This is a genomic window from Actinomyces johnsonii (assembly GCF_006546835.1).
GTDB classification, from domain to species: Bacteria; Actinomycetota; Actinomycetes; order Actinomycetales; family Actinomycetaceae; genus Actinomyces; species Actinomyces johnsonii.
On sequence record NZ_VICB01000014.1, the window covers coordinates 1 to 57,671 of the forward strand.

The 57,671-nt window shown below is 66.5% G+C and carries 49 protein-coding genes, 2 tRNA genes and 1 pseudogene (1 of these 52 running past the window's edge); 22 read left to right on the forward strand and 30 right to left on the reverse strand.

What is annotated here, in order from left to right:
- Both FK256_RS09835 and FK256_RS09840 read right to left on the reverse strand, forming a co-directional pair.
- The coding region (locus FK256_RS09835; RefSeq protein ID WP_141424649.1) for an L-serine ammonia-lyase at window positions 1-1,513 on the reverse strand (1,513 nt) is incomplete at its 3' end.
- 64 nt (window positions 1,514-1,577) lie between these two features.
- A complete protein-coding gene (locus FK256_RS09840; protein ID WP_141424650.1) occupies window positions 1,578-3,581 on the reverse strand; it encodes an alpha-amylase family protein in 2,004 nt (667 codons plus the stop codon).
- Window positions 3,582-3,798: 217 nt separating this feature from the next.
- Between FK256_RS09840 and thiD the strand changes: the two genes are divergently transcribed.
- The 4 genes from thiD to FK256_RS09860 all read left to right on the forward strand — a co-directional run bounded on the left by thiD (window position 3,799) and on the right by FK256_RS09860 (window position 6,960).
- Entirely contained in the window at window positions 3,799-4,605 is an 807-nt protein-coding gene (thiD, locus tag FK256_RS09845; RefSeq protein WP_141424651.1) for a bifunctional hydroxymethylpyrimidine kinase/phosphomethylpyrimidine kinase, read from the forward strand.
- A 314-nt stretch (window positions 4,606-4,919) separates the two neighbouring features.
- A complete protein-coding gene (locus FK256_RS09850; protein ID WP_009232753.1) occupies window positions 4,920-5,270 on the forward strand; it encodes a PadR family transcriptional regulator in 351 nt (116 codons plus the stop codon).
- Window positions 5,267-6,169 carry an ABC transporter ATP-binding protein gene (locus FK256_RS09855; RefSeq protein WP_141424652.1) on the forward strand — a complete coding sequence of 301 codons (903 nt, stop codon included), beginning with the start codon at window positions 5,267-5,269 and terminating at the stop codon, window positions 6,167-6,169. Before FK256_RS09850 ends, FK256_RS09855 begins: the two co-directional genes overlap by 4 nt.
- Complete coding sequence (locus tag FK256_RS09860; RefSeq protein ID WP_141424653.1) at window positions 6,166-6,960, forward strand: ABC transporter permease; 795 nt, start codon at window positions 6,166-6,168, stop codon at window positions 6,958-6,960. Before FK256_RS09855 ends, FK256_RS09860 begins: the two co-directional genes overlap by 4 nt.
- On the opposite strand, the gene dnaB is transcribed toward FK256_RS09860, so the two are convergent.
- Window positions 6,951-8,375, reverse strand: a complete 1,425-nt coding sequence (gene dnaB / locus FK256_RS09865) for a replicative DNA helicase (protein WP_141424654.1) — start codon at window positions 8,373-8,375, stop codon at window positions 6,951-6,953. The two genes, FK256_RS09860 and dnaB, sit on opposite strands and share 10 nt — an antisense overlap.
- Window positions 8,376-8,910: 535 nt before the next feature.
- Here dnaB and FK256_RS09870 point away from each other — a divergent pair.
- Together FK256_RS09870 and FK256_RS14630 are read left to right on the forward strand one after the other, a co-directional pair.
- Window positions 8,911-10,593 (forward strand): MATE family efflux transporter, encoded by a 1,683-nt coding sequence (locus tag FK256_RS09870; protein WP_244936333.1) that lies wholly within the window; start codon window positions 8,911-8,913, stop codon window positions 10,591-10,593.
- 851 nt (window positions 10,594-11,444) lie between these two features.
- A complete protein-coding gene (locus FK256_RS14630) occupies window positions 11,445-11,816 on the forward strand; it encodes a hypothetical protein (protein WP_231681158.1) in 372 nt (123 codons plus the stop codon).
- 164 nt (window positions 11,817-11,980) lie between these two features.
- Here FK256_RS14630 and rplI read toward each other — a convergent pair whose 3' ends face one another.
- From rplI to FK256_RS09900, 5 genes are all read right to left on the reverse strand, one after another.
- Window positions 11,981-12,436, reverse strand: coding sequence for a 50S ribosomal protein L9 (gene rplI, locus FK256_RS09880; RefSeq protein ID WP_021606250.1), 456 nt, complete (start codon window positions 12,434-12,436; stop codon window positions 11,981-11,983).
- Between the two features lie 15 nt (window positions 12,437-12,451).
- Entirely contained in the window at window positions 12,452-12,688 is a 237-nt protein-coding gene (gene rpsR / locus FK256_RS09885; protein ID WP_003783656.1) for a 30S ribosomal protein S18, read from the reverse strand.
- An 89-nt stretch (window positions 12,689-12,777) separates the two neighbouring features.
- Window positions 12,778-13,380, reverse strand: a complete 603-nt coding sequence (locus tag FK256_RS09890; protein WP_009232746.1) for a single-stranded DNA-binding protein — start codon at window positions 13,378-13,380, stop codon at window positions 12,778-12,780.
- A 27-nt stretch (window positions 13,381-13,407) separates the two neighbouring features.
- Window positions 13,408-13,695 (reverse strand): 30S ribosomal protein S6, encoded by a 288-nt coding sequence (rpsF, locus tag FK256_RS09895; protein WP_009232745.1) that lies wholly within the window; start codon window positions 13,693-13,695, stop codon window positions 13,408-13,410.
- A 259-nt stretch (window positions 13,696-13,954) separates the two neighbouring features.
- The gene (locus tag FK256_RS09900; RefSeq protein WP_141424655.1) at window positions 13,955-16,453 is read right to left on the reverse strand and encodes a transglycosylase domain-containing protein; all 2,499 of its coding nucleotides are present in this window, start codon (window positions 16,451-16,453) and stop codon (window positions 13,955-13,957) included.
- Between the two features lie 548 nt (window positions 16,454-17,001).
- On the opposite strand from FK256_RS09900, the gene FK256_RS09905 reads away from it, so the two are divergent.
- The 3 genes from FK256_RS09905 to FK256_RS09915 all read left to right on the forward strand — a co-directional run bounded on the left by FK256_RS09905 (window position 17,002) and on the right by FK256_RS09915 (window position 25,113).
- On the forward strand, window positions 17,002-18,378 hold the full coding sequence (locus tag FK256_RS09905) for an anaerobic C4-dicarboxylate transporter (RefSeq protein ID WP_141424656.1): 1,377 nt from the start codon (window positions 17,002-17,004) through the stop codon (window positions 18,376-18,378).
- 123 nt (window positions 18,379-18,501) lie between these two features.
- Complete coding sequence (locus tag FK256_RS09910; RefSeq protein WP_141424657.1) at window positions 18,502-21,918, forward strand: PPi-type phosphoenolpyruvate carboxykinase family protein; 3,417 nt, start codon at window positions 18,502-18,504, stop codon at window positions 21,916-21,918.
- Window positions 21,919-22,215: 297 nt separating this feature from the next.
- The gene (locus FK256_RS09915) at window positions 22,216-25,113 is read left to right on the forward strand and encodes a cation-translocating P-type ATPase (RefSeq protein ID WP_244936335.1); all 2,898 of its coding nucleotides are present in this window, start codon (window positions 22,216-22,218) and stop codon (window positions 25,111-25,113) included.
- A gap of 100 nt (window positions 25,114-25,213) precedes the next feature.
- Here FK256_RS09915 and FK256_RS14300 read toward each other — a convergent pair whose 3' ends face one another.
- Both FK256_RS14300 and FK256_RS09920 read right to left on the reverse strand, forming a co-directional pair.
- Window positions 25,214-25,372 carry a hypothetical protein gene (locus FK256_RS14300; RefSeq protein ID WP_009232739.1) on the reverse strand — a complete coding sequence of 53 codons (159 nt, stop codon included), beginning with the start codon at window positions 25,370-25,372 and terminating at the stop codon, window positions 25,214-25,216.
- A complete protein-coding gene (locus FK256_RS09920; RefSeq protein ID WP_009232738.1) occupies window positions 25,372-26,145 on the reverse strand; it encodes a class E sortase in 774 nt (257 codons plus the stop codon). The genes FK256_RS14300 and FK256_RS09920 overlap by 1 nt, the downstream gene beginning before the upstream one ends.
- A 195-nt stretch (window positions 26,146-26,340) precedes the next feature.
- On the opposite strand from FK256_RS09920, the gene FK256_RS09925 reads away from it, so the two are divergent.
- Window positions 26,341-26,853, forward strand: coding sequence for a cell division protein CrgA (locus tag FK256_RS09925; RefSeq protein ID WP_141424658.1), 513 nt, complete (start codon window positions 26,341-26,343; stop codon window positions 26,851-26,853).
- A gap of 345 nt (window positions 26,854-27,198) precedes the next feature.
- Here the strand turns inward: FK256_RS09925 and FK256_RS09930 are convergent, their stop codons facing one another.
- Complete coding sequence (locus FK256_RS09930; RefSeq protein ID WP_141424659.1) at window positions 27,199-28,038, reverse strand: rhomboid family intramembrane serine protease; 840 nt, start codon at window positions 28,036-28,038, stop codon at window positions 27,199-27,201.
- Window positions 28,039-28,245: 207 nt separating this feature from the next.
- Window positions 28,246-28,767 carry a peptidylprolyl isomerase gene (locus tag FK256_RS09935; protein ID WP_034473845.1) on the reverse strand — a complete coding sequence of 174 codons (522 nt, stop codon included), beginning with the start codon at window positions 28,765-28,767 and terminating at the stop codon, window positions 28,246-28,248.
- A gap of 176 nt (window positions 28,768-28,943) precedes the next feature.
- On the opposite strand from FK256_RS09935, the gene FK256_RS09940 reads away from it, so the two are divergent.
- A complete protein-coding gene (locus FK256_RS09940) occupies window positions 28,944-29,489 on the forward strand; it encodes a hypothetical protein (RefSeq protein WP_009232734.1) in 546 nt (181 codons plus the stop codon).
- 117 nt (window positions 29,490-29,606) lie between these two features.
- On the forward strand, window positions 29,607-30,461 hold the full coding sequence (locus FK256_RS09945) for an aldo/keto reductase (protein WP_021605179.1): 855 nt from the start codon (window positions 29,607-29,609) through the stop codon (window positions 30,459-30,461).
- A 38-nt stretch (window positions 30,462-30,499) separates the two neighbouring features.
- Here the strand turns inward: FK256_RS09945 and FK256_RS09950 are convergent, their stop codons facing one another.
- The gene (locus FK256_RS09950; protein WP_021605180.1) at window positions 30,500-31,261 is read right to left on the reverse strand and encodes a Rossmann-like domain-containing protein; all 762 of its coding nucleotides are present in this window, start codon (window positions 31,259-31,261) and stop codon (window positions 30,500-30,502) included.
- Between the two features lie 265 nt (window positions 31,262-31,526).
- Here FK256_RS09950 and FK256_RS09955 point away from each other — a divergent pair, with 265 nt between their 5' ends.
- The gene (locus FK256_RS09955) at window positions 31,527-34,373 is read left to right on the forward strand and encodes a CshA/CshB family fibrillar adhesin-related protein (RefSeq protein ID WP_039892759.1); all 2,847 of its coding nucleotides are present in this window, start codon (window positions 31,527-31,529) and stop codon (window positions 34,371-34,373) included.
- Window positions 34,374-34,459: 86 nt separating this feature from the next.
- Here the strand turns inward: FK256_RS09955 and FK256_RS09960 are convergent, their stop codons facing one another.
- From FK256_RS09960 to FK256_RS09970, 3 genes are all read right to left on the reverse strand, one after another.
- Complete coding sequence (locus FK256_RS09960; protein WP_021605182.1) at window positions 34,460-35,308, reverse strand: AraC family transcriptional regulator; 849 nt, start codon at window positions 35,306-35,308, stop codon at window positions 34,460-34,462.
- On the reverse strand, window positions 35,305-35,754 hold the full coding sequence (locus FK256_RS09965) for a GyrI-like domain-containing protein (RefSeq protein ID WP_039892761.1): 450 nt from the start codon (window positions 35,752-35,754) through the stop codon (window positions 35,305-35,307). The genes FK256_RS09960 and FK256_RS09965 overlap by 4 nt, the downstream gene beginning before the upstream one ends.
- Before the next feature lie 65 nt (window positions 35,755-35,819).
- The gene (locus FK256_RS09970; protein ID WP_021605184.1) at window positions 35,820-36,788 is read right to left on the reverse strand and encodes a quinone oxidoreductase family protein; all 969 of its coding nucleotides are present in this window, start codon (window positions 36,786-36,788) and stop codon (window positions 35,820-35,822) included.
- A gap of 372 nt (window positions 36,789-37,160) precedes the next feature.
- Between FK256_RS09970 and FK256_RS14885 the strand changes: the two are divergent.
- Window positions 37,161-38,778, forward strand: a pseudogene (locus FK256_RS14885) (IS1634 family transposase).
- Between the two features lie 153 nt (window positions 38,779-38,931).
- Here FK256_RS14885 and FK256_RS09980 read toward each other — a convergent pair.
- The 4 genes from FK256_RS09980 to FK256_RS09995 all read right to left on the reverse strand — a co-directional run bounded on the left by FK256_RS09980 (window position 38,932) and on the right by FK256_RS09995 (window position 40,646).
- A complete protein-coding gene (locus FK256_RS09980) occupies window positions 38,932-39,432 on the reverse strand; it encodes a MarR family winged helix-turn-helix transcriptional regulator (protein ID WP_141424660.1) in 501 nt (166 codons plus the stop codon).
- Window position 39,433: 1 nt separating this feature from the next.
- Window positions 39,434-39,637: a helix-turn-helix transcriptional regulator gene (locus FK256_RS09985; protein WP_076252405.1), complete on the reverse strand. Its 204-nt coding sequence runs from the start codon at window positions 39,635-39,637 to the stop codon at window positions 39,434-39,436.
- Window positions 39,634-40,023, reverse strand: coding sequence for a hypothetical protein (locus tag FK256_RS09990; protein WP_141424661.1), 390 nt, complete (start codon window positions 40,021-40,023; stop codon window positions 39,634-39,636). Before FK256_RS09990 ends, FK256_RS09985 begins: the two co-directional genes overlap by 4 nt.
- 107 nt (window positions 40,024-40,130) lie before the next feature.
- On the reverse strand, window positions 40,131-40,646 hold the full coding sequence (locus FK256_RS09995) for an HXXEE domain-containing protein (protein WP_021604992.1): 516 nt from the start codon (window positions 40,644-40,646) through the stop codon (window positions 40,131-40,133).
- Window positions 40,647-40,748: 102 nt separating this feature from the next.
- Here FK256_RS09995 and FK256_RS10000 point away from each other — a divergent pair, with 102 nt between their 5' ends.
- Window positions 40,749-41,441 carry a TetR/AcrR family transcriptional regulator gene (locus tag FK256_RS10000; protein ID WP_141424662.1) on the forward strand — a complete coding sequence of 231 codons (693 nt, stop codon included), beginning with the start codon at window positions 40,749-40,751 and terminating at the stop codon, window positions 41,439-41,441.
- 1 nt (window position 41,442) lies between these two features.
- On the opposite strand, the gene FK256_RS10005 is transcribed toward FK256_RS10000, so the two are convergent.
- The 10 genes from FK256_RS10005 to dnaA all read right to left on the reverse strand — a co-directional run bounded on the left by FK256_RS10005 (window position 41,443) and on the right by dnaA (window position 52,715).
- Window positions 41,443-41,518 (reverse strand) — tRNA-Ala (locus FK256_RS10005).
- Between the two features lie 31 nt (window positions 41,519-41,549).
- Complete coding sequence (locus FK256_RS14435) at window positions 41,550-41,684, reverse strand: DLW-39 family protein (protein ID WP_009232718.1); 135 nt, start codon at window positions 41,682-41,684, stop codon at window positions 41,550-41,552.
- 30 nt (window positions 41,685-41,714) lie between these two features.
- Window positions 41,715-41,788: transfer RNA gene (locus FK256_RS10010), tRNA-Ile, on the reverse strand.
- 49 nt (window positions 41,789-41,837) lie between these two features.
- Window positions 41,838-42,323, reverse strand: a complete 486-nt coding sequence (locus FK256_RS10015) for a DUF3566 domain-containing protein (RefSeq protein WP_009232717.1) — start codon at window positions 42,321-42,323, stop codon at window positions 41,838-41,840.
- Window positions 42,320-44,992, reverse strand: a complete 2,673-nt coding sequence (gene gyrA, locus FK256_RS10020) for a DNA gyrase subunit A (RefSeq protein ID WP_141424663.1) — start codon at window positions 44,990-44,992, stop codon at window positions 42,320-42,322. Before gyrA ends, FK256_RS10015 begins: the two co-directional genes overlap by 4 nt.
- 68 nt (window positions 44,993-45,060) lie before the next feature.
- Window positions 45,061-47,088 (reverse strand): DNA topoisomerase (ATP-hydrolyzing) subunit B, encoded by a 2,028-nt coding sequence (gene gyrB, locus FK256_RS10025; protein WP_021604995.1) that lies wholly within the window; start codon window positions 47,086-47,088, stop codon window positions 45,061-45,063.
- A gap of 306 nt (window positions 47,089-47,394) precedes the next feature.
- Entirely contained in the window at window positions 47,395-48,171 is a 777-nt protein-coding gene (locus FK256_RS10030) for a DciA family protein (RefSeq protein ID WP_244936344.1), read from the reverse strand.
- On the reverse strand, window positions 48,164-49,381 hold the full coding sequence (gene recF / locus FK256_RS10035; RefSeq protein ID WP_141424664.1) for a DNA replication/repair protein RecF: 1,218 nt from the start codon (window positions 49,379-49,381) through the stop codon (window positions 48,164-48,166). Before recF ends, FK256_RS10030 begins: the two co-directional genes overlap by 8 nt.
- 13 nt (window positions 49,382-49,394) lie before the next feature.
- Entirely contained in the window at window positions 49,395-50,525 is a 1,131-nt protein-coding gene (gene dnaN, locus FK256_RS10040) for a DNA polymerase III subunit beta (protein WP_039892584.1), read from the reverse strand.
- A gap of 531 nt (window positions 50,526-51,056) precedes the next feature.
- A complete protein-coding gene (gene dnaA / locus FK256_RS10045) occupies window positions 51,057-52,715 on the reverse strand; it encodes a chromosomal replication initiator protein DnaA (RefSeq protein WP_141424714.1) in 1,659 nt (552 codons plus the stop codon).
- 587 nt (window positions 52,716-53,302) lie between these two features.
- Between dnaA and rpmH the strand changes: the two genes are divergently transcribed.
- The 7 genes from rpmH to FK256_RS10080 all read left to right on the forward strand — a co-directional run.
- Window positions 53,303-53,440: a 50S ribosomal protein L34 gene (rpmH, locus tag FK256_RS10050; protein WP_009232709.1), complete on the forward strand. Its 138-nt coding sequence runs from the start codon at window positions 53,303-53,305 to the stop codon at window positions 53,438-53,440.
- A gap of 1 nt (window position 53,441) precedes the next feature.
- Window positions 53,442-53,819 carry a ribonuclease P protein component gene (gene rnpA / locus FK256_RS10055; protein ID WP_141424665.1) on the forward strand — a complete coding sequence of 126 codons (378 nt, stop codon included), beginning with the start codon at window positions 53,442-53,444 and terminating at the stop codon, window positions 53,817-53,819.
- Window positions 53,820-53,838: 19 nt separating this feature from the next.
- Entirely contained in the window at window positions 53,839-54,123 is a 285-nt protein-coding gene (gene yidD, locus FK256_RS10060; RefSeq protein ID WP_082462991.1) for a membrane protein insertion efficiency factor YidD, read from the forward strand.
- 95 nt (window positions 54,124-54,218) lie between these two features.
- Complete coding sequence (gene yidC / locus FK256_RS10065) at window positions 54,219-55,391, forward strand: membrane protein insertase YidC (protein WP_141424666.1); 1,173 nt, start codon at window positions 54,219-54,221, stop codon at window positions 55,389-55,391.
- A 53-nt stretch (window positions 55,392-55,444) separates the two neighbouring features.
- Window positions 55,445-56,068, forward strand: coding sequence for a Jag family protein (locus FK256_RS10070; protein WP_021605008.1), 624 nt, complete (start codon window positions 55,445-55,447; stop codon window positions 56,066-56,068).
- 2 nt (window positions 56,069-56,070) lie between these two features.
- Complete coding sequence (rsmG, locus tag FK256_RS10075) at window positions 56,071-56,715, forward strand: 16S rRNA (guanine(527)-N(7))-methyltransferase RsmG (RefSeq protein WP_009232704.1); 645 nt, start codon at window positions 56,071-56,073, stop codon at window positions 56,713-56,715.
- Window positions 56,716-56,821: 106 nt separating this feature from the next.
- On the forward strand, window positions 56,822-57,671 hold the 5' portion of the coding sequence (locus FK256_RS10080; protein ID WP_009232703.1) for a ParA family protein. Its footprint extends 53 nt past the window's final position; only the first 850 of its 903 coding nucleotides appear in the window; the start codon lies at window positions 56,822-56,824; the stop codon falls past the right edge of the window.

The window sequence follows — 57,671 nt, forward strand, 5'->3', positions numbered from 1 at the left end:
TGGCCTTGACGGCGGCCACCGCGTTGCGCTCGATGCAGGGGATCTGGACGAGTCCGCCCACGGGGTCACAGGTGAGCCCCAGGTTGTGCTCCATGGCGATCTCGGCGGCGTTCTCTACCTGGGCCGGCGTCCCGCCCAGGGCCTCGGCCAGGCCGGCGGCCGCCATCGAGGAGGCCGAGCCGACCTCGCCCTGGCAGCCCACCTCGGCTCCCGCGATCGAGGCGTTGGTCTTGATGAGCCCGCCCACAGCGGTGGCGGCCAGCAGGAAGCGGCGGGCGCCGTCGTCGTCGGCCCCGGGGATGAAGCGCTCGTAGTAGGCCAGGACCGCCGGGACGATCCCGGCCGCGCCGTTGGTGGGGGCGGTGACGACGCGGCGCCCGGCGGCGTTCTCCTCATTGACCGCGAGCGCGAACAGGTTCACCCAGTCCATGCCGCGCAGGGGGTCGGCCATGGTGAAGGCGGCGGCCGGGCCGGTCGACTGGGCGCGCAGCCGCTCGTGGAGGGCCTTGGCGCGGCGGCGCACCCCGAGCCCGCCGGGCAGGATGCCCTCGGCGTTCATGCCGGCCTCGATGCAGGCACGCATCGTGGCGCGCAGGCGGTCCAGGTAGGCCATGACCTCCTCCCGGCTACGGGCGGAGAGCTCATTGGCCAGGACGACCTCGGAGACGCCCAGGCCCTCGCGCTCGCAAATCGCCAGCATCGCGGCCGACGTGGTGAAGGGGAAGGGCGCGGGGGTGGCGTGGGCCTGGCTGGCGGAGGCGGTCGCCAGGGCCTGGATCGACGGCGATCCGGGAGCTCCGACGTCTTCCATGACGAAGCCGCCGCCCACGGAGTAGTAGGTGCGGCGCAGGATCTCGGCGCCGCTGGCGCAGTAGGCGGTCAGGGTCATGCCGTTGACGTGGTAGGGCAGGACCCGGCCGGGCAGGAAGTGGATGTCAGCGCCGGGACTGAAGGGGACGGGGCCGACGCCGTCGACCACCAGCTCACCTGCGGCCTCGACCTCCTCCATGAGGGACTCGCACACGACGGCGGGAACGGTCTCGGGCTCGTAGCCCGCCATTCCCATGACGGCGGCGCGGTCGGTGGCGTGCCCGCGGCCGGTGGCGCCGAGCGAGCCGTAGAGCTCGACGGTGATGCGGGTGGGCTGCGGCAGGCCGGCGCCGAGGACCTGTGAGTCGCACTCGCCGTCGGACGCCCCTGCGCCGCCTGGGCGGACCGCCTCGGCCAGGGCCCGGCTGAAGGCGCGGCCGGCCCGCATGGGGCCCACGGTGTGGGAGGAGGAGGGCCCGATACCGATGCGCATAAGGTCGAAGACGCTCAGCGGGCGGGGTGCCTGCTCGACGTCGATCGCCCCGGCGAGGAGCGCCGCGGGCGTGGCCGAGTCCAGAGCAGCGGAGACGAGGGCGGTGTCCGGAGCGAGAGCCGACACATCGGTGGCAGCAGGACTCGCCGATCCGGCAGGGCCGGCGACGACGGAGGTGTTTGTCGAGGTAGGGAGTTCAGGGCCGGTCACATCCCCATGATGCACGCCCGGCGCCCGGGCTCCCAAGTTCCGACGAGCTCAAGCCGATTCGCCGTCAGTCGGTGGAGCGCACCAGCCACCAGGCGGCGTAGGGAGGCACGGGTACGCGCCCGTCCCCCGCCCCGTTCAGCGACGTGGACCCGAAGGGGACCGTGTCGGTCAGGACGTCGGTGGCCCCCATAACCCCGAGCCGGGCGAGCTGGTCGGCGGCCACCGAGCGCCACTGCGGCGTCACGTTGTACACGCCCACGAAGCTGCCACGCGGGTGGTCCCGGTAGGTCACCAGCACCCCGGGATCGTCGATGTCCTGCACCTGGGTGCGCACGACGGCGTCGAGCTGGGGCAGGCCGGCGCGCACCTGCGCCATATGCGCCAGATCGGTGAAGACGCGCCCTTCGACGGTGGAGCGGTCGTGCCGGTTGGCCATCCGGGCCTCGTCGAGCCGGGGCCGCCCGGCCCAGCGCGAGTCGGCCTCGTGGCCCGGCTCGGTGTCCCAGTTGGGGTCGTTGGGCTGGGCGAGCTCGTCACCGCTCCACAGGACGGGGATGCCGCCCCACCCGTAGAGGATGGCGTGGGCCATGCGCAGGGCGTGGATCCGTTCCTCGCGCCAGGTCCACAGTGACTCGACCTCGTGCTCGGGGGTTGCGTCGGTGACGCCCTCCCAGGCCTCGGTGGCGGCCTCGATCCCGATGAGCGAGGCCGCGGTTCCGGCGATGCGCCGGTCCCCGGTGGCCGGGTTGTGCTGGAAGACGAGACCCGCGGCGTCGGAGGTGGGGTACTCGCCGCTGTACCAGTCGGCGAGGAAGGCCCGGTGGTCGTAACCGCCAAGGCCCACGGCGGCCGCGTCGTCGTCGTCGATGGCCCATCCGATGTCGTCGTGGCAGCGCAGGTAGGTGATCCAGGTGGCTGTGGATGGCTCGATGGGCAGGTTCTGGAGCGCCTCGACGGCCAGCGTCGTGTCGCGCGCGGCGAGCATGGACCAGACCTGGACCATGAGGGAGTTGTGGTAGGCCAGGTCGGAGACCTTGCCGGTGTACTTGCCCTGGCCGAGGTACTGGAGGAGCTCGGTGGGAGCCACGATCGCCTCGGCCTTGAGGTCGACGGCGGGGCAGGCGATGCGGGTCAGGGCGCGCAGGGCCTCGGTGATGGCGTGGACCTCGGGCTGGCCCTGGCAGTCGGTGCCCAGGCGCTTGATGGTGAAGGCGATGGCGTCCAGGCGCAGCACCTCGACGCCGCGGTTGGCCAGGTCCAGGACGATGCCCGCGAACTCGGCCATGACACGGGGGTTGCGCCAGTTGAGATCCCACTGGAAGGAGTTAAAGGTGGTCCACACCCAGCCGCTCACGCCGTCGTCCCAGGTGAAGTTGCCGGGGGCGAAGTCGGGGAAGACCTCCGGCAGGGTGCGCTCGTAGGCATCGGGCTCGGTACGGTCAGGGAAGATGAGGAAGTAGTCGCGGTAGCGCTGCTCGCCGGCGCGCGCCCGCACCGCCCACTCGTGCTCGGCAGCCACGTGGTTGAGGACGAGGTCGACCACGAGCGAGATGCCCTCGGCGCGCAGCTCACCGGCCAGGTGCTCCAGGTCCTCCATGGTGCCCAAGTCCGGGCGCACGGAGCGGTAGTCGGCGACCGCGTAGCCCCCATCGGAGTCGCCGGGGCGCGGAGTGAGCAGGGGCATGAGGTGGAGGTAGGTCACCCCCAGCTCGCGCAGGTAGTCGATGCGGTCCTCCACGCCACGCAGGGTGCCGGCAAAACGTTCGGTGTAGGCGGCGTAGCCGATACGGCCGGGGTGCTGGGCCCAGGAGGGGTCGAGGGTGCGGGCCAGGTCCAGGCGGCGCAGCTCGTGCTCGCGCTCCACGTAGGCCTGGGCGGCCAGGGCCAAGAGGTTGAGAGCCTCCTCCTCGGCGACCTCGCCGTAGAGGGTGGTCAGGCCGTCGAGGAGGTCGGGGTACCAGGCCTCCACGCGAGTGAGGAAGACGTCGCGTTCGGCGGCCTCAAGCGGGTCCAGGATATGGAAGACGATGTCGTCGAGGGATGATGGGAGGGGAGTGGTGGCGCTCATGGAACCATGGTCCCCGATTCGGGGCCGCTGCGGTACTGATTTCCTTGCCGTGCCGCCCGCGGGTCGACCATCCGGGGAGGCGGCGGCATCGCGGTCGGCGCTGGACCATCGCGAACGCCTGAGCGGGCCGACAACGGCATTCCGCCATCGAGCCGGGCCGATTCCACGTGATCGACCCGGCTTGGCCGGTGCGCTCCGGACGGTGCACGCTAGGGACATGACTCCCATCGCCCTGACCATCGCCGGCTCCGAGGCCTCGGGCGGCGCCGGCGCACAAACCGACCTCAAGACCTTCCACACCCTCGGCGTCTTCGGCTGCACGGCCCTGACCTGCATCGTGTCCATGGATCCCGAGAACGACTGGAACCACCGCTTCGTCCCGGTGGACCCGGCCGTCATCGCCGACCAGATCGAGACCTGCGCCTCGGTCCACTCGCGCGTCGACGCCGTCAAGATCGGCATGCTGGGCACGGCCCCCACCATCGACGTCGTCGAGCGGGCGTTGGAGACCTACGACTTCCCCACCGTGGTCCTCGATCCGGTTCTCATCTGCAAGGGACAGGAGTTCGGGGGCGCCCTCGAGGTGGACAACGCCCTGCGCACCAAGATCCTGCCGCGCGCCACCATGACCACCCCGAACCTGTTCGAGGCCGCCACCCTGGCGGGCATGGGGGAGATCACCACGGTCGAACAGCTCAAGGACGCCGCCAAGCGCATTCATGACCAGGGCGTGCCCAACGTCCTGGCCAAGGCCGGCCCGTCACTGGGCACCGGCACCGCGCTGGACGTCTTCTACGACGGCGCCACCCTGGAGGTCCTCGAGGTCGAGGCCGTGGGCACCGAGCGCGTCCACGGCGCCGGCTGCACCCTGGCGGCCGCGATCACCGCCGAGCTTGCCAAGGGCGCCAGCCCGCTTCAGGCCGCCGTCACCGCTAAGGAGGTCGTCTCCTCCTCCATCAGGCACGGCCTGCGCGGCAATATGCCGTTCCTCTACGTCTATCAGGGCGAGTACCGGCGGTCCTGAGCTGCGCCGCCGCTGTCCCCGACGGCTCCTCACAAGTTGCCACCTGTACGCCCGCCGCTGACGGTCTCCAGTTCCGTCGGCGGCGGATGTTCGTCATCCACGCTCGGTTCTGTCACTCTGGGCGACTTTTCACACGGACTGCCGCGGTCATCGGCAGACCCGCATTGCCCTGACCTGCGCAGATGCCCCAGGCCCACCAGCGCGAAGCAGTGCCGACACACCTAAAAGTCGCCACCAGTGACACTTCGGCCTGAGCGAACCGGCACGCACTGTCTAGTAGATAGACAATCTAGTAACTAGGTAGTCTATAAACCATGGACTCATCAGCAGCGCGCCTCCTGCGCGGATTCCTGGAACCCTGTCTGCTCTCACTGCTGGCCGAGCACGCCGACTACGGCTTGTCTCTGGCGCAGCGGCTCACCGCCGCCGGCCTGGACGAGGTACCCGGCGGCACGCTCTACCCGGCTCTCATGCGCCTGGAGAAGCGCGGCCTCGTCGCAGTCTCCTGGCGCCCCTCCGTCTCCGGACCCGCCCGCAAGTACTACGAGCTGACGAAGGCCGGACGCACCGAGCTCGCCGCGCGGCGCTCCGAGTGGCGCACCTTCTCCACAGCGGTCGGCGACATCATCGAGGGCCGGAAGGTACGTACGGAGGCCCCCTCATGAGCCCCACCGAGGACGCCAGAGACCCAATGCCGGACATGACAGCCGACTGGTACCGGAGCTTCGAGGCGGAGCTCGCTTCCCATGGCCTGCCCGCTGCCGAGGTCCACCGGACGACGGCGTCAACCCGCGCCGAGGCGGAAGCGGCCGGAGTACCGCCCGGCGACCTGTACGGTCCGGCGGTTCTCTACGCCCGCGAAGTCGCCTCGGCCCTGCGGGATTACCAGGCTGACGTACCCGCTCCCACCGCGGCCGCTCCCGCGGTCCTGCGTCTGACGGAGGTCTCCGCACGCCGCGGACGCCGCACAATCCTGTCAGACATCAACCTCACCGTCCGCCGGGGCGAGGTCGTCGCCGTCGTCGGGGCCAATGGGGCAGGCAAGTCGACCCTGCTCCAGCTCTGCGCGGGCCTACTGCGCGCAAGCAGCGGACGCATCGAGCGGACGCCGCACTTCGGCTACGCGCCCCAACTCGATTCCTTGGCGCCGCTGCTCACGGTCGACGAGCACCTCCGGCTCTTCGGCGCGGCGCGCGGCATGCGGAGGGGCCGCTCCGTCTCAACGGGACACCGCCTGATCACCCGCCTGGGCTGGACCGCCCGCGGGGACCAGACCGCCGGAACACTCTCCGGCGGGACCCAGCAGAAGCTCAACGTCGCCCTCGCCCAGCTCGACGCACCCGAGCTGCTCCTGCTGGACGAGCCCTACCAGGGCCTGGACGCCCTCGCCTACGAGGACCTGTGGGCCCTCATCTCCTCCTGGCGCGCTTCGGGCGCGGGGGTCCTGCTGGTCACCCACCTGCTGCGCGACGTCGACCTGGTCGATCGCGTCGTCGAGCTGCCGGCTCCACAGGAGACCACCGGCCGGACACGCCGATGGACACGGAGGAAGGAATCCGCATGAGTGCACCGCAACCTCACCCGACAGTTTCACGGGCCGAGCAGCCCCGAGCCGGGGGCGCCCGATCCCAGTCGACAGCGGCGACCACTGGCCTCGTCGCTCTCATCACCCTGCGCGAGCTCGCCCGACGGCGCGGCGCCCTCGCACTGGCGACCCTCCTGCCGCTGACCTTCTACCTGGTGCGCCTGGAGACCCACTGGACCGCCATCCGGCTCCTGTCGATAGGCTTGGGCTGGGCGACGGCGACACTGGCGCTGTTCACGCAAGTCTCGTCCCGGTCGGTGGACCGCCGTCTCACCGTGAGCGGAGCGCCGCCGGCAGTCCTGCTGCTGGGCCGCTACCTTGCCGTTCTCGGCCTGGGGTGGACCATCGGCCTGCTCTACAGCTGCCTCGTCCTGACCACAATCGGCGACGAGCTCACCCACCCGGGCGCGGTACCGGTCATGCTGCTGCTGACCGCCACCGTGGCCACTCCCCTGGGCTCGCTGGCGGCCGCCCTGGTTCCGAGGGACCTGGAGGGCGCGCTTCTGTTGCTGTCGGTCATGGCGGTCCAGGTGCTCGTCGACCCGACCGAGGACTGGACTCGCGTCCTGCCACTGTGGTCAACCCGGGAGCTGGCCAGCGTCGTCGTGGAGAACCTGGGGTCGGAGAACGCGACTTACCTGCACCGAGGACTGGCGCACGGCTTTGCTATGGCCGTCCTGCTGACGGCGGCGAGCTGGGTCATGGGGGTCCTGCGACTGCGTACGGTGCGCCTTCCGGCCCCGAGTCCTGTTGAGCCGATCTACTCGTAGGCGGGCTCGGGGGTGACGTCGCGCGCCATATTGGCGAAGCGCGACACGTGCCCCTGGAAGGCCACCGGGATGGTGCGGGTCTGCCCGTTGCGGTGCTTGGCCACGATGATGTCGGCCTCACCGGGGCGATCCTCGTTGTTGTAGTACTCCGGGCGGTGCAGCAGGATGATGATATCGGCGTCCTGCTCCAGCGACCCGGACTCGCGCAGGTCGCTCATCTGGGGCTTGTTGCCGGTGCGCTGCTCAGGGCCGCGATTGAGCTGGGCGACGGCGATCACTGGGATCTCCAGCTCCTTGGCCAGCAGCTTGAGGGACCGGGAGAACTCGGAGACCTCCTGCTGACGCGACTCGACCCGCCTGCCCGAACTCATGAGCTGGAGGTAGTCGATGACCATGAGCCCTAAGTTGTGCTGCTGCTTCATGCGCAGGGCCTTGGAGCGGATCTCCGGCATCGTGAGGTTGGGCGAGTCGTCGATGAACAGCGGCGCATTGGACACGGGGTTGTAGGCCACGGCGACGTCGGTCCAGTCGCGGTCCTCCATCTGGCGCGAACCGCGCAGCTTGTTCATGTCCACGCTCGACTCGGCGGCCAGCATGCGCATCATGAGCTCCATGCGCCCCATCTCCAGGGAGAAGTAGCAGCTGGTGATGCCGTGGTGGATCGAGGCCGAGCGGCAGAAGTCGACGGCGAGCGTGGACTTGCCCATGGCGGGACGCGCGGCCACGATGATCATCTGGCCGGGGTGCAGTCCACCGGTGAGCTCGTCGAGCTCGATGAAGCCGGTGGGCACGCCGGTCAGGGCCCCGTTCTCACGGTTCTGAGCGGCCTCAATCTCAAGGTTGGCTTCACCCAGGAGCTCGGAGACGGCGATGTAGTCCTCCTTCTCGCCCTCGTGGTGGGCCACCGAGTAGACCTCGGCCTCGGCCAGCGTGACGAGATCGGCGATGTCGCCGGCGTCGGTGGAGTACCCCAGCTGGGTGATGCGGGTACCGGCCTGGACCAGGCCGCGCATGAGCGCCTTGTCCTTGACGATCCGGGCGTAGTAGCCGGCGTTGGCGGCGGTGGGCACGGTGGCCATGAGGGAGGCCAGGTAGGGGGCACCGCCGACGCGCTCGAGCTCGCCGCGCCGGGAGAGCTCATCGGCCACGATGAGGGGATCGGCGGGCTCAGAGCGGTTGTAGACCTCGACGATGGCGTCGAAGATCGACTCGTGGGCCGAGCGGTAGAACTCAGGGCCGCGCAGGACGTCGATGACATCGGTAATGGCCTCTTTGCTCAGGAGCATGCCACCCAGCGTGGCCATCTCCGCCTCGAGGTCCTGGGGCGGGAGACGATCGAAGACGGCGCTGTCGGCCCGGATGCCCCCGCTTCCGGTCCCGCCCGAGCCGGTCTGCCCGCCCATGCCGTTGTCCATCCGGCTACACCTTCCGCACTGTCCCTCCGGTTGTCACCGGCCCGTCCTTCCGCTCCCGACGACGGCCCGGCGCGCCAGGAAGACGCTCGCCCGCGTGGAGCGCGCGCGTGACGATAACGCCATCGGGAGGACCTCGCAAACTCTCAAGTTCGCCGGCGCTGGGGATATCCGCACCCCTCCTGTGGGAAGGCCCTCGGAGCCTGGGGACACAGGAGCATCTGCTGTGGACACAGATGTGCGCACCTGGCACCACCGTACCGGAGTGCGTCGACCTTTCGTTGCCATCACAGCAGTTTCCGGGTTCAGGCTTCCTATAGGCACTTCCCACCACATCACAATGTGATCTGTGGACAAGTGGGTAAACCTGTGGACAAACATGACGTTCGACTTGAGGTCCATCCCGTTTGTGGGTCTCCTACAGGCCTGTCTGAACCGGTTATCCCCAGGTTCCGCACACACCGATCGACAACGGCCTCACGAACGCACTCTCGGGTTACTTTCAGATTTTATTAATTTTTCCTCAAGAAGAATCGTTGTGCGATCCGCCAGGAGAATCGGGGTCGTCAGCCCGACTGATCACACCGAGAACCCGCTGAGGGCCCGAGGCACCATCCTCATCCTCAACCTGTCCATGAGGACAGCCTCAGCACTGGCGCCTCCGGTGCTCGACCGCCCTCCCACGGCGACGGGCACGTGCCGTCGGGCAGTCTCCCGCGCGTCCGCCACCCGGCAGTGCCCGGCGACTGCCAATGGTTTCCAGAAGCTCACGGTGGTCCACAATGGGGCAGTGCCCGATACCAGCTACCCTCCTTCCTCCAGTCTCAATCGTCAGGTCCTGTCCTTGGCCCTGCCAGCGCTGGGGGCTCTGATCGCCGAGCCGCTCTTCGTGCTGGCGGACTCGGCGATGGTCGGCCATCTCGGTGCCGTGAGCCTGGCGGGCCTGTCGCTGGCCTCCACGATCCTGACGACGACGGTGGGCCTGTTCGTCTTCCTGGCCTACGCGACGACCGCAACGACGGCGCGCTTGTTCGGGGCCGGTCGCCGTCGGCGGGGGCTGCGGGCCGGCGTTGACGGGATGTGGCTGGCACTCCTGCTGGGGCTGGGGACGGGAGCCCTCCTGGGGCTGACAGCCCCGTGGCTGACACGGCTGATGGGCGCTCACGGCCCGGTGGCACAGGCCGCCGTCGCCTATCTGCGCGCCTCCAGCCCGGGATTGCCGGGCATGTTCGTCGTTCTGGCGGCCACCGGTGTACTGCGCGGCCTGCTGGACACGCGCACGCCCTTCGTAGTGGCCACCGGCGGGGCGATCCTCAACGTCGTCGTCAACGCGATTCTGCTCTACGGGGTCGGGGTGGGGATCGCGGGCTCGGGTGCCGGCACCGCGATCGCGCAGACGGCCATGACGCTGGCGCTGGCCCGCCCCATCGTCCGGGAGGCCCGGGCGGCCGGTGTGGGTCTGCTCCCCCACCGGGAGGGCCTGCGGGCCTCTCTGGGCAGCGGAACGCCGTTGCTCATCCGCTCGCTGAGCCTCAGGGTGGCGATCCTGGCGACCGTGTGGGCGGCGACGGCGCTCGGGGACGTGTCGTTGGCGGCCCACCAGGTGGTGAACACCCTGTGGACCTTCGCGGCCTTCGCCCTGGATGCGCTGGCTGTGGCGGCGCAGGCCCTCATCGGCACCGCGCTGGGACAGGCGCAGAGAGACGCCGACGATTCCGCTGTGACCAACACCGAGGTCGATACCGCGGCCGATACCGACGCTGATGCTCGGACCGCCTCGACCACTGCGGGCTGGTCCATCGACGAGCTGTTGCGGCGGATGCTGGCCTGGGGCGCTGGGACAGGCGTGCTCATCGGGGTGCTCATGGCGGCGGGGGCCGCCTGGTTGCCCCGAGTCTTCACCTCCGACGCCGGCGTCATCGCGGCCGCGGCACCGGCGCTCCTGGTCGCGGCGAGCGCCCTGCCGCTGGCCGGGGTCGTCTACCTGCTCGATGGCGTGCTCATGGGAGCCGGCGACGGCCGTTACCTGGCCCGGGCGGGGCTGGTGACACTGGCGCCCTACGTCCCCCTCGCCCTGCTCATCGGCGGCGGCGTACTGCCGGGAAGTTCGGGCTCGACGTCGGGCCTGGTGCAGCTGTGGATCGCCTTCGCCTGGGTGTTCATGGCCGCCCGCGGCACCACCACCTACCTGCGCGCCCGCGGCACCGCCTGGCGCCACTGATCGGCGTCTCGCCGCGCCCTTCCCCGCACTGCCTATCCCACATAGATCCCCCGCGCGTTCGTAGGGTAGGTCATGCGTTCGAGGGGTAGAGGGCACGAACGCGCGACCCACCCTACGAACACGACGCCGTCATCCGGTGGCCACAGAACTGTTGCGCCCGGCCGCGTCCACAGGGCTCCGAGGCTCCGGTGGCTGCCTCAGCCATCGCCCACCACTCTTGCCATATGGAGCCCTACCCCGAACCACCTCAGCTGCCGCCCGTTGTCGCGTCCGCCGGCCCACCGGCCGCCATGCGCAACCCCGTGAGGGTTCTTCGTGGCATCTACGCGGACATCGGCGCACAGAACCTCCCTCGATGGGAGGCCGACGAGCGCCTCAGTCTGGCTCGCTGCGCCGCCGCCTGTCAGCGGGTCGAGTCCGCGCGCTGCCTGAGCCACGAGTCCGCCGCACTCGTCCACGGTCTGTGGTTACGGGAGCATGAGCCGGACGTCAGTGTCGTCGTCCCATCACGACCGCACCATCCCCACCAGAAGCTCCCCCTCCCGCCAGGAGCACGACGCCCTGCGTATCTGCGCCGACGACGTCTGACTCTGACCCAGGAGGACATCGCCATCGTCTCGGGTCTGCCTGTGAGCACCTTGATGCGGACCACGGTCGACTGTGCCTTCGACCTTCCCGCCCACGACTCGATCTGTGTGGTCGAGTCAGCGCTCCGCGCTGCCGCTCGTCCGTCGCGATACCAATACTCGCAGTCAGACCGTCGAGTCGAGGCCGCCCGATCTCAGCTCCAAGCGGCGGTCATCGCACAAGGCAGACGTGCCGGGGCACGGCGCGCACGGGCAGTCGTCGCCATGGCCTCGCCTTTCGCCGAATCGCCAGGCGAGTCACTGCTGCACTGGTTCGTGCACGCCTTGGGCCTGCCTGCTCCGCGTATTCAGATGGCGATCGAGGATACGGACAACGCCCGTCTCTATTTCCCCGATGAGGCCTGGCCGGAGTACAGGGTGCTGGCGGAGTTCGACGGGCAGATCAAGTACAAAGCCCCGGAGGACCTGTGGAAGGAGAAGCAGCGCCAGGACGCCCTCACTCGAATGGGCTGGCGCATCGAACGCTTCATCTGGGCGGACTTCAAGCGCCTCGATGTACTGCGCTCCCGGATCCTGGCTCTCTTCCCAGCGACCGTCGCTCGCACCGCGCGTCCCATAGCAGACCTGTGGAGATGACCGATGACACCCGGCTGCGTGTTCGTAGGGTAGGTCATGCGTTCGAGGGGTAGAGGATACGAACGCGCGCCCTACCCTACGAACCGGACGTCAGCACGACGCCGTCGGGCCGGTACCTCCCAGTTGGAGGCTCCGGCCCGACGGCAGAAGACGTCCGATGATGCTCAGCGCGCGGGGACGACGTTGACCTCGATGGGGGCCACGACGTCGGCGTGCAGGCGCACGGAAGCGCTGTGGCGGCCGGTCGACTTGATCGGCGGCACGACCTGGATCTTGCGGCGGTCGACGGCGGGGCCGCCGGCGGCCTTGACCGCGTCCGCCAGGGTCGCGGTGGTCACGGCGCCAAAGAGGCGGCCGTTGTCACCGGCGGTGGCGGAGATGGTGACGACGTTCTCCTGCAGCCAGGCGCGCGCGGTCTGGGCCTGCTCGAGGGACGCGATGGAGCGCTTGCGGCGCGCCTCGGCCATCTGGTCGATCTGGCGCTGGGCGCCCTTGGTCCACGGGGCGGCGAGCTTGCGGGGCAGGAGGTAGTTACGGGCGTAGCCGTCCTTGACCTCCACGACCTCGCCGGCGGAGCCAAGGTGGGAGACGTCGTGGGTGAGGATGAGCTTGGTGGTCATTGCGCGTGCCTCCGATCAGCGAGCCGAGCTCGAGTAGGGCAGCAGAGCCATCTCGCGGGCATTCTTCACGGCCTTGGCGATCTTGCGCTGCTCCTGGACGGAGACGCCGGTGACGCGACGGGCGCGGATCTTGCCGCGGTCGGAGATGAACTTCCGCAGCGTGGCGGTGTCCTTGTAGTCGATGGTGCCGACCTTGATGGCCTTGACGGGGCTGACCTTCTTCTTGGGCTTGCGAAGTTGGGGCTTCGCCATGGTGGTACTCCTTGGTCTGAGCGCCTGGGCGCTCTACGAGATGAAAGTGTGGTGTGGGGGTAAGGGAGCGGGCCGACGCCGTCGCGGCTTTAGAACGGGGGCTCGTCACCGAAGGAGGTGGAGCCGCCCGTGGCCCACGGGTCGTCCGCGGCGCCGCCAGCGGGGGCGTTGTACCCGGACTGGCCCTGGCCGCCGAAGCCGCCACCGCCGTTGTAGCCGCCCTGCTGGGGGCCGCCCTGATTGAATCCGCCCTGACCGCCCTGGTTGCCGAAACCTCCGCCCTGGGGGCCGGCCTGCTGGCCGCCGAAGCCGCCCTGACCGCCTCCACGGGGCTGGCGGGTGACCTGGGCCTTGGCGTAGCGCAGGGAGGGGCCGATCTCATCGACCTGCATCTCCACCACCGTGCGGTTCTCTCCCTCACGGGTGGTGAAAGAGCGCTGGACCAGTCGGCCCTGGGCGATGACGCGCGTGCCCTTGGTCAGCGACTCGGCCACGTTCTCCGCGGCGTCGCGCCAGATCGAGCAGCGCATGAACAGGGTCTCCCCGTCCTTCCACTCACCGGCGGCGCGGTCGAAGGTGCGTGGCGTGGAGGCGACGGTGAAGGAGGCCACCGCCGCCCCGGAGGGCGTGAAGCGCATCTCGGGGTCCGCGGTGAGGTTCCCGACGATGGTGATGATGGTGTCTCCGGCCATGGCGTTGTCTCCGTTCCCGGTAGAGGCTCAGGCCTCGGGACGCAGCAGCTTGGTGCGCAGGACAGTCTCATTGAGACCGAGCTGGCGGTCGAGCTCCTGGGCGATCTCGGGCGTGGTGGTCATGTCCACGACGACGTAGAAGCCCTCGGACTTCTTCTTGATGTCGTAGGCCAGCCGGCGCTTGCCCCAGATGTCGACCTTGTCCACGGTGCCCCCGTTGCTGGGGACGACCTGAAGCAGCTTCTCGAGCGTCGCATTGGCGGTGCGCTCGTCCGTCTCGGGGTCGAGGATGATCATGATCTCGTAGTGACGCATGCTTGGTACCCACCTCCTCTGGTCTGTGGCGGTCACGGTCCTTCCGTGACAGGAGGGTGATGCGTGCGGCGCACCATCCGGCGGAAACAGGCTTCATTCCGCCTTCCGCCCGACGACGCAGCCAGATCGCCACATTACCGGACAACCCGTCGGCCCTGGAAGTCAAGACGGTGGGCCGACGACGTGCCATGCAACACGTCATCGGCCCACCGTCGGGTGCCTAGTGGAATGCGGGTGTCAGCCGCGGAGATGCAGAACGCTAGCCGACGTTTCCCTGAGGACGGGCCTGTTGCTGCGCACCGCCTCCCTGCCCCTGGCCGCCCTGACCACCGGGCGGTTGGCCGCCTCCGTCATTACCGCCTGGGCCTCCTCCGGGACCACCACCTCCGCCAGCACCAGGACCTTCGGTCTGGTGACCACCGCCTTCACCACCGCCTTCACCACCGCCGATATTGCCTCCGTTCGAAGGCTCGGCTGTCGGCTCACTTCCACCAGGCTGCTGCGGCGTGGCTTCGGGCTGGGGCGTCGCTTCGCCGGTGGGCTGCTCGGCGGGGGCCTGGGTTTCCTCGGGCCGGCTGGTGGGGGCCACCGTCTCCTCTTCCTCCGGCTCGGCCGTCGGCTTCGCAGAGCCGCGTCCGCCGCCGCGTGTGGCGGGGATCTCCGCCGCCTCGGGGAACTCCTCGACCTTGAGCCCCTCGTGGGCGACCTTCATGTAGTCGATGAAGATGTCCGCCGGGTAGGTCGAGCCGGTGACCTCGTCATACTCGCCCCAGGGCGTGATCGACTCCTCCGAGCCATCATCACCGGTCTGATAGAGAGTCACCGCGGTGACCACCTGAGGGGTGAAGCCCACGAACTGGGCGGACTTGTTGTCCGAGGACGATCCGGTCTTCGCGGCGACCGGGCGGTCCATCTGCGCGGCCACCTTGTCCGCGCTGCCGTTCTCACCGGCGACGACCTGCTGGAGGGCGTAGGTCGTATCCGCCATAACGTCCTCCTCGAACTCCCGCTTGCCCTCGGTGGGGGCCGTGTAGCGGTCCGTACTATCGGAGTTCTTGACGGTGGCCACGATGTGGGTGTCGCGCTTCACACCCTGCGCAGCGAAGGTGGAGTAGGCCGAGGCGATGTCGATCGTGTGCGGCGAGGCAGACCCCAGGACGTTCTGCACGAACTCCCGCTCCTCATCGGATTTCAGCCCCGCGGTGTTCTTGGGGTACCCCGCACGGTTGGCCACCTCGGCCGTCGCCTGCGGATCGACCTGGTTGGACAGGTCCCGGTTGAGCTGGAGGTAGGGCGTGTTGAGCGATTGCTCCGTTGCCTGGGTCAGACTGGCCGACTTCAGGGAGACATTCTTGAAGTTCTGGAACTGATGCCCCTCGATGGTCATCGGAGAGGTCGCCGGGTAGCTGCTGCCCAGGGACCACCCGTTCTCCAACGCGGCCACCAGAGCGAAGGGCTTGAAGGTGGAGCCGGCCTGGGCGATCGCGTCGGTCGAGGTGTTGACCTGGCTGGTCAGATAGTCCGCACCCCCATAGAGCGCCAGAACACCCCCCGTCTTGGGATCAATGGACACCAGCGCCTTGCGCAGGTTCGGAGAAGCGCCCTCGGGCAGGGAGTTGACCGCGTTGACGGCGGCCTCCTGATCCTTCGGGTTGATCGTGGTGACGATCTTGAAGCCGCCGGTGTCGATCTGCTCGGGCTTGAGCTTGGCCTTGTTCTCGAGCTCGGCGCGCACCATCTGAAGCAGGTATCCGTTACTGCCGGCGTAGACCTGTTTGGTCTGGGACTCGACGGTCGGCGGCATGCCCGCCTGCTTGGCGGTGTTGTACTGCTCCTGGGAGATGTAGCCATCATCGACCATGAACTGCAGGACTCGGGACCACCGCTCCTGTGCCTTCTCCGAATTCTCGGCCGGATCCCAGGCACTGGGGGACGGCAGGATTCCCGCCAGGAGTGCCGCCTCCGACGGGCTCATATCCTTGGCGGACTTGTTGAAGAACGCCTTCGAGGCAGCCTCAATACCGTAGGCGCCTCGGCCGAAGTAAACCGTGTTGAGATAGTCGCCCAGGATATCCTTCTTAGATTTCTCCCGGTCGATCTTGATGGCCATGATGGCTTGCTTGGCCTTGCCAAAGTAGGAGTCCGTGGTGTCGACGTAGTAGTTCTTCACGTACTGCTGCGTCAGGGTCGAGGCGCCCTGGGTGTCGCCTCCGCGCAAGTTATTCACCAGGGCGCGGGCGATGCCCTTGGGGTCGACTCCCTTGTTGGAGTAGAAGCTGCGGTCCTCCGAGGCCACCACCGAGTTACCCACGTAGTCCGGAAGAGTGGAGGCGTCCACGGACTGACGGTTGATCTCAGCGAACTTGCCCATTTCCGTCGAGCCGTCGGCGTAGTAGACCGTGCTGCTCTGCGCCAGCGCGAATTCGCTGGGCTTGGGGACCGTGGTGTTGTTGTAGGCCCACATGAAGGCGCCGACGAGACAGAGGACGACGAGCAGGAAGGATCCCAGGACGAACCGCCAGCTAGGGATCCAGCGGTGGATCTTGCCCTTTCCGGCGCGAGGGTAGTTGAAGAAACGGCGCTTGCGCCCCGTGGCGGCGTCCTTGGACCGCTCGACCTGCGAGGACTTGCGGCCCTTTCCAGGCGTCTTGCCAAACTCTGGGGGCTTGTTCAGGGCCTGCTGACCGGCGCTGGCCACCTGGGTCAGCTTCTTGCCGACGGGGCGGCTGGGTCCGCCCCCGTTCGTGCCTTCTGCCACGCGCTCCTCGTTTCGTTGACTGTCATAGACAGTGACCTGGTACCGCAACGGCGCGGGGGATAACGCTCCGGTTGCGGTCTGGGGTCCCATCATGACCGATATTGGCGGCCGGTGCCGACTCGGTTGCCGATCACCGTTCTACAGATCGCCGACGACGATCAGGTGCGATCACTGCGGACAAGCCGCACGAGGCGTCGACTGCGCTCAAGTATGGGGGAACAGTGGGGAGTGACGGTAGCGACGCAGACCTGGGAAACAGCCATGACGCCCTTATCAACCGTTACCTTAACTCCACTTGCTCCGCTCTGACCAGCGCGCTCACGCGCTTCGGGAGCAGGAGAAGATCGGCCGTGGATACAGAATGTGAGTTCGAGCCCAGCCTGAGCGGAAACACGTCAAGAACAGCCGGTATTGATCGGGACAATAGTCCCCCGATATGAGTGAGACACTGGACACAACATTGACAGGGTGTCAGTTCCTCGCCGCAGCTCCTCGTCCGCCCGAGGACCACCGGCTACCGTCCGTCCAGCTCACCGGGGAGATCCACCGTGGACGCCAGCTCAGCTCTCCAGGCCCTCAGCATCATCCTCCAAGTCGTCATCATCCTCACCTGCCTCATCATCGGGGCGAAGAAGGGCGGGATCGCCCTCGGTCTCATCGCCGGGATCGGCCTGCTGGTCCTCGTCTTCGGATTCCGCCTGGAGCCCGGCGAGGCGCCGGTCGATGTCATCCTCACCATCCTGGCCGTCATCGGGTGCGCCGCCACCCTCCAGCAGTCCGGCGGCCTGGACGTCATGATGCAGATGGCCGAACGCGTCCTGCGCCGGCATCCCGAGCAGATCACCATCCTGGGGCCGTGCGTCACCTGGTTCCTCACCGTTCTGTGCGGCACCGGCCACGTGGTCTACACGATGCTCCCGATCATCGCGGACATCGCCATTAAGAAGGACATCCGACCCGAGCGCCCCATGGCCGCCTCCTCGGTCGCCGCCCAGATGGGCATCACGGCCTCACCAGTCTCGGTCGCCACGGTCTCCGTCGTCTCCATCATCGCCAAGAACACCGACCGGCACTGGTCGGTCCTCCAGATCCTGGCCATCTCCATCCCGGCGTCGTTGTGCGGGGTGCTTCTGGCCGCCCTGTGGTCGATGCGCCGGGGCAAGGACCTGGACAAAGACGAGGAGTACCAGAAGCGGCTGAAGGACCCGGAGTTCCGCGCCGCCGTCCACTCCAGCTCCGAAACCCTCATCGGCAAGGTGTTCCCGCCCGAGGCCTACCGCGCCACCTGGATCTTCTTGGGAGCCATCGCCGTCGTCGTCGTCCTGGGCGCCTTCGAGGTGCTGCGTCCCAAGTTCCCCACGGGCGACGGCGGCACAATGGAGCGCCTGAGCATGAACCTGGTCATCCAGATGGTCATGCTCGCCGCCGGGGCGCTCATCCTGCTGACCTGCAAGGTGCAGGCCGGCAAGATCGCCTCCACCGCTGTATTCAAGGCCGGGGCCACCGCCATGTTCTCCATCTTCGGGGTCGCCTGGATGACCGAGACGGTCGTCCACGCACACCTGGAGGACCTGGAGCACAGTCTCGCCGGCGTCCTGTCCCATCACGTGTGGATGTACGCCATCGTCCTGTTCATCATCGGCAAGCTGGTGAACTCTCAGGCGGCCGGCCTGCTCATCGTCGCCCCCATGGCCCTGTCGCTCGGGGTGAGCCCGGTCATCGTCGTCGGGTTCATCGGCGCCTCCTACGGGTACTTCATCCTGCCCACCTACCCCTCAGACCTGGCGGCGATCGGCTTCGATCCCACCGGCACCACGCACATCGGCAAGTACGTCATCAACCACTCCTTCCTGGTGCCCGGGCTCATCGGAGTGTTCACCTCCTGCCTCGTGGGCACTGCGCTGTCCCAGTTGCTCCTGTCATGAGCCGAGCCGGCCGCCAACCGGGCGACGAGGACCAGCAAGTGCGACGTCGACCACACCCCTGAAGCCTTCTTTCTGGGCAGAACGTAACAGGAGCGTGTCGTCCAATCTGACTAGGCTCGAGCCATGACAACTACAGACGCGGCCACTACCTCCGCCATTGCCCTGCGTTTGGAGCTGCTGGGGATCTCCGCCCCGGCACAGGTCAAGCAGACTGAGGCGGATCGCCTCATGTCCCCGATCCTGGCGCGCCAGCGCGAGCTCTCCCGTCGACTGGCCCACCGCCCATGTGCTGCCGACCAGCGCATCCAGACCTTCCTGGACTCCTACCTGGAGGGCGCGGCCGTCACCCCGAGGCTGCCGCGCTCGACCTTCGTCCTGGATCAGCCCGGCCTGGCACGAGCTCTGTCGCTGCCGGTGGACTCCACCAGCTTCACCTCCGACTACGTCGAGAGCTACAAGGTGCTCGGCGGTGTCCTGCACAATCCCCGCAACGACCGCCGCACCACCGCCGGCGTCTTCCATGTCGCCGAGGGCGGCCTGCCGATCCCCGATGACAAGATCGCCGTCCCGCGCGACGTCTTCGCCCGCCTGCTGGACCGCGCCGTTGAGGCTCCCGAGGACCTGATGACCCTGCCGTGGGCCTCCACGCAGGATGAGCCGGCCCGCTGCTTTGTGTCCCTGCTGCTGCGTCCCGTCGTCGTTCCCGAGGTCGCCGGCTTCTCCGCCGAGCGCTCCATGGAGATTCGCTTCATCGCCCCCGGCGGTTTGGTCTCCAATCTGGACTTCGTCGAGGGGATCTTCGGCAATGGCGGAGACCCCTATCTGCCGGAGAATGACGCCTCCCTGGCCCCGGAGTCCTGGACCGGTCACACCGGCTGCGTCATCCTCGCCCCGCACCTGACCACCCTGACCAAGAAGGAACTGGGTCTGCCCTCCTGGGAGGAGGCCACCGAGCGCCAGCGCCGCGACGGCCAGTGCTGGAAGGACGAGGCCGAGCTCTACAACGGCGGCAAGGCCTTCAAGTGCGTGGCCCGAGACGAGCGCGGCGTCATCGTCACCGTCATTGCTGACAACTACTTCGGCTACTGCAAGAAGGAGGTCAAGACCCAGATCGGGTACTCGGCCAACCTCTTCGGCTGCGTGGAGGAGGAGCACGCCGGCGGCGCGATCGCCTACCCGCGCTACAACCTGAGCCAGGAGTACACCGATATTCACACCCCCGAGGGCATGACCCTCGAGCACGTTCTCGAGCGCAACCCCGGCCGCTTCGAGCTGCGCGAGGACGGCTCCGCTGTCGCGATCGACGACCCGACCGTGGTGCTGGTGCCCGCCGGCGCCCACTACTCAATGCGCAACCAGACGATCACCTGGACCCGCCCCGACGATCAGGAGGCCTCGATCCCACTGCTGGCGGGCAACACCTATGTGGCCCCCAACGGTTACCGGGTGCACGCCAAGCACCGCGAGGGCGACGCCACCCAGTGGCACTTGGTGGGCACCGCCCCCTGGTCCACGCAGGCCCACAAGCCGGCCACCGTCTCCGGCGGCGGCAAGTCGGAGATCTCCAAGTCCCTCCTGGACGCCTTTGTCTTCGGCGAGGCCTACGTCGGCGACGTCGACGAGGACTTCGACACCGTCCAGAAGATCCTCGATGGCAACTACGCCGACCGCTTCGTCGACCCGGCCAACAAGAGCAACAACCACCGCTCGATCCTCTCCGAGCGCCGCTCGCTGGGAAGTGTCATCAAGCTGCTGACGCCATCGCCCAGATACACCGACGAGTACAACGCCTTCCTGGAGTCAATCCCGGCCCACATTAAGGAGCTCATCTTCACCGTCAAGCGCTTCTACCAGCCCAGTTGGGGCAAGGATTGGCGCAGCCACTTCTCCGTGGGCATCATCAACGGCCGCAAGGGCAACTCCCTGCGCCTGGACGGCGAGGTCATCAAGGTCAACATGCTGCGCGTGGGCTTCGAGGACGACGGCGCCTGGCGCCTGCTGTCCCTGCGCCCGGACTTCTCCCCGGCGGCCAAGGTTCAGACCGAGGACGACATCACCGCCTCGATCGTGGCCCCCGGCGGCCTGATCTCCACCCCGGACTCGGAGCTGTCGCGCAAGTTCGTCACCAACTGCGAGTCCCTGCTCTTCCAGCGGCCCGACGACGCGATCGTGCGTGGCTACGACAAGCAGACCGAGTCGGACATGTCGGATGCGCAGGCGGACCTGTTCATCTCGAACTTCCAGCCGCTCACGCCCGACGACGCCCGGGCGATGGCCGCCGACGCCCCCGGCCTGTCCCGCTTCACCCAGCCCATGCAGGACCTCGTGGCCCGCGCCGCCGCCCTGCCCGAGGCCGAGGACCCCGCCAAGGAGACCTACTGGGTCTCCACGGCCGACCCGCGCCTGGTCAACGGGACTCCCACCAAGAACCCCCGCTACCTCCAGGTGCGTCCCGACATCGCCAACCCGAAGGACGTGGCGCTGGCGGACCTCACCAACCACCTCTTCCGCGACGTGCCCCTGAGCGAGCCGCTGCGCCACAGTGTCGATGTCGTCGCCGCCGGGCGCCGCAACAACCCGCCCGAGGACGGGGTTCCGCCGCTGTGCGCCTACAACCCGCTGCACTACATGGAGCTGCCCGAGCTCTTCATGGAGTTCATCTCCTCCATGACCGGCAAGTCCCCCTCGACGACGGGCGCCGGTAGCGAGGGGGCGCTGACCAAGTCTCCGTTCAACGCGCTGCCCGCCATCTACGACCTCAACGCGGCCCTGCTGTCCTACGCTCTCAGCGGCTACGACGGCTGGCTGTCCTCGGCCGGCTACATCGGTCCGAAGGTCCAGGTGGCTCACGACATCTCGCTGCTCATCCCGGAGATCTTCTCCCGCATGAGCGTTGAGGAGCGAGACGCCCACAATCTCATCGAGAACGGCTACCTTGAGGGCATCGAGGACTTCGAGTACAAGGGCCGCACCGTCCAGGCCTCGCGCCTGGGCTACCGCATGAACCAGGCCTTCGCCTCAACCTTCTTCGGGCGGATCTTCCTGCACCCCGACGTCGTCTTCACCGAGGAGATGCTGCGTCCCGAACTGCAGGACGAGGCGGTCTTCGCCGACTCGGTGGACATCATCGTCACCACCCACAAGGTTGTAGCCGAGCACTACCGGGCCGACGGCTCTATCGAGTGGGCCGTGCCGCCGCTGCGGGCCCTTCTGGAGATCATGATCGACGGCACCTCCCGGGAGGGCTGGAACCTGGCGAGCCCGGAGTTCCGCGCCCTGTTCGAGCGTGAGAACATCCTGAGCTCGTCGTGGTACGCGGCGCGTCTGGACGCCAAGGTCGCCCGCGACACCCGCCAGGCCCATCAGGCCATCGAGGACCTCACCCGCTTCTACACCGCGGAGAACAACAAGGAGGTCATCGAGCGCCTGGGCATCGAGGGCCGCCTGGCCGAGGCCCGCGCCTGGCTGGACAAGGTCAGCACCCCGGCCTACCGCGAGCACCTCGTAGGCACACTCGGCCTCCAGCCCTCGCTGGCCTGAGGCTGACGACGGGCGACTGACGCGCCCGACGCATCCCCTCCCATGGGGCGGGGACCTTCCACGTGTGGGGGAACAGGAGTCCTGTTCCCCCACACGTGTTCCGTCCCCGTACACGGGTTATCTGCCCGTGGAGAGACGGGAGACGAGTACTGGAGAAGCTGCCCGACGCTGCCGCCCGCCAACGGTCGCACTGATATCGCCCAACCGCCGCACCGGGGAACTACTACCCATACGATTCGCCCAAAAAACGCTCCCGAAGACTTGTGAGGGACCACCGCCGCTGATGGGATAGCGCCCATGCCCACAGCACCCGCCATGGACACACCGGCCGAGTCGGCCGGCGCCACCCCTCCCGCCGCAACACCCAAGTCCTCCTACTCCCGCCCGGCCGACGCCGTCGCCGCCGACCTCGGTACCGACACCTCCCGCGGCCTGAGCCCGCAGACCGCGGCCGACCACCTGGCCACCGACGGCCCCAACGAGCTGCCCTCCAAGCCGCCGGCACCCGCCTGGCTACGCTTCCTGAGCCAGTTCAACGACCCGCTCGTCTACCTCCTGCTGGCCGCCATCGTCGTCTCCACCATCGCCTGGGTCCTGGAGGGCGCCGAGGGCGTGCCGGTGGACTCCATCGTCATCGTCGCTGTCGTCACCCTCAACGCCGTCCTCGGGTTCGTCCAGGAGAACAAGGCCGCTGACGCCGTCGCCGCCCTGTCCGCCATGACCGAGGCGACCTCCACGGTGCTGCGCGACGGCTCTCGGCTGGTCGTCCCCTCCTCCGAGCTCGTGGTGGGCGACGTCCTCGTCCTGGGCGAGGGCGACCAGGTCGGTGCGGATGCCCGCCTGATCTCGGCCGCCGCCCTGCGCGTGGTGGAGTCCTCCCTGACCGGTGAGGCCGACGCCGTCGTCAAGACCCCCGAGGCGGTCGGCGCCGATACCGATCTGGCCGACCGCACCTGCATGGTCTACCGGGGCACCTCCGTGGCCCAGGGGACGGGGCGCGCCGTCGTCGTCGCCACCGGGGCAGACACCGAGATGGGTGCGATCGCACAGATGCTCGACTCCGTCGAGGAGGAGGACACGCCCCTGCAGAAGGAGATCCACTCGATCTCCAAGATGCTGGGAATCGTCGTGGTCATCATCGCCGTCGTCGTTGTGGGAACCCTGCTGCTCCTGGCAGAGGACCGCGCGCCGGACACGATAGTCCACGCCCTCCTGCTGGGGGTCTCGCTGGCCGTGGCCGCCGTGCCTGAGGGGCTGCCCGCGATCCTGTCGGTGGTCCTGGCCCTGGGCGTGCAGCGCATGGCCATTCACAAGGCAGTGGTCAAGAAACTCACCAGCGTGGAGACCCTCGGCTCCGCCTCGGTCATCTGCTCGGACAAGACCGGCACGCTCACCCGCTCAGAGATGACGATCCAGGAGGTCGTCACCGCCTCGGGCACCTGTGTGGTTACGGGTATCGGGTACGCGCCCGACGGCGAGGTCGCCCCCGACGCCGACCGCGACGGTCGCCCCGACGCCGATCCCCTCGAAGGGCCCTTGCGCGATGAGGTCACCGTGGTCCTCTCCGGCGGGACACTGGCCTCCGACGCCGAACTGAATGTCACCGAGGACGTGTGGAGCGTCGTCGGCGACCCCACCGAGGGTGCCTTCCTGGTCGCGGAGAAGAAGCTCGGCACAGACGGGCAGCGCGAAGGCCGCTTCGAGCGCGTCGGCGAGGTCCCCTTCACCTCTGAGCGCAAGATGATGTCGGTGCTGCTCACCGATACCGAGCACGGCACGATCATCATGTCCAAGGGCGCCCCCGATGTCCTCATGGAGCACTGCACGCAGATGCGCCTGGGCGACGCCGCCACCGAGCTGACCGAGGAGGCCCGGGCCCAGTTCGTCGAACACATCGCGGACATGTCGGGCCGAGCACTGCGCACCCTGGGGGTCGGCTACCGGATCCTCACCGATGAGGAGGCCGCCCGCGTGCGCGAGGCCGCCGCCGGCGACGGCGAGGCGGACCTGTCCGACCTGGAGCGGAACCTGGTGCTGGCCGGCGTCGTCGGCATCATCGACCCGCCGCGCCCCGAGGCGGCCGTGGCCGTTGCCGAAGCGCACCGGGCGGGCGTGCGCGTCCTCATGATCACCGGCGACCACCCGGCCACCGCTGGGCGCATCGCAGCGGACCTGGGCATCGTCGAGCGCGGCGCCCCGGTTCTGACCGGCCGCGAGCTGGAGGGGATGGATGACGACGCCCTGTCCGAGGCCGTAGCCGCCACCAGCGTGTACGCCCGCGTCGCCCCCGAGCACAAGATGCGGATCGTCCACGCCCTGAAGTCTCAGGGCCACACGGTCTCCATGACCGGCGACGGCGTCAACGACGCCCCGGCCCTGCGCGCCGCGGACATCGGAGTGGCCATGGGTATCACCGGAACCCAGGTGACCAAGGAGGCCGCCACGATGGTCCTGGCGGACGACAATTTCGCCACCATCGTCGACGCCGTGCGCGAGGGCCGGCGCATCTTCGACAACATCAAGAAGTTCCTGCGCTTCCTGCTGTCCTCCAACATGGGCGAGGTCCTCACCGTCTTCGGCGGCGTGGTGCTCTCCGGAGTCATCGGCCTGAGCGGGCACAGCGACTCCGGCGTCGTCCTGCCGCTGCTGGCCACCCAGATCCTGTGGATCAACCTGGTCACCGACTCCGGACCGGCCCTGGCCATGGGTGTGGACCCCTCGGTGGAGGACGTCATGGCCCGCCCGCCGCGCAAGCCCACCGACCGGGTGGTCGACGGGGCCATGTGGAGCGGCGTCCTGCTGGTCGGCACCGTCATGGCCGCCTCGACCCTGGCCACGCTGGACATCTTCCTGCCCGGCGGCCTCATCGTGACCTCCCTGTCCACAGACGGCCTCGACACCGCGCGCACAGCGGCCTTCTCCACCCTGGTCCTGGCGCAACTGTTCAACACGGTCAACTCCCGCTCGGAGACGGTCAGCGCCTTCAGCCACCTCTTCGTCAATAAGTGGCTGTGGGGTGCGATCGGCCTGACCCTGGTACTCCAGGTCGCCGTGGTGGAAGTGCCCTTCCTTCAGGCGGCCTTCTCGACGACGTCGCTGGACCCGGTCCACTGGGCGATCGTCATCGTCATGGCCTCCCTGGTCCTATGGGTCGATGAGCTGCGCAAGCTCATCAGCCGACTCATGGCGCGGTAGAAGACCCGGCAGGGGCGCAAGGCCCCGTTCTCGCATCCGACTTGGTGGATTCAGTGGCCGGTCGAGTCGATCGTGATTGACCGTGATCGATCGACGGGGGTCAGCCGACGTCTGCGTTGCCGGAGAGGTGCCAGGTCTCATTGGCCCAGGGGAAGACGTACTGCATGAGCAGATAGACGATCCCGGCGATGAGGATGAGGGCCTCGATGGCCTTGAGCCAAGCCGGCCCGGGCAGGTGACGCCAGATGAAGCCGTACATCAGTTGACTCCCGGATCGTTGAGCACAGAGGCGGGGCGGCCCTCGGAACGGTTCATCCAGTAGGAGAACTTCGCGTGGACGATCCAGCGCTGGTCGTTGCCGAACTCGCCGGCGGTCGAGCCGTGGCACGTGGTCAGCGTGATGTACCGCTCGGTGGGCTGGACATCGGGCTGATTGGGCACCGGAGCAATGACCTCCACCTGCTCGGGCTGGACGATCTCATGATTGGTCACCGTGAACACGTACCAGGTGTTCGCAGTGGAGACGACGATCTCGTCGCCCTCCTGGAGCAGGTCGATGCGACGGAAGGAGTTGCCGTAGGTGCGACGGTGCCCGGCGATGGCGAAGTTGCCGAGCTCCCCGAGCTGCTGGGTTTCGGGATAGTGGCCCGCGGCGGCCTGATCCAGGACGTCGGAGCCCGTTCCCTCGAGGACGGGCATGTTGTTGTTCGTCACGCCATACCACTTGGGGACGACGAGCATTCCGATGGTCTCGCCGTAGCCGACCTTCTCCATCACCGGAGGATCCTCGGTGTGCTTAGTGCCCTCGACCTTGGGGGACTCGACCTGCTTCTCGTGGAACTGGGTAGCAACCGCCTGCGCACTGGCGTTGGCGTCGATGCTGGTCCACCACAGCTGCCAGCACAGGAAGAGCGCGACCACGAGGCCCGCCGTGATGAGCAGCTCGCCGATCGCGGTCAAGGTGCCATTGAAGATTCGTACAGCACGGCTCTGGCCAGGCGCGCGATGCTGCACAAGACCCCCTCCAGCCATCACCCCTCCTCACGACTTGAAACTTCATCGGGTTGACGGCCAGTCTAAGGCGACACACCCCGCCCGTGACCAGCTCGGAGTGGTGGACGTATCACAGAGCACACCGTGAGGAAGCTTCTCCTCATGTCCTAGGCTAGGCCCGGATGTATTGGGGTGGTCTCGAACCACCGTCCCCAACCAGTGAGGAGACCCAGGGTGGCCTTGGAGAAGAAGTCCACAAAGGACGACGCCGACAAGAGCTCGGAGAAGGTCTCGAAGAAGAACTCCGACAAGAGCACCGAGAAGAACGCTGCGAAGTCCGAGAAGAGTTCCGCGAAGAGCACCGCTGCGTCCAAGAAGAAGGACAAGGCGGACAAGGATTCGAAGAAGGACTCGTCATCGACGTCGAAGAAGCGCCCTGAGCGCTCAGGCAACCCGGCCAAGGCGGCCAAGGCCCTCGAGGAGGAGTCGCGCGCCGCGGCGAACCGGGTCTCGCGCACACCCGCCAAGATCAAGGACACCGCCTCGCCGCGCTGGTACGCGCCCACCATGGTGACGCTCATGGTCATCGGGCTGCTGTGGGTAGTCACCACCTACCTGTTCAACGGCCTGTATCCGCTGCCGTACTTCGCCAAGCACCACGCCACCGACTGGTTGTTCAACGGCAACCTCTACATCGGCTTCCTCATCATGATGTCGGGATTCCTCGGCCTGCTGCGCTGGAAGTAGCGGCTCCCAGGAGTTCTGCACCTTCGGCGGACAAGGTACAAGGCATCAAGGCCCCCGAGCGCTAGCGCTCGGGGGCCTTGCCATGCCCATTGGGGCGATGACGGTCGGGCGAGTCGTCACATCGGCGCAGGTCCCTTTCACGCACGCACGCCATACAGTCCACAGGCATCCTGTGGATCCGTGGACAGAGACCTCCCCACATCCCACCCCGACTTTCCCCAAGTGTGGACACACCTGTGGATAACTACACGCATGTGTTTCCACATCCGTATCCCCAGGTGTGGATGAACTACAGCAGTGTGCTTCCACCGGTGTCATTCATGCTCGACCGTGTTGCGAGGTACCTCAGACGATGAGTGCGCGTGCGATGTTGAGCCCCACGAGCACCACCGCGACCGCCACGGTTCCGACGATCCCCACGGTTTGCCGCCTGCCGCGGGGGGCCCACGCGTAGACCGCCGCAACGATTCCTCCCACGATGAGCCCGCCGAGGTGCCCCTGCCAGGAGATGTTGGCCCCCAGGAAGGAGATAACGGCGTTGATCGCCAGGAGCGCCACAATTCCCGAGGTGTCCCGCCCGAAGCGCCGCTGCACCACGAACATAGTGGAGAACAGGCCGAAGACCGCTCCGGAGGCACCCACTGTCATCGTGCCCCAGGCGTCGGTGCCCGGCCAGGAGAGCCAGTAGATCGCCGTCGAACCGCCCAGGGCGCTGAGCAGGTAGACGGCGGTGAAGCGCCAGCGCCCGAGCACCGGCTCGAGGGAACCGCCCAGCACCCATAGGGCCCACATGTTGAAGCCGAGGTGCATGTAGTTCGCGTGGAGGAAGGCGGTCGTCAGGAACCGCCAGGGCTCACCGGCGGCCACTACCGGCACGAAGGCCAGTCGAGCGTCCAGGGCCGGGGCGAGCACCTGAACGACGTAGGCGGCGACGCACAGGCCGATGAGCACCTTGGTGACGACGGCGTCGGACACCACGGTCCCGCCCAGCAGTGTGCGCGCCTGACGCCGACCGGCCTGTGACCGGCGAGCGCAGTCCACGCAGTGCACTCCTACAGTGCTGGGAACCTGACAGGCGGGGCAGGTGGGCCGCTCGCAGCGCTGACAGCGCACGTAGGCCACCGTATCCGGGTGCCGGGGGCACACCGGTGGCGCCTGCTCAGTGGACGGGTTCGTTGAGGTCATCGAGTACTCCTGTGTGAATGTTCGAGGGTCGGCGTGCGGTGACAGGTTGAGACTGGGTACGACGACGCCGCCGGGACACGGGTCCCGACGGCGTCACAGGGGCGAATCACACCCGATTCTGGTGGTTCAGTAACAGCTCGGTGGCGGGTCAGTCGCCGGCGGGCTGCTGACCAACGCTCTGCTCACAACGGCTCAGTTACCCAGTGGCTACTCAGTAATGTCCACCGAGGTGATGATGACATCCTGCACCGGGCGGTCGCGCGGGTCGGTCTCAACGGCGGAGATCGCGTCGACGACGGCGCGGGAGGCCTCGTCGGTGACGGCGCCGAAGATCGTGTGCTTGCCCTGGAGCCACTCGGTGGGAGCGGTGGTGATGAAGAACTGCGAGCCGTTGGTGCCCTTGCCCAGACGGCGGCCGGCATTGGCCATGGCCAGGACGTAGGGGGCTGCGAAGGTCAGGGAGGCGTCGATCTCATCGTCGAAGACATAACCGGGGCCGCCGGTACCGGTGCCCAGCGGGTCGCCGCCCTGGATCATGAAACCGGGGATGACGCGGTGGAAGATGACGTTGTCGTACAAGGGTGCGTGAGACTCCTCGCCGGTGCGAGGATCCGTCCATGCCTTCTGGCCGGTCGCAAGTCCGACGAAGTTGGAGACGGTCTCGGGCGCCTGCTCGGGGTAGAGCTCCAGGCGGATATCGCCGAGGTTGGTGTGAAGAGTCGCTTCCATAGAGGCCATGGTGGCACGCTCCCACGCCCATCGGCATGAACCCTGAGCAGTGCGCGTCGCTGTTCACCCCAGGCAAAACGCCTGGACGTCCTGTGCGCCCGATAGCCCAACGGTGCGACCATTAGTGCACGTTGCACAACGACCGTCTGTATCCGTATCCGACCTGGGAGGCAACCATGTCCTGCCTGACGAAGACATGCTGCGACAAGAAGCTCGACACCACTCATCTGCGCAAGGAGGCAGCATCCTTCGCCGAGTCCGTCGTCGATCAGGCTGAGCGGGCGGCTCTGTGGGCTGCCCCGCACGTGAGCAGGGCCGCTGAGGAGGTCGCCCGCGCCGCCAAGGACGCACAGGAGCGTCTGGAGCCGGTGGTGCAGGAGGCTCGCCAGCGGGTTGTCGAGGACTACATTCCTCGCGCGCAGCGCGCCGCCGTGGCTGCCCAGGCCGCCGCGGGTACGGACGGTACCCTGTCAGAGCGCGCCCAGCGCGTGGCTGTTGCCGCAAAGTCCGCCGCATTGGAGGTTCCCGTGAAGAAGCAGAAGAAGCACCGCGTGCTCAAGACCCTGGGTTGGCTCGCCGTCGCCGGTGCGGCCGCCGCCGGCGCCTACGTCGTATGGCGTCGTAGCCAGCCGGTTGAGGACCCGTGGGCCGAGGAGTACTGGGCCGACTCCACCGAGGAGGAGGCCGGCTACGGCATCAGCCCCGAGGATGCCCCGGCCTGATGGCCACCCAAATCCGTCGATGACGGCGCCACGCGGATTCCCACCGCGTGGCGCCGTCGCCGTTATCCCGCACGGCGTTCCCGCCCCACTGCCCCGAACCGTAGGTAGCCTGGGAGCATGTGTGCTCTGTCCGTTCCTGCTCTCGCTCTGACCCGTGGAACCAACGGGGAGGAGGTGCTCATTCCTCAGCTGGGGGTCGGCACCTACAAGGTTCCCGACGACGAAGCCGAACGGGTCGTCTGCGACGCCCTGGAGGTGGGTTACCGGCACGTCGACACGGCCCAGATGTACGGCAACGAGTCCGGGGTGGGGCGGGCGATCGCTGTCTGCGGCCTGCCGCGCCGGGACTTGTTCATCACCTCCAAGCTCAACAACCCCAACCATCGGCGCGATGATGCGCTGCGCAGTTTCGACGCCACCATGGAGGCTTTGGGCCTGGACGTCCTCGATCTGTTCCTCGTCCACTGGCCGCTGGCGGCATCGGCCGGGATCGACCTGGTCGACACCTGGCGCACCATGATTGAGATCCTCCACAGCGGACGGGTGCGCGCCATCGGCGTATCCAACTTCCAGCCCGAGCACCTGCGCCGGATCGTAGAGGCCACGGACGTGGTTCCGGCGGTCAACCAGATCGAGTTGCATCCCTGGCTGACTCAGTCCGAGCTGCGCTCAATGCACGCGCAGATGGGCATCGTTACGCAGTCTTGGTCTCCGTTGGGGCGGGGCAGGCTGCTGGCAGAGCCGACGGTCATGGAGATCGCCGAGGCGCTCGGGGCGAGTCCGGCCCAGGTGATCATCCGATGGCACCTGCAGAACTCACTGGTGGTTATTCCAAAATCAACTCATCGTGAGCGCCTGGCGGCCAACGCCGACGTCTTCAGTATCACGCTCGACGATACGCAGATGGCGGCGCTGAACGCTCTGGACCAGGGACTGCGCACCGGGTCCCATCCGGATCAGATTCAGGTGTGATCGACGCTGCTTGGAGCATGCCTGGGCCGCTCCGGCCATCAGGAGCGGTGGCGGTGGACGCGGAAACCGGGACCGATGTCTCCTGCGGGGACCAGTTCGGCCAGGGCTGCCGGATCCGCCAGGGAGCGCGCGGAGACGAAGCCGGTGATGGTGTCGACGCCCGCGTCGAAGAGCACGGGGTTGAGCGGCGTTGAGGGACCAACAAGGACCGTGTGCGCGTGGCGGGAGAGCTCGATGAGCCTGGGCGCGGTCTTATTGACGAAGCTCGATGAGGAGATGAAGACGACGTCGCACTCGGGCAAGACGTACTCGCAGGCGCTGTCCGGCCAGTCGCCGGGCTGAAGGTTGCGCTCGAGGCAGATGTACTCGCCCGCGGTGGCCAGGGCGGCTTCGGCGAAGGGGAAGTGGCCGATGACTGCGACCTTCTTGCCGACGATCATCTCGCGATAGGGGTCGAAGACCTGGCGCCAGGTGATCCCCTCACCGGTGGGCTCGAACCCGTTGGCGGCGGCCGTTTCCTCGCGGGAGTACCAGGAGTTGATGGCAGCCTGGCCGATGCTGGCTTCGGCGAGGTTCCAGGACTTCACCAGGGCCGCGACGTCGCGCAGCGGGCGGCTCTCCAAAGGCCCCTCCACGAGGGCCGGACGGCTCTGGACGTCCATGGTCCAGGCCGAGCCGAGGCCGCCGGCGGAATTGAGGACGCGGCTCCAGCGCGGTCCCCGGCCCGCCGCACGCACGACGACATCACCGGGCAGTCCGTCGAGAAGCGCATCGTAGATCTCCCACGGGTGAGAAGACATGAGGGGTCACCTTTCAGTCAGTGCAGCCTACCCACACCCATCGTAGGCGGTCCGGGCCATGCACACAGGTTCTCAGGCGGGCCGACACCCCGACAGACGGCCGAGGCACCATGGAATTACTTTTCCACCGGTTCAGAGAATATGTGTTCGAGATTTATCCACAATCAGATTACTGTTGCATTGCAAGGCCGCCTGTGTAGCATTTTTCCCACCTACTCAGTGTTAACGTGACGAGGCCCATGCCCCTAGTTCGAGGTATTACTCCATGCTTCGCCACGTCTTCACCCATTCAGCCACCACGGAGTCAATGTCGCCACGCCGGTCGCTGAATCGTTCCCGCAAACACCGTCGGGCGGGTGCTGCTGCTTGTGCGCTGGCTCTAGCCTGGGCGGCACTGGGTACCGTCACGCTGCCAACCCCGCCGGCCGAGGCAGTCAACGGCAATCCAGCAGGAGGATCGGGCCGCTTCACCCCCGTCATCGACTGGATCGACTGGACTGAGATGACCGGCACAAGAACGGAGAACTGGACACGAATTCTGCCCGATGGGGCAACGGGCGTCGCCTGGTCCACCCCGACCCAGGTGTCTAGTGACATATGGCGTACGAGCCGATGCACGATCTCCAACGTCATCACCACAAATGTGGGAAAAAATGAACCTAAGCTGACCACACACAAAGGAATCGAGGTCGAATACAATACGGGAAACTGGCGGGGTGACGGGCTGGCGCGTCTTTACAATGACGGGTCGAACTACAGCAACGGAGTTGCGACCGGCAACAACTTCCGTTCGAATATGTTGATTGGTATCGCCAATCTTCAAGACTCCGCCACTCACCAATTCCAGGTGGACTGTAAAGCCTACCTTGTCACCTCTTCCACCAAGCCCGCTAAGAATCAGCTCGATGCCCTTCCCAATAAGGTGGAACTTCCCATGGAGGGAATGGTTTTTGCCGACGCCGAGAGCTCCAACTGGCAGGGAACCGGCGGTCAGAAAGAATACATCGGCGTCTCTCCCACCCCTTACGACACCAACCGTGACGTCTCCTACCGTCTACTGGAAACCGCTCAATCGGAATCAGGGTGCAATACCAATTCCTGGGGCGGGCTCATTACGATGTCAACTCCTGTAGGCAACCGTAACGGTATTAAACTACGCCCGGACGGAGGCGAGTGCAGCGCTCAAGTTAATAGAGGTTACGGTCCATCGTCGGTGATGTTGATCAGTAATATGCAGAGCGGTTTCGTCGAGGTGCATGGTGGTGGTAAGAGTGCCGTTGCCCTCGGTGTCGTCTCCTACATCGACTATGGTGATGCACCGGAGAGCTACGGCACTGCGGGCAGCGTTTTCCAGCCCAGTTGGACCGGTGGAAAGCTTTCCGGCTACGACGCACTCGACATCTCTTCTCAGTCCCGACCGGTGGAGGCCGAGAGCGGGAGTTGGTTCAACCTTTCACAGGCCGCTAGGCAGCAGCACCTTGCTACGGCCGGTCCCGCTGTGGTGCGTTTGGGCAAGTTGACTGATAACGATGAGAGAATCGTCTACAGCGCCGACGCCAGCGCAGACGACACCACCGGCGTGGATGACGAGGACGCCCTTCCCACTGACTGGGACCGCGTCATCTGGACCGACATCGGCAAGCAGTGGAGCCAGCAGATCAGCTGCTCAGGTACCGGCACCAAGGTCGCCGGCTGGGTGGACTGGAATCGGGACGGCTCCTTCTCCGCCGGTGAGCGCTCCGAGGTAACCTCCTGCTCCAAAGCCGGCAAGGCCACTCTGACCTGGACCGTCCCCCAGGACGCCAAGCGAAGCACTCTCAACGGAGAGGGCGCAGCAACCTTCATGCGCCTGCGCATCACCGGCCCACTGGCCAACGGCCAGGCGGCCGAGGATCCTCAGCCCACCGGCATCGCGCTCAACGGAGAGGTCGAGGACCAGCAGGTTCAGGTCCAGCTCCCCAACCTCACCATGGTCAAGGAGGTGGACAACACCGCAGCCGGATCCCTGGGCCTGTCCGCCAACGACTGGACGCTGACCGCCTCCCCTAAGACCGGCGCAGAGGTCTCCGGAGCCGGCGGCTTCAGCGCCTCCTACATGCCCCAGGGCAAGACGGTCCTGTCCGAGTCTTCCTCGTCGGCCAAGTCCGCCGGATACAAGGCCACCGTCACCTGCGCACCGCACCCGAACTCGGACATCAAGACTCCGGCGTCAACCCTCGACGCCGCCTCGAAGACCCTGGATCTCGCCACCGGCGAGTGGATGAGATGCACGATAGTCAACACGGCCTTACCCGGCCAGGTCGTCTGGAGCAAGGTCGACGACGCCGGCAACGCTCTGGCCGGTACGGTCTTTACCTTGGCCTCGAGCTCTCTGAATAACGGCCAGGTGGAGGTGAGCGACTGCGCCACCGACAACGGCAAGACCGCTTGCCCTAAGGGTTCAGTCGATCAGGATCCCCGGGCCGGATACTTCAAGGTCGTGGGACTCACCTGGGGCGAGTACTCCATCACCGAGACCCAGGCACCCGCCGGCTACCACATCTCCGCAGAGACGCTGACCAAGACCCTGGACGGATCGGCGCCCGCCGCAGGCAATGACGACGCCACTCCCACCCTCGACCTGGGCCAGGTCATCAACACCCGGATCAAGGGTTCGGTCACCTGGACCAAGACCGATGAGCGGGGCAACGCCATCAAGGGAGCCCAGTGGTCGCTGACCCCTCTCGACTCCAACGGCCGACCCCTGCCGAACCAGGCCCGCACCATCGCCGACTGCGTGGGCACCTGCGCCCAGGGCAGTCTGGACACTGATGCGACCCCAGGGGCCTTCAAGCTGGCAGAGCTGGGTTACGGCTCCTACCAGCTCATTGAGACCAAAGCGCCGACCGGTTACGTCCTCGACGCCACGCCCCGCACCATCACCATCTCCACTCCGGACCAGGTCGTGGCGCTGGGCAACATCCCCAACCGCAAATCAGCGGTTCCCGCCATCCCCCTCACCGGTGGAAGCGCCGCAACCACCTATCTCATCGCCGGAGGGGCAGTGCTGGGGATCACGGCGCTGGTCATGGCGATCCAGGCGCACAAACGCCGTCGCGCCCGGGAATCGTGAGCTGAACGGACTGCCGGGGCGTACCCGATGGGCCGCAGGCACCCAGTGTCTGCGGCCCATCTGCATAAATCCTTAAACCGGACTTCTCACAGGAGCGGCAGGAGGATATCGGTGACAGCGTCGACAGGCGAGGTGGAGGCCGGATCGGTGAGGTACTCCTCGACGATCGGATGGTCTCGCGGCTCCTCACCCGAGCTCGGCAGCCACCGACCGTAGAGCCACCGGTAGGCATCGTGCATCGAAGAGTACGGGCCGATGTAGCGCATGATCGCGTACCGGCCGGCTGGCACTCTCCTTTCGACGAGATCGTGGGGGATCTTCGTGCCAGGATCGACGACGGCTCCAGCCGCTGAGCGCAGATCAGCCGGGGGAACAGCGTCGGGATCGTCCTCATAGATGGCGACCATCGAGTTCCCGGCCCCCATACGGTCTTTGACCCGACTGAATGCCCGGCCGATATCCAGATAGGAACCGCAGTGCTCGGATACGGCAAGTCGATAGCCGGCCCGTTCCTCCACGCGTACCGGCCATCCCGGCGCCTCTCTCGCCGACGACGTCGAGCCCGAACCGCTGCTCGTCGCCGGTGAGTCGGTCGACGCCGGGCGGCCGCCGGTGCGAAATCGGCCGGGAGTCGTCCCATAAGAGCGGAGAAAAGCTCGGCTGAAGATCTCGGTACCGGTGAATCCGGCTTTCCAAGCGATCCGCTCTATCGACCATGAGGTCTCGGTGAGCATGGCGGCCGCCCGCTCCAGGCGGAGACGGCGTACGGCCTGAGCGGCCGTCTCCCCGCGCACCGCTCGGTAGATCCGGTGCCAGTGATAGCGAGAGAACCCGGAGACGTGAGCGAGGACCTCCAGGCTGAGCTCCTCGTCGAGATGGGCGTAGATGTAGTCGGTGACAACGTCGAGCTGGCGTTGGTACTGCTCAGCCCTCATGCGTCCGAAAGGATCCCGATGGACAGGTGAATCGAGCCGTCGGGAGCGTAGTACTCATAGTCAGCGCGATAGTCACGGGCCAGGTCCTCGCGGGCCCAGACATCCACCCACGCGTCATAGACACTCTCCGGCCGAGCATCAGCCAGCGTGAGGATGTCGCGAGTGGAGTTCGGGATCGTCACAGTCATCTGGCCAGGGGGAACCGGACCTCCGGCCTCGATACGCCTGCCGATGACGAGAGTGTAAACGCCGTCGACATCGTCGCCGGGAGTCTCGTAGTCGGTATAGACCGCATAGATGCCGGGGCCGACGCCGGGCTTCTCGGGTGCGAGGAGCCCAACGTCGGCAGCGGCCCGCCAGTGAGGAGGAATGGTTCGGGCCGCCTCGCGGTTCGATGTTCGAAGAGGCAGGCCAACGACGTCGAAGGAGTCAATCGTTTCTCTCATGCGCTCCATGATGCCCATATGGCGCCCAGAGCTCACCGACGATTCTTGCGGACCTGGGCGGGTCGTCAGTCCTGCGAGTGGGTCAGGACGATCTTGCCGGTGGTGGTTCCCGCGCGCACGGCGGTGACGGCCTGCGCCGCGTCCTGGATCGGGAGGCGGTCGGTGACGTGGACGCGGAGCTCTCCGGAGGCCACGAGCTCCACCGCACGCCTCAGGTGGCGTCCGACGAGCGCCGGGTTCGCCTGACTGAAGGCTCCGAGGTTGAAGCCGATGACGCCGATGCCCCGCAGCCACAGCGACGTGGTACTCACCTGCTGGTCCTCCGCCTGGGAGGCATCCCCCAGCGCGAGGAGCCGTCCGCCGGTGCGCAGCAGGTCGAGGCTGCGCAGCCTGGCCGGGCCGGCCACCGGGTCGGCGACGACGTCGAACTGGGCGGGTTCGGCCTCCGCGAGATCCTCGGTCAGCCAAGCCTCGTCGTAGCCCAGGTCCAGGATCTCCTGGCGCTTGGCCTCGCCGCGGGTGACGCCGACGAGGCGACTCGCCCCGAGCAGCCGGGCCACCTGGCCCATCTGCGAGCCGAGGCCACCGGCGGCGGCATGAACCAGTACGCTCTCACCTCGGCGCAGGTGGGCGATCTCCTCCAGGGCGACGAGCGCCGTCGTCGTGTTGGCCGGGACCGCAGCGGCCAGGACCGGATCGAGTCCCGCGGGCAGCGGCGTGACGAGCTCCGCGGGAGCTACAGCGACCTGACCGTAGCCGCCACCCCCGGTGATGGTCAGGGCGACGACGGCATCCCCAACCCGGTAGCCGTCCACTCCTTCTCCGAGCGCGCGGACGCGACCGGTCACCTCCAGCCCAGGAGTCCAGGGCAGGTCGATGGGCACGAACCCCTCGGCGAAGAGCGCCTCGACGTAGCCGACGCCGGCATGGTCCACATCCACGGCGATCTCGCCCGGTCCGGGCTCAGGGGCGGGGGCGTCCTGGTACCGCAGCCCGGAGGGGCCGTCGAAGCTGACGATCTGCATGGCCTTCATGGACAACACCTTCCTGTATCAGTTATCAACACTATATCAGATATCTGATACTCGATGCGGGATAGCCTGCTGATCGACGGCAGCCACGTGAGCGCCATCAGGAGTCATCACAGGACCAGGAATGTCCAAATCGGTGACAAAGGCGTGGACCGTCGCCGTCGAGACGGAGTGAAACCGCATGATTCCAAGGTTCTCTTTCGTACGAAACGGAGGTCTTCGGTCCTTTGTCACCGATTTGGACATCACCGTGCCAATTCCCTGACCTGACTCGTGACAGTTTGGTGGGGTCTGGGTTTTGAGGTGGGTTTTTCGTTGGTATTCCGTGGTGTTGGGGGTGTGCTGGCACACTAAGGGGCCGGTAGGGTGGGGGTGGTGAGCCCGTTTGTGCGTAAGGTCAAGACAGCCTCAGGGGCGACGGCGGTGCAGATCGCGGTCAAGGAAGGGCGCCGGGACAAGGTGATCGAGCACCTGGGATCGGCCCACACTGAGGCCGAGCTGGCTGCTCTGATGGAGATCGGCCGGCACCGCATTGCCCCGGACCAGCTGGCCCTGGACCTGACTCCCACGCCACCGGCGGTTTCGGGACTCCTCACGGCCTCAGCCCCGGTCGGCACTGATGCGGTGGTGGCCTCCAAGCACTCCAGGTTGTTGTGGTAGGTCCTGCACGGGGTCTACACCCGTCTGGGGCTGAGGAACGCCACTGGGGGTGATCGGGCCTTTGAGCAGATGGTTCTGGCGCGTCTGATCGAGCCGACCTCTAAGGCCCAGGTCCCCCGCGTCCTGGGTGACCTGGGCCTGGAGCCGGTCAGCACCAGGACCTTGTTCCGCTCCCTGGCCCGAGCCCAGGAGCGAGGCTACCGCGAGAGCCTGTCTGGGGCTCTGTTCGAGCACGTCACCGCCAGTGGGGGCCTGGCCCTGTGCCTGCAGGCGTGACCACCCTCTACTTCGAGGCCGAGCGTGAGGACGACCTGCGCAAGGTCGGTTACTCCAAGGAGAGGAGGGTCGACCCCCAGATCATCGTGGGCCTGCTGGTCGACCGTCATGGTTTTCCTCTCCAGGTCGGCTGCTGGGAGGGCAACAAGGCTGAGACCACCACGATCATCCCCATCGCGGAGGCCTTCCAGGCCGCCCACGGCATCGAGGACCTCATCATCGTCGCTGACGCCGGCATGCTCTCGGCCGCCAACCTGACGGCCCTGGATGAGGCGAGGCTGCGGTTCATCGCCCGGGGCCCGCACCACCCGGGCCCCAGGCGACCTGGAGGCCCACTTCCACTGGCACGGGGACGCCTTCACCGATGGGCAGCTGATCGACACCATCACCCCCAGGAGGGGCTCCAGGAGCCAGCGCGACATTAGCAGTCGTCGTGAGCCGGTGTGGGACCCGCACACCCATCCAGGCTCATGGAGAGCGGTATGGGTCTACTCCAAGAAGCGCGCCGCCAGGGACAACCAGACCCTCACAGCTCAGGCCAACCGCGCCCGGGCTGTCATCGCCGGCGAGAAGCATCCTAAGGGCACGCGTTTTGTCACCGTCCATCAAGGCGATCAGGTCCTTGATGAGGCCTCCATCGCCAGAGCCCGGTCCCTGGTGGGCCTCAAGGGCTACGTCACCAACATCCCGTCCCGCCTGATGGGCGCCGGTGAGGTCGTCTCTTCGTATCACGAGCTGTGGCACGCCCGGGCAGTCCTTCCGGATGAGCAAGCACGACCTGAGAGCCCGCCCGGTCTTCCACCACACCCATGACGCCACCTGGGCCCACCTGACCGTGGTCATGGCCGCCCTGGCCGTGGTCATGGCCGCCCTGGCCGTCGCCCGCTACCTCCAGGAGGCCACCGGTATCAGCATCGCCAGGATCGTGCGCGAGCTACGCGGCCTGCAGGAGGTCACCATCAACCTCAACGGCCACCACCTCGCAGCCGCACCACGTCTGACCGACACCGCCAACGACATCCTCACCGCCCTGAGCACCCCACCCCCGGCACACTAAGCGTCATGAGTCAGGCCTGAGAACCCGGCGTTGCCAACCCCATCCGCAGCCCAGACGCAGCGACACATCCAAAGGTTGAGAAGATGTGATGCCCCGCCTCACTCGCATGATCGTTACGGATCCGGGGCCGAGGATCCCGCTACCTGCTGGCCGCTACTCGGCGCTGAGGTCGTCCCGCAGGACGGCGGTGACCCGCTCAAGCATCTCGGTGAGCTGCTCGCGCTCCTTCGCGGAGAACGCCTCCGCCATGCACCGCTCGATGCGCCGCGCACTCTCATCGGCATGCAGAACCAGGGTCTCGCCTTCGGGGGTCAGTGAGGCAATGAGAACTTTGGCATGGTCGGAGGAGGGGTGGCGGGTGACGAGGCGCTTCTGCTCCAGCTTGGCGATGACAGTCGCCATCGTCTGCGGGGTGACCGCGGCGGCCCTGGCCAGCTGGGCCGAGGACTGCTCGGGTACGTAGTACAGGGAGAGCATGGCGGCGTACTGGGCCACCGTGATGCCGAAGCTCCGCAGAGCCTCGGTCTTGGCAGCCATCATGGCCTGCTCCGCCGCCTTGATGTGCAGACCGAGGCGCACCCTGGTATCCTCGGCGAGCTCACGACGCCCCCGCCTCGGGGGCGGAATGTCAACGATGCGGCTCACGGTGGTTATCTTAAGTTGCGTCGTCGTCAGGGAAGAAGATCTCCTCGATGGTCAGGCCGAAAACACGCGCGATGGCGAAGGCCAGGGGCAGGGAGGGGTCGTAGCGACCGGCTTCCAAGGCGTTGACCGTCTGACGGGAGACCCCTAGCTCCTCGGCGAGCCGGGCCTGGGTCCAACTGCGCTGGGCGCGCAGCACCTTGAGATCATTCCTCACCGGTACCGCCAGGTTGACCACAGCATTCCAACACCGAAGAAGAAGGCCCACACAACGGTTACCCACATGAGGCTGATATGAGGTGCTCCCACTTCCTCCATGAATCCGTAAGCCATACTGGCAATGACCGTGCCCGCGGCGGAGATGACGAGCGCTTCCAGCACTTTTCTCGCCTGCATCTCATCTGTTTCCCGCGATATTCTCATCATGGCCCACGTGCAGACGGCGACGCCAATCATGGGAAGCAGTACGACGACGAAGCGCCAGGGACTTTCTCCCAGAGATCGCGCCCACCTCAATCCAACAAAAACGCCGACGGAGTAGAGAACGGCGCCGATGCCAAATCGGATGGAGTAGGAGACAACCGCCTTACGATCACCGAGCATGACTGCCTTCCGCCAATGGTGACATCGAGAGTGACCGGATGACATTGCCGGTCCGGCTCACATCCAAGTATAAAGGAGACTTGTCATTCAGTCAAGGTTACTTTCCTTCATGACGATGTCCTTCTATTTCTCGACGACCTTCTGGTCACCATGTACGTGCTTCCGAGGACACTGCCGACAACGACCGGGAAGGCGGGAATGACCCATGGATAAGATCGCACCTCGACCCCGTGGGCGCGCAGTGTCCGCTTCGCGAAGATCCAGAAGGGCAGGACGATCGGCAGCGCCGTCGCCGACCCTGGGGTGTAGCGCCGGGCGAGGGCCGCCGTGGCCAGGTGGCTGAAGGTGTGCATGCCGTAGCCGTAGAGCACGGCCTGATAGAGGAACGAACGCCCGCGCGTGCGGTAGCCGTCGATCGAGGCGGCCGCCATGAGGCCGCCCATCAGACCGATTCCCAGGTAAACATGCTCGCGCGAGCAGCCGTTACGCCGAATATCGTCGGGCAGGAAGGGAATCTTGTCCAAGGCCGGGTGGGTCCAGCCGGGCATCGTCGCCAGTTCCTCGAGATCGTGGGCCAGCCATGAGAAGAACAGGCCTCCAGTCGCCAGTGAGACGGAGTCCATGTCATCACCTCCGGTTTCGATACTAATAGTTGCGTAACTAACAGTAGCGCGTCCATGCCGGCTCTGCCAGACTTCCCGTCAGCATCGCAAGGAGAAGTGCAGATGAGTGATCCTTCCGGAGAGGACCGCCCGGGTGGACGCGGTGGACGTCCCCGAGACACCGCCGTCGACCAGCGGATTCTTCAGGCCACGACGTCTTTGCTCGCCCAAAAGGGGTTTCGGGGCCTGCGGGTCGACGACGTCGCTCGCAGTGCCGGAGTCCCGAAATCGACGATCTACCGGCGATGGCCCTCTCTAACGGATCTTGCTGTTGCCGCCGTTGACGATGCCCTGGGGGAACGGGGAGCTGTCATCAGTGACGACCCGCTGATTGACCTATCCCAGATCGTCGTCCGTACACACACCCTGCTCATCAGCTCGCCTCTGGCCGGCACCCTGCCGCAGCTGGCCTTCGAGCTCGTCAACCGCCCCGAGACTGCTCATCTCTACCGAGAACGCGTTATCAGCCCTCTGCGCGACGCTGCGATCAACGCCGTTCGGCGCGCCATTGAGCAGACCTCCTGGAAGGGACCGGACGCGGAGACGAGCGTGGACATGATGATCGGAGCCGGCCTGTACCGGCACAACTACCTGGGACATACGCCGACACTGGAGGAGGCCTTCACGATTGCCGACGCCGTTGCGGGTCGTCGGCTTCCCCGTCCCGATTTTTCTTCGGATCCGACGGAGCCAAAAATACTCCCCGAAACGGATCATCATGGATCGCCTCGGGGAGCCGAGAATATGAAGAAGTAGATGGTGGAGCCAACGGGACTCGAACCCGTAACCCCCTGCTTGCAAAGCAGGTGCGCTACCAATTGCGCCATGGCCCCTGAGGGAATGATCAGTCGATCACGTCTATTCTCAGTCGACGGGATCGGTGACCTCAGCCCATGCGGCCCGCTCCATTCGGGCCGCCTCGAACCTGAGCCACGCGGCATAACCGGTGGCAGCCAGGAACAAAAAGACCGCGGCTGATACGAATGTACGGTTCCTCATGAAACCTCCTCATCGTCTCACCGCGGACGGTGGGCCTAGCTGGACTCGAACCAGCGACCTCATCCTTATCAGGGATGCGCTCTAACCGACTGAGCTATAGGCCCGTGCGACCGGAAGAGATTAACCTACCCGGCTACGGGAGACCAAATCCGATCACTCGTCCGCAAGCGTGAGATGGATCCCACCAACAAGGGTGGCGGTGATGTTGTAAAGAAAAGCGCCGAGCGTAGTCAATGCCGTCACAAGCACCATATCGACCACGGCAATGATTGTGGAGACGGCCAGCGCCCGTGGCAGCTCCAGGTAGGCCACGATCGCGGAGAAGGTGTTGGAGCGCTCGCCGGCCACCGTCTTGACCAGGTCCTCGATGGTGGAGAAGACGTGCATAGCGTCCAGCATGAACCACACAACGGCCGTGGCGACGATGAGCATGATGCCGCCCGCGAAGCTGAGCAAGAAGCTCGCCTTCATCACCGACCAGGGGTCCACCCGAGTCAGGGCCAGCCGCACGCGTCGCGGCCCGGCGATGGTCTTCTTGCTCTTCTTACTCTTGCCGCCCGAGGCATCCGCGCCACCCACGATGGATGCGGCACCTGCGGACTGCCCGCCGTCGGGGGACATGGAAACCGGCTGGCTCATGCTTCGACCTCACTCTCGTTGTCTTCCAACGCTACCGCGTCAGGTACTGAGTCCGCAGGAGAGTCATCAGTCTCACCTTCCGGTGCAGCATCAGTCGGAGCCTCATTGGCGGAGTCGGCGCTCGGGCCGGTATCGGCGGCATCGACCGCCTCCTCCATATCCCGCTCGGTGTTGCGGGCCACCGCGATGATGCGGTCTCCGGCGTCGGGCTTGGCGAAGGTCACGCCCTGGGTGGCGCGCCCCGTGCGCGAGACCTCGCTGACGGCGGATCGCACCACCTTGCCCGAAGCCATGATGCACAGGACCTCATCGCCGGAGTCAGTCACCAGAGCGCCCACGAGGTTGCCGCGCGCCTCGACGAGGTTGGCGACCTTGACACCCAGGCCCCCGCGACCCTTGACCGGGTAGTCGACGACGTTGGTGCGCTTGGCGTAGCCACCCTCGGTGACGACGAACAGGTCGGCGTCCTGCCAGGAGGGGTCGACGACGTCCATGGCCAGAAGGTAGTCGTCCGGCCGGAACCGCATACCGGTCACGCCGCTGGTGGCCCGGCCCGTGGGACGCAGGGTGTCGTCGTCGGCGTGGAAGCGCAGCGACTGTCCGGCGTGGGAGACCAGGAGGAGGTCCTGGCCGGTGCTCAGGAGCCTGGCGGAGACGAGCTCGTCGTAGTTGCCGTCCTCGTCCTGGCGCAGGTTGATGGCGATGACGCCGCCTGAGCGGTTGGAGTTGTATTCGCTCAGGCGCGTCTTCTTCACCAGGCCGCGTCGGGTGGCCAGGACCAGGAAGTCGGCCTGGTCGTAGTCCTGGAGCTCCATGACCTGGGCGATCTCCTCGCCGGGCTGGAAGGCCAGGAGATTGGCCACGTGCTGGCCCTTGGAGTCTCGGCCGCCCTCGGGTAGCTCGTAGCCCTTGGCCCGGTAGACACGGCCGTAATTGGTGAAGAACAGCAGCCAGCGGTGCGTCGTCGTGACGAAGAAGTGGTCGACGACGTCGTCCTCACGCAGCGTGGCACCGCGGATTCCCTTGCCACCGCGGTGCTGGGAGCGGTAGGAATCGGTACGGGTGCGCTTGGCGTAACCGGAGCGGGTGATGGTGACGACCACGTCCTCCTCGGGGATGAGGTCCTCCATACTCATCTCGCCGTCGAAAGGCACGATCCGGGTGCGGCGCTCGTCCCCGTACTTCTCAACGATCTCGGCGAGCTCGTCGGAGACGATGCCCCGCTGGCGCTCCGGGGAGGCGATGATCTCGCGCAGGTCCTTGACCCGGGCGCGCAGCTCCTCGGACTCCTCCTGGATCTTGAGGCGCTCCAGGGCGGCCAGACGGCGCAGCTGGAGGGAGAGGATCGCCTCGGCTTGGGCCTCGTCGACGTCCAGCAGACCCATGAGGCCGGTGCGGGCCTCTTCGGTGGTGGGTGAGCGCCTGATGAGAGCGATGACGGCATCGAGGGCGTCGATCGCCTTGAGCAGGCCCTCGAGGATGTGGAGGCGCTCCTCGGCCTTGCGCAGGCGGAAGCGCGAGCGGCGCACGATGACGTCGATCTGATGGCTGACCCAGTGGCGCACGAACCCGTCCAGGCTCAGCGTGCGCGGTACCCCGTCGACCAGGGCGAGCATGTTGGCCGGGAAGTTGTCCTGGAGCTGGGTGCGCTTGTAGAGGTTGTTGAGGACCACCTTGGCCACGGCGTCGCGCTTGAGGACAATGACGAGCCTCTGGCCGGTGCGCCCGGAGGTCTCGTCGCGGATGTCGGCGATGCCGGTCACCTGGCCGTCGCGCACCAGTTGGGCGATCTTGTCGGCCAGGTTGTCGGGGTTGACCTGGTAGGGAAGCTCGGTGACCACGAGGCACTGGCGCCCCTGGATCTCCTCGACGTTGACCACCGCGCGCTGGGTGATGGAGCCACGCCCGGTGCGGTAGGCGTCCTCGATGCCCCGGCGGCCCAGGATCGTGGCGCCGGTGGGGAAGTCGGGTCCGGGGATCCGCTCGATGAGGGCGTCGAGCAGCTCCTCGCGCGAAGCGTCGGGGTGCTCGAGGTACCACTGGGCGCCGCGGGCGATCTCACGCAGATTGTGCGGTGGGATACGGGTGGCCATGCCGACGGCGATGCCCTCGGAACCGTTGACCAGGAGGTTGGGGAACCGGGCCGGCAGGATGACCGGCTCCTGGTTGCGTCCGTCGTAGTTGTCCTGGAAGTCGACGCTATCCTCGTCAATGTCCCGGAGCATCTCCATGGCCAGGGGCGCCATCTTGCACTCGGTATAGCGGGGGGCGGCGGGTCCCAGGTTTCCCGGAGTGCCGAAGTTCCCCTGGCCGGCGACCAGCGGATAGCGCAGCGACCACCACTGGACCAGACGGGCCAGGGCGTCGTAGATGGCGCTGTCGCCGTGGGGGTGGTAAGTGCCCATGACGTCGCCAACGACGCGGGAGGACTTGGAGAAGGAGGCGGTGGGGCGGTAGCCGCCGTCGTACATGGCGTACAGGACGCGGCGGTGGACCGGCTTGAGCCCGTCGCGCACGTCCGGCAGGGCCCGGCCCACGATGACGCTCATCGCGTAGTCGAGGTAGGAGCGCTGCATCTCCATCTGGAGGTCGACCGGCTGAATGCGCTCGGGAGCGGCAACGTTGGTCGCTCCCTCGTCGCCGATGATCTCTTCAACTTCGTCGCTCACAGGATTCCTTCGTGTTCAGAGGATGTCGCCGGAAGTAGGCCGGCGGTTCACGTGCGGCCCGGTACCGCTCAGATGTCCAGGAAGCGGACGTCGGAGGCGTTGCGCTGGATGAAGGAGCGCCGCTGTTCGACGTCGTCGCCCATGAGGATCGCGAAGGTCTCGTCGGCGTCGGCCGCCTCGTCGAGCGTGACCTTCTTGAGGATGCGAGTCGAGGGGTCCATGGTGGTCTCCCACAGCTCGTGGTCGTTCATCTCGCCCAGACCCTTGTAGCGCTGGATCCCACCATCCTTGGGCAGGCGGCGGCCCTTGTCCTGGCCGGCGGCTAGCAGCTTGTCGCGCTCGGCGTCGGAGTAGGCGAACTCGTGCTCGGCGTTGGACCACTTGAGCCGGTACAGCGGCGGCATGGCGATGTAGGTGTGGCCGTGCTCGATGAGTGGGCGCATGTAGCGGAACAGGAGCGTCAGCAGCAGGGTGGCGATGTGCTGGCCGTCGACGTCGGCGTCGGCCATGATGACGATCTTGCCGTAGCGCAGCTTGGTGATGTCGAAGTCCTCGCCGATGCCGGTGCCGAAGGCGGTGATGAGGCTGCGGATCGTGTCGGAGGACAGGGCCCGGTCCAGGCGCGCCTTCTCCACATTGAGGATCTTGCCGCGGATCGGCATGATCGCCTGGTGCTCGGGGTCCCGGCCGCCGACGGCGGAGCCGCCGGCCGAGTCGCCCTCGACGATGAAGATCTCCGACTCCTCGGCGATTTTCGAGGAGCAGTCGCGCAGCTTGCCGGGCATGGAGGCGGATTCCAGAACACCCTTGCGGCGCGTGGCCTCACGGGCCTTGCGAGCGGCCATGCGCGCGGCGGCGGCCTGGGAGGCCTTGGTGATGATGGCACGGGCATCGGTCGGGTGGGAGTCCAGCCAGTCGCCGAGCTGCCCGTAGACCGTCTGCTGAACGAAGGTGCGGGCCTCGGTGTTGCCCAGCTTGGTCTTGGTCTGGCCCTCGAACTGGGGCTCGGAGAGCTTGACCGAGATGACGGCGGTCAGGCCTTCGCGGATGTCGTCGCCGGTGAGGTTGTCGTCGCGTTCCTTGAGCAGGCCCTTGTCCCGGGCGTACTTGTTGACCAGTGTGGTCAGTGCCGTGCGGAAGCCCTCCTCGTGGGTGCCACCCTCGGTGGTATTGATCGTGTTGGCATAGGTGTGGACCGACTCGGAGTAGGAGTTGGTCCACTGCATGGCGATCTCGAGGCTGATGGAGTGGGTCTCGCCCAGGGTCTGCTCGGCCTCGAAATCGATGATCTCGGGGTGGATGAGTTCGGCCTTCTTGGACTTGTTGAGGAAGGCGACGTAGTCGCGCAGGCCGTGCTCGTAGCAGTAGGAGTCGGTGCGGAAGCCGACCTCGGGGGCGTCCGGGGCGGAGTCGTCACCGGTGATCTCATCGCCGGCGTCCTGGACGCCGACGCGCTCGTCGGTCAGGGTGATGCGCAGGCCCTTGTTGAGGAAGGCCATCTGCTGGAAGCGACGGCGCAGCGTCTCGTAGTCGAAGTCAACCGTCTCGAAGATGCTCGGGTCCGGGTAGAAGGTCTGGGTGGTGCCGGTAGCGTCCGTCGCCTCGCCCTTGATGAGCTCGGTGATGGGGCGACCGCCGTCGGCGAAGGACATGCGCCATACGAATCCCTGCCGGTGGACCTCGGTGTCCACCCGGGTCGACAGGGCATTGACCACGGAGATGCCCACGCCGTGCAAACCGCCGGAGACCGCATACCCGCCACCGCCAAACTTGCCTCCAGCGTGCAGGATCGTCATGACGACCTCGACGGTGGGCCTGTGCTCGGTGGGGTGCTCGTCAACCGGGATGCCACGGCCGTTGTCGCTGACGCGCACGCCGCCGTCGGCCAGAATGGTGACCTTGATGTGGTCGCAGTAGCCAGCCAGGGCCTCGTCGACGGAGTTGTCGACGACCTCGTAGACGAGGTGGTGCAGCCCGCGCTCACCGGTGGAACCGATGTACATGCCGGGGCGCTTCCTGACCGCTTCGAGCCCTTCGAGGACAGTGATGTCCGAGGCTCCATAATCATGATTCACAGTGGCGTCCTGGTCAGACACGTGTCAGTTGCTCCTCAATCTGTGCGCATCGGGACCTCAGTGGTCCGATGTCTCCGTCCGGCCCCTTCACACGACGATCCTGAGGAGGATCGTGCGCGCACGTAGGTGGGTACATCAGGACGGTCCTGGGCGCACCTTGGGCGGTTTCACCGCATTCTAGCGTAGAAAGGCTCTCGACCCGCTGCGCTGGGGGCAGCTGGGAGCGTGCCCGTGGTCACCTCTGTCTCACGCGGGTCACCGAGTCGCCTGATCCCTCATTCTTCGATGACTGCCGGAGCTCTGGTGGTCATGTTACCGCCCGCCGTCTCAGCCGTACGTATCACGCGGACCGCGGGCACCGCGCAGGCCGACGCCGCGCCGTTTCCAGGAGGGTCCGGCTGGTCCCAGGATCCGCAGCTCCACGCCTTCGCCCGTGCTGATGCCTCCGGCCTGGCGTCCGCCGGGCCCCGAGCGCAGGGCCTCGACGATCCTTGCCTCGATGGTGGGCTGGAGGAGCCGGAGCTGCTGGGCCCAGCTCGAGGACGAGGCGCGCAGGGTGATGCGTCCGGCCTCGAAGGCTTCGATCGTGCAGTGCTCGGCGATCTGGTCGCCCACGATGCTCTGCCATCTGGCGACGACACCTGCCACCGCGAGCTTTCCAGCCCAGCCGTTGTCGGCCACCATGCGGCGCAGCTCACGCCGTCCGGTGCGGGGGTCGAACGGGGTGGGGCCGGGCCGGTCGCGACCGCGCGCCAGACCGGGGCCGCGGTCAGCCGGGTCATCCGGATCCAATCCGAGCGCCCGGGCCAGCTCCCGACGCCGGTCCCAGGGCGCCGCGGCCTCCGCAGAGTCCTGCGGGCCTCCGCCGATCTCGGTGCGACCGCGGCGGACCGGTTCTCGCAGCCTGCGGGCCGGGATCCGACTGTCCCCCTTCTCCCAGGCCCGGGCTCGCTGGCGGGTCAGGGCACGCTGGGCCAGGACGTCGGGAAGCGGGCCAACACCGGCAGTGTCATCTGCGCGGTCATCTGCGCGATCAGCGGCGCTGCTGGCCTGACCGTTACCGCCGGCCGGCGCGTCACCGATGGGACGGGAACTCTCAGCCACGGGAGACCTCGCCATCGGCCACGCGATACCGGACGCCGGCGAGCTCGGCGGGGATGTCATCGTCGACGGCGGCGGTCAGCAGGACCTGTTGGGCGCCGACGACCAGCTGGGCCAGGGCGCGGCGGCGCTGCTCGTCGAGGGAGGCGAAGACGTCGTCCAGGATGAGCACCGGTTCTCCGTCGCCGCCATAGGCATCGACGTCGGTGCGCAGCATGTCGTAGGAGGCCAGGCGCAGTGCGAGGGCCAGGGACCACTGTTCGCCGTGGGAGGCGAATCCGCGGGCGGGCAGACCGGAGAGGAACAAGGAGAGGTCGTCGCGGTGCGCCCCGATGAGGTTCGCGCCGCGGTCGATCTCCCGGGCGTGAAGCTCGCCCATGGCGCTCTCCAGACGCTCGGCAACGGCGGACTCGTCGAGGAGCGCCTCCTCACCGGCGAGCCAGGCCGCTTCATCATGAGGATCGGGCTCCGGTGCCCCCTCGTGCATCAGCAGGCTCGAGCGGTAGGCGATCTGCGCATGGGGTTGCTGCCCGGAGGCGCCAGAGACGGCCTCGTAGGCGGAAACCACCCAGGGGCGCAGACGTCGTACGACGTCGACTCGGGCGGCGATGAGTCTTGCCGCCGCTACGGCGAGCTGACCGTCCCAGACCTCCAGGGTGGAGAGCATGGAGGCGGTCGATGAGCGGGCGGCGCGAGCGGACTTCAGGAGGCTGGCGCGCTGGGCGAGGATCTTGTCGTGCTCGTTGCGCACCCCTGCCAGGCCCGGGCGCAGGGTGACCATCAGTTCGTCGAGGAATCCTCGACGCACGCCAGGCTCATTGCGCACCAAGGAAAGATCCTCGGGGGCGAAGACGACGGCGCGCAGGACCCCGAGCAGGTCGCGGGGCCGACAGCCGCCCCGGTTAAGACGAGCGCGGTTCGCCTTCCCGGCGATGATCTCGATCTCCAGGACGCTGGGTCTGTCGCCGTGGATGGTTCGGGCCCGGATGACGGCGCCGGGGGGCTGACTCTGACCGGGCGCCGCCCGGCGCACCAGGGCGGTGTCCGCTCCGATCCGATGGGAGGAGAGCGTCGCCAGGTAGACGATCGCCTCGACCAGATTGGTCTTGCCCTGCCCGTTGGAGCCCACGAAGGCACTGGGGCCGGGCTCGAGGGACAGGATGAGATTGCGGTAGGAGCGGAAGTCGTCCAGGGAGAGGTCAGAGACGTACATGCACCGTCGTGTCTCAGGCTCCGAAGCGGATCGGCATGAGCAGGTAGCGGAAGGTGGAGTCCTCGGTACCGCCGATGGAGTCCATACCCGTGAGTACTGCGGGCTTGGAGGCGTGGGTGAAGTCGAGCCGGACGTAGGGCTGGTTGAGTGCGCCCAGGCCATCGAGGAGATAGCCGGGATTGAAGGCGGTGGAGATGTCGTCCCCCTCGAGGTGGGCTACGAGCTGCTCGGTGGCCTGGGCGTCGTCGCTCTGCCCGGCGTCGAGCTCCAGGTTGCCCTGTGTGAAGGCCATGTGGATGGGGGTGGAGCGGTCGGCGACGAGGCTGACGCGGCGCACCGCCGCCATGAGCTCGTCGGTGCCCACCGTGGCGTGGATCGAGGTCGACTCCGGGAACAGGCGGCGTACCGGCGGATAGTCGCCGTCGGTGAGCAGGGAGGTGGTGCGCCTCCCGCCGGCTTCGAAGCCGATGAGACTGGAGGCGGCCGATTCGCTGCTCAGGGCCACGGTCACGTCGCCCGAGGAGGTTAGGGACTTGGCGACGTCGGACAGGGTACGGGCCTTGAGAAGCGCCGTGGTGGACAGCTCGGTGTTGGCGGGTGACCAGGTCAGCTCCCGCATGGCCAGACGGTAGCGGTCGGTGGCCATGAGAACCAGGGAATTGCCCTCGACCTCTATCTGGACGCTGGTGAGCAGGGGCAGGGTGTCATCGCGGGAGGCCGCGATGGAGACCTGGGCGACGGCGCGGGCCAGGTCATGGGCGTCGATCGTACCGGCCACGGCGGGCATGACGGGCAGCGCCGGGTAGTCGTCGGCCGCCATGGCGGCCAGGGAGAAGCGGGCCGAGCCGCAGGAGACGGCCACCTTGGTGCCCTCAACCTCCAGATCGACAGGTTTGTTCGGCAGGGCCTTGGCTATATCGGCCAGAAGTCGTCCGGAGACGAGGACGCTACCGTCCTGCTCCACGTCGGCGGCAACCTCGCAGTGCGCCGAGACCTCGTAGTCGAAGGAGGCAAGAACCAGGCTGGAGCCCTTGGCCTCCAGCCTGACTCCGGCCAGCACCGGTACCGGCGGGCGGGCGGGCACGGACCGCGCGGTCCAGGTGACGGCCTCGGCGAGGATGTCTCGGTCAACCCTGAGCTTCACGGTAAGTGCCTCCGTCATCGTGGTAGGTCGGTCGGCGGTGCGTCTTGGCACTACTGAGCCGAACAAGGTACATGCATGCCAGCGGGTCGCCGGCGGGTAGTCGGCAGGAGCCGCGTCGTTCGGAGCGCAGTCCTGGGTCGAGAGTGTAGACGGTAGACCGTACCAATCGCTCCTGTCACCAGCGATCATCCACGTTCATCCCATGAGTCTCCCTGAATGGCGAAGGTTCGGGGCCCGGGCCGACCTCGTTGGCCGATCGTGAATCGCATGTTCTGTCATCCTGGTTTGTAGGTGTAGTAGCACGTGTGGATGATGTGGATAACCGGATCTTTCCGCGTGGCGACGCCGATCGTCCTGGGGAGGCATACGTGGGCGGTTCTGGTGAGCGCGACGGGGTAGCGGTGGAGAGAGCAAATGACATCAATGTCATTCCACAGTGAGGGTGCCGTGCCTCCACAGCGACACGCTCGCTCCTCCACCTGCCGTCCTCAGCGCCCTCCACAACCGTCGTTGAGGTGGGACGTCGTCGGGTTAGGCGGGTGACTGGGCGGCCTGCTTGATGCGGCTGGTCAGTTCGGTGACCTGGTTGAAGGTGGAGCGCCGTTCTGCCATGAGGGTGCGGATCTTCTTGTCGGCGCTCATGACCGTGGTGTGGTCGCGCCCGCCGAACTCCCGGCCGATCTTGGGCAGGGAGAGGTCGGTGAGTTCGCGGCACAGGTACATGGCGATATGGCGGGCCGAGACCATGGTGCGCGAGCGGTTGGCCGAGCACAGGTCGTCGATGGTGATACCGAAGTAGTCGGCGGTCTGCGCCATGATGAGGGAAGTGGTGATCTCCTGGCCTTCGGGGTCGGAGATGATGTCTTTGAGGACCATCTCGGCCAGGGTCTGGTCGACGGGCTGCTTGTTGAGCGAGGCGAAGGCCGTCACGCGGATGAGTGCGCCCTCGAGCTCTCGGATGTTGGTGGTGATGCGCGAGGCGATGTACTCCAGGACGTCGAAGGGCAGATCGAGGCCCTCGGCAGTGCCCTTGCGGGAGAGGATCGCGATGCGGGTCTCCAGATCCGGGGGCTGGACGTCGGCCAGCAGGCCCCACTCGAAGCGCGAGCGCAGGCGCTCGTCGAGTCCGCCCAGTGCCTTGGGGGGCTGGTCGGAGGTGAGAACGACCTGCTTGCCCGAGGAGTGCAGGGAGTTGAAAGTGTGGAAGAACTCCTCGAGGGTGGACTCCTTGCCCTGGAGGAACTGGATGTCATCCACCAGGAGAATATCGACCTCGCGGTAGCGTCGCTTGAACCCCTCCATGCGACCGTCGTCCTGATTGCCGTCGCGCACGCAGGCGATGAAGTCGGAGACGAAGACCTCTGAATTGACGTACTTGACGCGGATTCCCGGGTTGAGCGTCTGGGAGTAGTGGCCGATGGCGTGCAGGAGGTGGGTCTTGCCCAGGCCTGAGCCTCCGTAGATGAACAGGGGGTTGTAGGCGCGGGCCGGAGCCTCGGCGACGGCCAGGGCCGTGGCATGGGCGAACCGGTTGGACGAGCCGGTGACGTAGGTGTCGAAGGTGTAGCGCGGGTTGAGCTGGGAGACGTCGTTGGCCGCCGTCGGCGTGAGCAGTCCGGTAGGACTCTGGGGGCCGATCACCCCGGGACTGTAGGCGCCGGAGAATCCTGACATGGACGGCAGGGAGCCTGATGTCGGTGAGGGTGCCGATGCCGCGGAGGCCTGGGAACGGGGTGCCGGCGAAGGTGCTGATGATGCCGGATAGGTTGACGGGTCCCCGATCTGTTCGCCGTAGGCGGGTGCGGCTGCGCTAGCGGTGCCGGGCGCTGCGGGCGGGGCTGACACGGGTGACACTCCCGACGGCGATGGTGATGGTGACGCCGTGGTCAGGTTGACGGGCTCGGGGGTCACGGGCGGCATCGGGGTTCTCGAGACCTCCGAGGAGGTGTCGACCGTGACCTCGATGGGCATGGGGCGTCCCCAGACCTGGGTGACGGCGGCACTGATCGGGCCGCGTGCCTGCTCGACGATGTCCTTGGCAAAGGCCGATCCGACGACGAGGACGAGGGTGCCGTCGACATCGATGAGATGGGTCATGCGAATCATGGACATCTTGCCCTGGCCCAGCTCTCCGGAGCTGGAGAGCACCTCGAGGGCGGAGAGCCATTTGGTGTTGGCGGCGTCGGGCACGACGGACTCCTGATCGGCATGGTTGGTATTTCCCGTGATCGCAACCCGACCGGTGTCGGCCAGGGCACTGCACCGACCATGACTGGGACGTGCGGCCCCGGCGAACCGGGTGGTCTCGATTGGGCGTCCCATCATGCTGTCTCTCCACAGCCTTGTCCACACCTGGGGACACAGAGAGTAATGACTCACAGGCGTCATTCAGGATAAATGCTGGGAATGTTAGGGTTGTTCGATCTCGATCGTGTGGCACGAGCCCGCCGAATGACGAATGTTTAGCGATTTACGGGCCTACTGAGAAGATGCACACAGCTCAGTGAGTTATCCACATATCCGCAAGCTTGTGGACGGCCGACTTCCCACAGCGGTGGATGCCGCGAGCCCTCTCTTGTGGATCTCCTGTGGATAAGCGCGGATAACGTCATCGGTCACAGTCGGCCACATCCGTTTGACCGGCAAGAGGGCCAAACGTAGGCTGTTGCAGACGTTCGTGCGGAGTCAGGTCCCGAACCATGGGGCAGCCGGACGAGCGACAGTGCCGCGAGCCTCGCGATGCACTGTTCCGATCACCTCAAGCAGGAGTTAAGCCCGTGAGCAAGCGGACCTACCAGCCGAACAACCGTCATCGTGCCAAGGTGCACGGCTTCCGTAAGCGCATGTCCACCCGCGCGGGTCGCGCTGTTCTCGCTTCGCGGCGCCGCAAGGGTCGCGCTCGCCTCGCCGCCTGAGGTGCTCGGCGCGGCGCACCGGTTAGCGCGGGGTGAGGACTTCACCACCGCGATCCGTCGGGGTACGCGCTGCGGGAACCGCAGACTGGTCGTGCACTACCACGCCGGCGGGAGAGGGGATGATTCCCCGGCTCTCGTCGGCGTCGTCGTGCCCAAGAAGCAGATCCCGTTGGCGACTCACCGCAACCGTGTCAAGCGCCGTGTGAGAGCCCTCATGGCTCAGCGGGTTGGTGCGCTCGAACCGGGGGCCCGCATCGTTGTGCGCGGGCTGGCCGGCGCCGACGGCGCCGACAGCGGCACTCTGGGGAAGGACCTGGATCGGCTTCTGAACCGGTGCCGTGAGCGTCGGGCCCAAGAGCGGCAGCGGCGAGCCGATTGAATGCGGTGATGAGCGAGCGATGAGTGGATGGATGATACGAGTCTTTCTGGCACCGGTGCGTTTTTATCAGCGTTTCATATCGCCTGCTCTGCCGGCGTCGTGCCGTTACTACCCCACCTGCTCGGCCTACGCCGTCACGGCGGTGGAGGTGCACGGTCCGGTCAAGGGCACGCTGCTGAGCGTGTGGCGTCTTTTGCGGTGCAATCCGCTGACCCCGGGTGGAGTCGATCATGTCCCGGACAAGGGGCGCTGGCGCTACCACCATCCCCGCGACGTTCCGAGGTTCACGGTCGAAGAACCCTGACCGGTCCTGATGAACCGATGGACATGATGCCGGCTCAGACCCTGAGCCCACACTGATACCGCTCTCGCACGAGAACCCTCATACAAGGAGTACGGATGGACACGTTGCTATGGCCCCTCAAGGTGGCTGTGGCCTGGGTCATGGTCACGATCCACAAGGCCCTGGTCCTCATCGGGTTCCCCGACGGACCGGGTGTCGCCTGGGTGCTGTCCATCATCGGTCTGACGATCGTGGTGCGGCTGCTCATCATGCCGCTGTTCGTCAAGCAGATCCGGGCCTCGCGCGGGATGCAGCTCCTCCAGCCGGAGATGCAGGCGCTTCAGGCCAAGTACAAGGGCAAGAAGGACCCCGAATCGCGCCAGCGCATGAACGAAGAGATGATGGCGCTCTACCGCAAGCACGGGACCAACCCCATGGCCTCCTGCCTGCCGCTGCTGGTGCAGATGCCCATCTTCTTCGCCCTGTTCCGGGTCCTGGCCTCCCTGGGGGCGGTTGCTACCGGCAACTACGGGCGTCCCTCCATCGGCCCGCTCACGATGGAGCTGGCCAAGCAGGTCCAGGCCTCCAGCGTCTTCGGCGCCAGCCTGTCCTCGTCCTTCATGAACAGCTCCGTCACCCAGGTCAAGATCGTTACGGTCGCCATGATCATCATCATGTCGGTGACGCAGTGGTACACCATGGCGCAGCTGTCGATGAAGAACATGTCGACGGAGTCCCTCAACTCTGACAACCCCATGATCCGTTCCCAGCGGATGATGATGTACGTGATGCCGGTGATCTTCGCCGTCTCCGGCGTCAACTTCCAGATCGGTGTGCTCGTCTACTGGGTCGTTTCCAACTTGTGGACCATGGGGCAGCAGTTCTTCACCATCCGCAACATGCCCGCGCCCGGCAGCGAGGCCGAGAAGAGGTACCGCGCCCGGGTTAACGCCAAGCGGGCGCGCAAGGGCCTGCCCTCCCTGGAGGAGGAGGAACGAGCCGAGGCGGCCGCCAAAGCCGAGGCTGAGGGACGCACCGGCGGACAGCGGGTGCAGCCGGTACGTAAGAACCGGCAGAAGAAGTCCGGCGGTCAGAACAGCGATGCCCGCCCCGACGTCGAGCAGGATGCAACCGATGAGGTGACTGATTCCGAAGACTCGGCATCGTCCAAGAGTCATGGCCTCAGCGACGAGGAGATCGCTCGACGTCGTTACGAGCGCCGCGCCCGTCAACGTCGCGAGGCGGCAGCCCGACGCAAGGCTCAGGCGAAGAAGAAGCGCAACCGTTGAGACTTGCTCAGCGGCGAGACAACCCGGTTCCCATCACAGATACGGATGACAACATGAGTGAGCAGCACAGCAACGACTCCTCCCACCACAGCGCAGGCAACCCTGTGAGTAGTACCGTCTCGCGCCTTGAGGAGGAGGGTGAGATCGGTGCCGACTATCTCGAGGAGCTCCTCGACATCGCAGATCTGGGCGGTGACATCGACATCGATGTCGACCACGGGCGTGCCTCGATCGCCGTGGTCGCCTCTGAGGAGGGCGACGAGCGCGAACTCGCCGATCTCGTGGGGCGCGACGGCGAAGTCCTCGAGGCCGTTCAGGAGCTGACCCGTCTCGCGGTTCAGGCCCGTACCGGCAACCGGTCCCGACTCATGCTCGACATCAATGGTTACCGGGCCGATCGTCGGATCGAGCTCACCAAGGTTGCTCAGGAGGCGGTCACCAAGGTGCTCACCTCGGGCGAGCCCGTCAGCCTGGAGCCGATGAACCCCTTCGAACGCAAGGTGTGCCACGACGTCGTCGCCGCCGCCGGACTGGTCTCCGAGTCCGAGGGCGCCGAACCGCACCGGTACGTGGTGGTCCTGCCGGCCGATGAGATGGATGACCAGGATGGTGATGACATCAACGACGGCGACCAGACCGAGGAAGCCGGAGACGAGCCGGCTGTCGAGCAGGCCTGAGCATGACCGGGGAACAGCGGGCGCAGGTGGAGGAGCCGACGCCGGAGATGCGGGAGATCTTCGGGGTCTCCTTCGCGGCGGCGGAGCACTTCGCGCAGATGCTCGCTGAGGAGGGCGAGCTGCGCGGCCTCGTGGGGCCGCGTGAGCTTCCCCGTTTGTGGAGCCGGCACATCATCAACTCGGCCGCCGTCGTCCCCTTCCTGCCGGCTCGTGGAAGCGTGGCCGACGTCGGCTCCGGGGCCGGCTTTCCTGGCGTCGTCGTCGCCCTGCTGCGACCCGACCTCGATGTGACGCTCATCGAGACGATGGAGCGCCGCACCCAGTGGCTGTCCGACGTCGTGGAGGAGCTGGGCCTGGACAACGTGACCATTCGGCGTGCGCGGGCCGAGGAGATTAAAGACCGCTATGACGTGGTCACGGCTCGGGCGGTCGCGAACCTGTCCAAGCTCGTCAGACTGACGGCGCCGCTGCTGCGACCGGGGGGCGCGTTGCTCGCTCTGAAGGGAATGCGGGCACAGGCTGAAGTTGATGATGCCAAATATGTGATTAAAAAGGCAAAGTTATCAGTTGCTGTGATTCATGAGATCGTTACTGCCGGTGACGAAACTACTGCCGTTGTTGAGATTCGCCGCCCGAAGAACCGGTGAGATACGGCGCGCGTTCGTGTAACGCGTAAGGATCGACCTGCTCGCGTAGACTCGTAACTGCCCGACTGGCTCGGGCCGTTGGGTTGTCGTCCGAGGAGAAGCAGGTTTGTCCGGATCGTCTATCTTCGATCAGCTCCAGGCCGAGCACCTCGCCCTTGACGAGGTAGCGGGTGGAGAGTTCCCACATCCCGAGCGAACCCGCGTCGTTGCGGTCGCAAACCAGAAAGGCGGCGTCGGAAAGACATCGACGGCCGTCAATCTCGCCGCGGCTCTGGCCGAGGGAGGGTTGCATGTGCTCGTCATCGATGCCGACTCACAGGGCAATGCCTCGACGGCGCTGGGGGTAGAGCACGATGATGACAAGGCATCCATATACGACGTGCTCGTCGATGGGATGGCCATCAAGGATGTGGTGGCCAAGACCCGATTCTGCGAGACGCTGTGGTGCGTTCCTGCAACGATCGACGTGGCCGCCGTGGAGATCGAACTGATTTCCACTGCGGAGCGGGAGTCAAGGCTGCGGCGCGCACTGGTGGACTACCTGGTTTCACGTGAAACCGACGGACAGGACCCTCTTGACTACGTCATCATTGACTGCCCGCCGAGTCTCGGCATTATGACGATCAATGCCTTCGTTGCCGCTGACGAGGTTCTCATTCCGATGCAGGCCGAGTACTACGCCCTCGAGGGACTGGCTCTGCTGACACGCTCCATCGATCGGATCGCTCGCATTCACAATCCGGGTCTGGGTGTTTCGATGATCGTGCTGACTATGTTCGATGGGCGTACCACTCTGGCTCGTGAAGTGGAGTCCGAAGTTCGTTCCTATTTCCCTAACGCGACGCTGGACACTAAGGTTCCGCGTTCGATTCGTGTTGCCGAGGCCCCCTCCTTCGGCGCTCCTGTGGTGTTCTGGGATCCCCGGTCCACCGGCGCGATTGCGTATAAGAAAATGG

Excerpts from the sequence above, each read along its gene's own strand:
- FK256_RS09840 (WP_141424650.1), bottom strand. The coding sequence starts at position 3,581 with ATGAGCGCCACCACTCCCCTCCCATCATCCCTCGACGACATCGTCTTC.
- thiD (WP_141424651.1), top strand. The coding sequence starts at position 3,799 with ATGACTCCCATCGCCCTGACCATCGCCGGCTCCGAGGCCTCGGGCGGC.
- FK256_RS09850 (WP_009232753.1), top strand. The coding sequence starts at position 4,920 with ATGGACTCATCAGCAGCGCGCCTCCTGCGCGGATTCCTGGAACCCTGT.
- FK256_RS09855 (WP_141424652.1), top strand. The coding sequence starts at position 5,267 with ATGAGCCCCACCGAGGACGCCAGAGACCCAATGCCGGACATGACAGCC.
- FK256_RS09860 (WP_141424653.1), top strand. The coding sequence starts at position 6,166 with ATGAGTGCACCGCAACCTCACCCGACAGTTTCACGGGCCGAGCAGCCC.
- dnaB (WP_141424654.1), bottom strand. The coding sequence starts at position 8,375 with ATGGACAACGGCATGGGCGGGCAGACCGGCTCGGGCGGGACCGGAAGC.
- FK256_RS14630 (WP_231681158.1), top strand. The coding sequence starts at position 11,445 with ATGGCCTCGCCTTTCGCCGAATCGCCAGGCGAGTCACTGCTGCACTGG.
- rplI (WP_021606250.1), bottom strand. The coding sequence starts at position 12,436 with ATGACCACCAAGCTCATCCTCACCCACGACGTCTCCCACCTTGGCTCC.
- rpsR (WP_003783656.1), bottom strand. The coding sequence starts at position 12,688 with ATGGCGAAGCCCCAACTTCGCAAGCCCAAGAAGAAGGTCAGCCCCGTC.
- FK256_RS09890 (WP_009232746.1), bottom strand. The coding sequence starts at position 13,380 with ATGGCCGGAGACACCATCATCACCATCGTCGGGAACCTCACCGCGGAC.
- rpsF (WP_009232745.1), bottom strand. The coding sequence starts at position 13,695 with ATGCGTCACTACGAGATCATGATCATCCTCGACCCCGAGACGGACGAG.
- FK256_RS09910 (WP_141424657.1), top strand. The coding sequence starts at position 18,502 with ATGACAACTACAGACGCGGCCACTACCTCCGCCATTGCCCTGCGTTTG.
- FK256_RS09915 (WP_244936335.1), top strand. The coding sequence starts at position 22,216 with ATGCCCACAGCACCCGCCATGGACACACCGGCCGAGTCGGCCGGCGCC.
- FK256_RS14300 (WP_009232739.1), bottom strand. The coding sequence starts at position 25,372 with ATGTACGGCTTCATCTGGCGTCACCTGCCCGGGCCGGCTTGGCTCAAG.
- FK256_RS09920 (WP_009232738.1), bottom strand. The coding sequence starts at position 26,145 with ATGGCTGGAGGGGGTCTTGTGCAGCATCGCGCGCCTGGCCAGAGCCGT.
- FK256_RS09930 (WP_141424659.1), bottom strand. The coding sequence starts at position 28,038 with ATGACCTCAACGAACCCGTCCACTGAGCAGGCGCCACCGGTGTGCCCC.
- FK256_RS09935 (WP_034473845.1), bottom strand. The coding sequence starts at position 28,767 with ATGGAAGCGACTCTTCACACCAACCTCGGCGATATCCGCCTGGAGCTC.
- FK256_RS09940 (WP_009232734.1), top strand. The coding sequence starts at position 28,944 with ATGTCCTGCCTGACGAAGACATGCTGCGACAAGAAGCTCGACACCACT.
- FK256_RS09945 (WP_021605179.1), top strand. The coding sequence starts at position 29,607 with ATGTGTGCTCTGTCCGTTCCTGCTCTCGCTCTGACCCGTGGAACCAAC.
- FK256_RS09950 (WP_021605180.1), bottom strand. The coding sequence starts at position 31,261 with ATGTCTTCTCACCCGTGGGAGATCTACGATGCGCTTCTCGACGGACTG.
- FK256_RS09955 (WP_039892759.1), top strand. The coding sequence starts at position 31,527 with ATGCTTCGCCACGTCTTCACCCATTCAGCCACCACGGAGTCAATGTCG.
- FK256_RS09960 (WP_021605182.1), bottom strand. The coding sequence starts at position 35,308 with ATGAGGGCTGAGCAGTACCAACGCCAGCTCGACGTTGTCACCGACTAC.
- FK256_RS09965 (WP_039892761.1), bottom strand. The coding sequence starts at position 35,754 with ATGAGAGAAACGATTGACTCCTTCGACGTCGTTGGCCTGCCTCTTCGA.
- FK256_RS09970 (WP_021605184.1), bottom strand. The coding sequence starts at position 36,788 with ATGAAGGCCATGCAGATCGTCAGCTTCGACGGCCCCTCCGGGCTGCGG.
- FK256_RS09990 (WP_141424661.1), bottom strand. The coding sequence starts at position 40,023 with ATGCTCGGTGATCGTAAGGCGGTTGTCTCCTACTCCATCCGATTTGGC.
- FK256_RS09995 (WP_021604992.1), bottom strand. The coding sequence starts at position 40,646 with ATGGACTCCGTCTCACTGGCGACTGGAGGCCTGTTCTTCTCATGGCTG.
- FK256_RS10000 (WP_141424662.1), top strand. The coding sequence starts at position 40,749 with ATGAGTGATCCTTCCGGAGAGGACCGCCCGGGTGGACGCGGTGGACGT.
- FK256_RS14435 (WP_009232718.1), bottom strand. The coding sequence starts at position 41,684 with ATGAGGAACCGTACATTCGTATCAGCCGCGGTCTTTTTGTTCCTGGCT.
- FK256_RS10015 (WP_009232717.1), bottom strand. The coding sequence starts at position 42,323 with ATGAGCCAGCCGGTTTCCATGTCCCCCGACGGCGGGCAGTCCGCAGGT.
- recF (WP_141424664.1), bottom strand. The coding sequence starts at position 49,381 with ATGTACGTCTCTGACCTCTCCCTGGACGACTTCCGCTCCTACCGCAAT.
- yidD (WP_082462991.1), top strand. The coding sequence starts at position 53,839 with ATGAGTGGATGGATGATACGAGTCTTTCTGGCACCGGTGCGTTTTTAT.
- yidC (WP_141424666.1), top strand. The coding sequence starts at position 54,219 with ATGGACACGTTGCTATGGCCCCTCAAGGTGGCTGTGGCCTGGGTCATG.
- FK256_RS10070 (WP_021605008.1), top strand. The coding sequence starts at position 55,445 with ATGAGTGAGCAGCACAGCAACGACTCCTCCCACCACAGCGCAGGCAAC.
- rsmG (WP_009232704.1), top strand. The coding sequence starts at position 56,071 with ATGACCGGGGAACAGCGGGCGCAGGTGGAGGAGCCGACGCCGGAGATG.